Source organism: Paenibacillus sp. F024, from assembly GCF_057814255.1.
Genome location: NZ_JBVASZ010000013.1, coordinates 54,926 through 110,262 on the forward strand (window position 1 = coordinate 54,926; position 55,337 = coordinate 110,262).

General features: G+C 49.8%; 62 protein-coding genes, 1 pseudogene and 1 riboswitch (1 of these 64 cut by a window edge). Of the genes and pseudogenes, 36 read left to right on the forward strand and 27 right to left on the reverse strand.

Going from position 1 to position 55,337, the window contains the following annotated elements:
* Positions 1-135: 135 nt before the first annotated feature.
* The gene (locus tag ACZYR9_RS14955; protein ID WP_488979286.1) at positions 136-453 is read left to right on the forward strand and encodes a hypothetical protein; all 318 of its coding nucleotides are present in this window, start codon (positions 136-138) and stop codon (positions 451-453) included.
* 218 nt (positions 454-671) lie between these two features.
* Here the strand turns inward: ACZYR9_RS14955 and ACZYR9_RS14960 are convergent, their stop codons facing one another.
* Positions 672-1,298 carry an FMN-dependent NADH-azoreductase gene (locus ACZYR9_RS14960; RefSeq protein WP_488979287.1) on the reverse strand — a complete coding sequence of 209 codons (627 nt, stop codon included), beginning with the start codon at positions 1,296-1,298 and terminating at the stop codon, positions 672-674.
* Between the two features lie 210 nt (positions 1,299-1,508).
* Positions 1,509-1,775 carry a hypothetical protein gene (locus ACZYR9_RS14965; protein ID WP_488979288.1) on the reverse strand — a complete coding sequence of 89 codons (267 nt, stop codon included), beginning with the start codon at positions 1,773-1,775 and terminating at the stop codon, positions 1,509-1,511.
* Between the two features lie 278 nt (positions 1,776-2,053).
* Between ACZYR9_RS14965 and ACZYR9_RS14970 the strand changes: the two genes are divergently transcribed.
* Positions 2,054-2,722, forward strand: coding sequence for a tetratricopeptide repeat protein (locus ACZYR9_RS14970; protein WP_488979289.1), 669 nt, complete (start codon positions 2,054-2,056; stop codon positions 2,720-2,722).
* Here ACZYR9_RS14970 and thiO read toward each other — a convergent pair.
* Together thiO and ACZYR9_RS14980 are read right to left on the reverse strand one after the other, a co-directional pair.
* On the reverse strand, positions 2,717-3,871 hold the full coding sequence (thiO, locus tag ACZYR9_RS14975) for a glycine oxidase ThiO (RefSeq protein WP_488979290.1): 1,155 nt from the start codon (positions 3,869-3,871) through the stop codon (positions 2,717-2,719). The genes ACZYR9_RS14970 and thiO overlap by 6 nt on opposite strands.
* Positions 3,868-4,542, reverse strand: coding sequence for a thiamine phosphate synthase (locus ACZYR9_RS14980; RefSeq protein ID WP_488979291.1), 675 nt, complete (start codon positions 4,540-4,542; stop codon positions 3,868-3,870). The genes thiO and ACZYR9_RS14980 overlap by 4 nt, the downstream gene beginning before the upstream one ends.
* A gap of 189 nt (positions 4,543-4,731) precedes the next feature.
* Here ACZYR9_RS14980 and thiD point away from each other — a divergent pair, with 189 nt between their 5' ends.
* The 5 genes from thiD (at position 4,732) to ACZYR9_RS15005 (ending at position 7,421) form a co-directional block, all read left to right on the forward strand.
* On the forward strand, positions 4,732-5,550 hold the full coding sequence (thiD, locus tag ACZYR9_RS14985; RefSeq protein WP_488979292.1) for a bifunctional hydroxymethylpyrimidine kinase/phosphomethylpyrimidine kinase: 819 nt from the start codon (positions 4,732-4,734) through the stop codon (positions 5,548-5,550).
* 114 nt (positions 5,551-5,664) lie between these two features.
* Positions 5,665-6,114, forward strand: a complete 450-nt coding sequence (locus ACZYR9_RS14990; RefSeq protein WP_488979293.1) for a DUF86 domain-containing protein — start codon at positions 5,665-5,667, stop codon at positions 6,112-6,114.
* A 205-nt stretch (positions 6,115-6,319) separates the two neighbouring features.
* Positions 6,320-6,955, forward strand: coding sequence for a helix-turn-helix transcriptional regulator (locus ACZYR9_RS14995; protein ID WP_488979294.1), 636 nt, complete (start codon positions 6,320-6,322; stop codon positions 6,953-6,955).
* 101 nt (positions 6,956-7,056) lie between these two features.
* Positions 7,057-7,236 (forward strand): hypothetical protein, encoded by a 180-nt coding sequence (locus ACZYR9_RS15000; protein WP_488979295.1) that lies wholly within the window; start codon positions 7,057-7,059, stop codon positions 7,234-7,236.
* A complete protein-coding gene (locus tag ACZYR9_RS15005) occupies positions 7,236-7,421 on the forward strand; it encodes a hypothetical protein (protein ID WP_488979296.1) in 186 nt (61 codons plus the stop codon). Before ACZYR9_RS15000 ends, ACZYR9_RS15005 begins: the two co-directional genes overlap by 1 nt.
* Positions 7,422-7,528: 107 nt before the next feature.
* On the opposite strand, the gene ACZYR9_RS15010 is transcribed toward ACZYR9_RS15005, so the two are convergent.
* Positions 7,529-8,638, reverse strand: a complete 1,110-nt coding sequence (locus ACZYR9_RS15010) for an LCP family protein (RefSeq protein ID WP_488979297.1) — start codon at positions 8,636-8,638, stop codon at positions 7,529-7,531.
* 290 nt (positions 8,639-8,928) lie between these two features.
* Here ACZYR9_RS15010 and ACZYR9_RS15015 point away from each other — a divergent pair, with 290 nt between their 5' ends.
* Positions 8,929-9,495 carry an NAD(P)/FAD-dependent oxidoreductase gene (locus ACZYR9_RS15015; protein ID WP_488979298.1) on the forward strand — a complete coding sequence of 189 codons (567 nt, stop codon included), beginning with the start codon at positions 8,929-8,931 and terminating at the stop codon, positions 9,493-9,495.
* Between the two features lie 82 nt (positions 9,496-9,577).
* Here the strand turns inward: ACZYR9_RS15015 and ACZYR9_RS15020 are convergent, their stop codons facing one another.
* Positions 9,578-10,213 carry a bifunctional 4-hydroxy-2-oxoglutarate aldolase/2-dehydro-3-deoxy-phosphogluconate aldolase gene (locus tag ACZYR9_RS15020; RefSeq protein WP_488979299.1) on the reverse strand — a complete coding sequence of 212 codons (636 nt, stop codon included), beginning with the start codon at positions 10,211-10,213 and terminating at the stop codon, positions 9,578-9,580.
* Positions 10,214-10,459: 246 nt separating this feature from the next.
* On the opposite strand from ACZYR9_RS15020, the gene ACZYR9_RS15025 reads away from it, so the two are divergent.
* Together ACZYR9_RS15025 and ACZYR9_RS15030 are read left to right on the forward strand one after the other, a co-directional pair.
* Positions 10,460-10,900: a DUF948 domain-containing protein gene (locus tag ACZYR9_RS15025; protein ID WP_488979300.1), complete on the forward strand. Its 441-nt coding sequence runs from the start codon at positions 10,460-10,462 to the stop codon at positions 10,898-10,900.
* 7 nt (positions 10,901-10,907) lie between these two features.
* Positions 10,908-11,312, forward strand: a complete 405-nt coding sequence (locus ACZYR9_RS15030) for a YtxH domain-containing protein (protein ID WP_488979301.1) — start codon at positions 10,908-10,910, stop codon at positions 11,310-11,312.
* A gap of 52 nt (positions 11,313-11,364) precedes the next feature.
* Here ACZYR9_RS15030 and ACZYR9_RS15035 read toward each other — a convergent pair whose 3' ends face one another.
* The 5 genes from ACZYR9_RS15035 to ACZYR9_RS15055 form a co-directional block, all read right to left on the reverse strand.
* Positions 11,365-12,558, reverse strand: coding sequence for a phosphodiester glycosidase family protein (locus ACZYR9_RS15035; RefSeq protein WP_488979302.1), 1,194 nt, complete (start codon positions 12,556-12,558; stop codon positions 11,365-11,367).
* Positions 12,559-12,651: 93 nt separating this feature from the next.
* Positions 12,652-14,460 carry an EAL domain-containing protein gene (locus ACZYR9_RS15040; RefSeq protein ID WP_488979303.1) on the reverse strand — a complete coding sequence of 603 codons (1,809 nt, stop codon included), beginning with the start codon at positions 14,458-14,460 and terminating at the stop codon, positions 12,652-12,654.
* A 69-nt stretch (positions 14,461-14,529) separates the two neighbouring features.
* Positions 14,530-14,652 (reverse strand): cyclic lactone autoinducer peptide, encoded by a 123-nt coding sequence (locus ACZYR9_RS15045; protein WP_488979304.1) that lies wholly within the window; start codon positions 14,650-14,652, stop codon positions 14,530-14,532.
* Positions 14,624-15,205, reverse strand: coding sequence for an accessory gene regulator ArgB-like protein (locus ACZYR9_RS15050; RefSeq protein ID WP_488979305.1), 582 nt, complete (start codon positions 15,203-15,205; stop codon positions 14,624-14,626). Before ACZYR9_RS15050 ends, ACZYR9_RS15045 begins: the two co-directional genes overlap by 29 nt.
* Positions 15,153-15,887: a hypothetical protein gene (locus ACZYR9_RS15055; RefSeq protein ID WP_488979306.1), complete on the reverse strand. Its 735-nt coding sequence runs from the start codon at positions 15,885-15,887 to the stop codon at positions 15,153-15,155. Before ACZYR9_RS15055 ends, ACZYR9_RS15050 begins: the two co-directional genes overlap by 53 nt.
* 250 nt (positions 15,888-16,137) lie before the next feature.
* Here ACZYR9_RS15055 and ACZYR9_RS15060 point away from each other — a divergent pair, with 250 nt between their 5' ends.
* On the forward strand, positions 16,138-16,731 hold the full coding sequence (locus ACZYR9_RS15060; protein WP_488979307.1) for a CPBP family intramembrane glutamic endopeptidase: 594 nt from the start codon (positions 16,138-16,140) through the stop codon (positions 16,729-16,731).
* A 21-nt stretch (positions 16,732-16,752) separates the two neighbouring features.
* On the opposite strand, the gene ACZYR9_RS15065 is transcribed toward ACZYR9_RS15060, so the two are convergent.
* Positions 16,753-17,403, reverse strand: coding sequence for a hypothetical protein (locus ACZYR9_RS15065; RefSeq protein WP_488979308.1), 651 nt, complete (start codon positions 17,401-17,403; stop codon positions 16,753-16,755).
* A gap of 245 nt (positions 17,404-17,648) precedes the next feature.
* Positions 17,649-18,314 (reverse strand): helix-turn-helix domain-containing protein, encoded by a 666-nt coding sequence (locus tag ACZYR9_RS15070; protein WP_488979309.1) that lies wholly within the window; start codon positions 18,312-18,314, stop codon positions 17,649-17,651.
* Between the two features lie 162 nt (positions 18,315-18,476).
* Between ACZYR9_RS15070 and ACZYR9_RS15075 the strand changes: the two genes are divergently transcribed.
* The 8 genes from ACZYR9_RS15075 to ACZYR9_RS15110 all read left to right on the forward strand — a co-directional run bounded on the left by ACZYR9_RS15075 (position 18,477) and on the right by ACZYR9_RS15110 (position 26,550).
* Complete coding sequence (locus ACZYR9_RS15075) at positions 18,477-18,914, forward strand: hypothetical protein (protein WP_488979310.1); 438 nt, start codon at positions 18,477-18,479, stop codon at positions 18,912-18,914.
* A gap of 196 nt (positions 18,915-19,110) precedes the next feature.
* On the forward strand, positions 19,111-21,147 hold the full coding sequence (locus ACZYR9_RS15080; protein WP_488979311.1) for a glycoside hydrolase family 15 protein: 2,037 nt from the start codon (positions 19,111-19,113) through the stop codon (positions 21,145-21,147).
* Complete coding sequence (locus ACZYR9_RS15085) at positions 21,144-22,346, forward strand: glucose 1-dehydrogenase (RefSeq protein ID WP_488979312.1); 1,203 nt, start codon at positions 21,144-21,146, stop codon at positions 22,344-22,346. Before ACZYR9_RS15080 ends, ACZYR9_RS15085 begins: the two co-directional genes overlap by 4 nt.
* A gap of 158 nt (positions 22,347-22,504) precedes the next feature.
* Positions 22,505-22,933 carry a disulfide oxidoreductase gene (locus ACZYR9_RS15090; RefSeq protein ID WP_488979313.1) on the forward strand — a complete coding sequence of 143 codons (429 nt, stop codon included), beginning with the start codon at positions 22,505-22,507 and terminating at the stop codon, positions 22,931-22,933.
* Positions 22,934-22,988: 55 nt separating this feature from the next.
* Positions 22,989-24,023 (forward strand): delta-lactam-biosynthetic de-N-acetylase, encoded by a 1,035-nt coding sequence (locus tag ACZYR9_RS15095; protein WP_488979314.1) that lies wholly within the window; start codon positions 22,989-22,991, stop codon positions 24,021-24,023.
* A 175-nt stretch (positions 24,024-24,198) separates the two neighbouring features.
* Positions 24,199-25,008 carry a glutamate racemase gene (gene racE / locus ACZYR9_RS15100; RefSeq protein WP_488979315.1) on the forward strand — a complete coding sequence of 270 codons (810 nt, stop codon included), beginning with the start codon at positions 24,199-24,201 and terminating at the stop codon, positions 25,006-25,008.
* A gap of 125 nt (positions 25,009-25,133) precedes the next feature.
* Complete coding sequence (locus tag ACZYR9_RS15105) at positions 25,134-26,159, forward strand: M14 family metallopeptidase (RefSeq protein ID WP_488979316.1); 1,026 nt, start codon at positions 25,134-25,136, stop codon at positions 26,157-26,159.
* Positions 26,160-26,316: 157 nt separating this feature from the next.
* Positions 26,317-26,550: a hypothetical protein gene (locus tag ACZYR9_RS15110; RefSeq protein WP_488979317.1), complete on the forward strand. Its 234-nt coding sequence runs from the start codon at positions 26,317-26,319 to the stop codon at positions 26,548-26,550.
* Between the two features lie 44 nt (positions 26,551-26,594).
* Here ACZYR9_RS15110 and ytvI read toward each other — a convergent pair whose 3' ends face one another.
* Both ytvI and ACZYR9_RS15120 read right to left on the reverse strand, forming a co-directional pair.
* Positions 26,595-27,704 carry a sporulation integral membrane protein YtvI gene (ytvI, locus tag ACZYR9_RS15115; RefSeq protein WP_488979318.1) on the reverse strand — a complete coding sequence of 370 codons (1,110 nt, stop codon included), beginning with the start codon at positions 27,702-27,704 and terminating at the stop codon, positions 26,595-26,597.
* Between the two features lie 18 nt (positions 27,705-27,722).
* Positions 27,723-27,953, reverse strand: a pseudogene (locus ACZYR9_RS15120) (winged helix-turn-helix transcriptional regulator); the annotation flags it as partial.
* 272 nt (positions 27,954-28,225) lie between these two features.
* On the opposite strand from ACZYR9_RS15120, the gene ACZYR9_RS15125 reads away from it, so the two are divergent.
* From ACZYR9_RS15125 to ACZYR9_RS15135, 3 genes are all read left to right on the forward strand, one after another.
* The gene (locus ACZYR9_RS15125) at positions 28,226-28,528 is read left to right on the forward strand and encodes an iron-sulfur cluster assembly accessory protein (RefSeq protein ID WP_488979319.1); all 303 of its coding nucleotides are present in this window, start codon (positions 28,226-28,228) and stop codon (positions 28,526-28,528) included.
* Between the two features lie 52 nt (positions 28,529-28,580).
* A complete protein-coding gene (locus tag ACZYR9_RS15130) occupies positions 28,581-28,802 on the forward strand; it encodes a YuzB family protein (RefSeq protein WP_488979320.1) in 222 nt (73 codons plus the stop codon).
* A 285-nt stretch (positions 28,803-29,087) separates the two neighbouring features.
* Positions 29,088-29,179: riboswitch (cyclic di-GMP riboswitch) on the forward strand.
* Between the two features lie 82 nt (positions 29,180-29,261).
* Positions 29,262-29,561 carry a hypothetical protein gene (locus tag ACZYR9_RS15135; protein WP_488979321.1) on the forward strand — a complete coding sequence of 100 codons (300 nt, stop codon included), beginning with the start codon at positions 29,262-29,264 and terminating at the stop codon, positions 29,559-29,561.
* A gap of 161 nt (positions 29,562-29,722) precedes the next feature.
* Here the strand turns inward: ACZYR9_RS15135 and ACZYR9_RS15140 are convergent, their stop codons facing one another.
* A complete protein-coding gene (locus tag ACZYR9_RS15140; protein WP_488979322.1) occupies positions 29,723-30,901 on the reverse strand; it encodes a THUMP domain-containing class I SAM-dependent RNA methyltransferase in 1,179 nt (392 codons plus the stop codon).
* A gap of 190 nt (positions 30,902-31,091) precedes the next feature.
* On the opposite strand from ACZYR9_RS15140, the gene ACZYR9_RS15145 reads away from it, so the two are divergent.
* On the forward strand, positions 31,092-31,733 hold the full coding sequence (locus ACZYR9_RS15145) for an O-methyltransferase (RefSeq protein ID WP_488979323.1): 642 nt from the start codon (positions 31,092-31,094) through the stop codon (positions 31,731-31,733).
* Positions 31,734-31,826: 93 nt separating this feature from the next.
* Positions 31,827-33,242, forward strand: coding sequence for an aspartate ammonia-lyase (gene aspA, locus ACZYR9_RS15150; RefSeq protein ID WP_488979374.1), 1,416 nt, complete (start codon positions 31,827-31,829; stop codon positions 33,240-33,242).
* 89 nt (positions 33,243-33,331) lie between these two features.
* Here aspA and ACZYR9_RS15155 read toward each other — a convergent pair whose 3' ends face one another.
* Positions 33,332-34,093 carry an IclR family transcriptional regulator gene (locus ACZYR9_RS15155; RefSeq protein WP_488979324.1) on the reverse strand — a complete coding sequence of 254 codons (762 nt, stop codon included), beginning with the start codon at positions 34,091-34,093 and terminating at the stop codon, positions 33,332-33,334.
* Positions 34,094-34,338: 245 nt separating this feature from the next.
* On the opposite strand from ACZYR9_RS15155, the gene ACZYR9_RS15160 reads away from it, so the two are divergent.
* From ACZYR9_RS15160 to ACZYR9_RS15180, 5 genes are read left to right on the forward strand one after another with little or no spacing between them, the layout of a single operon-like run.
* Positions 34,339-35,448, forward strand: coding sequence for an extracellular solute-binding protein (locus tag ACZYR9_RS15160; RefSeq protein ID WP_488979325.1), 1,110 nt, complete (start codon positions 34,339-34,341; stop codon positions 35,446-35,448).
* Between the two features lie 9 nt (positions 35,449-35,457).
* Entirely contained in the window at positions 35,458-36,573 is a 1,116-nt protein-coding gene (locus ACZYR9_RS15165) for an ABC transporter ATP-binding protein (RefSeq protein ID WP_488979326.1), read from the forward strand.
* Positions 36,566-37,423: an ABC transporter permease gene (locus tag ACZYR9_RS15170; protein ID WP_488979327.1), complete on the forward strand. Its 858-nt coding sequence runs from the start codon at positions 36,566-36,568 to the stop codon at positions 37,421-37,423. Before ACZYR9_RS15165 ends, ACZYR9_RS15170 begins: the two co-directional genes overlap by 8 nt.
* Entirely contained in the window at positions 37,420-38,223 is an 804-nt protein-coding gene (locus ACZYR9_RS15175) for an ABC transporter permease (protein ID WP_488979328.1), read from the forward strand. Before ACZYR9_RS15170 ends, ACZYR9_RS15175 begins: the two co-directional genes overlap by 4 nt.
* A 15-nt stretch (positions 38,224-38,238) precedes the next feature.
* Positions 38,239-39,384 carry a M20 family metallopeptidase gene (locus ACZYR9_RS15180; RefSeq protein ID WP_488979329.1) on the forward strand — a complete coding sequence of 382 codons (1,146 nt, stop codon included), beginning with the start codon at positions 38,239-38,241 and terminating at the stop codon, positions 39,382-39,384.
* 190 nt (positions 39,385-39,574) lie between these two features.
* On the opposite strand, the gene ACZYR9_RS15185 is transcribed toward ACZYR9_RS15180, so the two are convergent.
* Together ACZYR9_RS15185 and ACZYR9_RS15190 are read right to left on the reverse strand one after the other, a co-directional pair.
* Positions 39,575-40,786: an MFS transporter gene (locus ACZYR9_RS15185; protein WP_488979330.1), complete on the reverse strand. Its 1,212-nt coding sequence runs from the start codon at positions 40,784-40,786 to the stop codon at positions 39,575-39,577.
* 45 nt (positions 40,787-40,831) lie between these two features.
* Positions 40,832-41,581, reverse strand: coding sequence for a metallophosphoesterase family protein (locus ACZYR9_RS15190; RefSeq protein WP_488979331.1), 750 nt, complete (start codon positions 41,579-41,581; stop codon positions 40,832-40,834).
* 342 nt (positions 41,582-41,923) lie between these two features.
* Between ACZYR9_RS15190 and ACZYR9_RS15195 the strand changes: the two genes are divergently transcribed.
* Entirely contained in the window at positions 41,924-43,429 is a 1,506-nt protein-coding gene (locus ACZYR9_RS15195) for a CapA family protein (protein ID WP_488979332.1), read from the forward strand.
* A gap of 85 nt (positions 43,430-43,514) precedes the next feature.
* On the opposite strand, the gene ACZYR9_RS15200 is transcribed toward ACZYR9_RS15195, so the two are convergent.
* Positions 43,515-44,702: an HD domain-containing phosphohydrolase gene (locus ACZYR9_RS15200; protein ID WP_488979333.1), complete on the reverse strand. Its 1,188-nt coding sequence runs from the start codon at positions 44,700-44,702 to the stop codon at positions 43,515-43,517.
* Positions 44,703-44,806: 104 nt separating this feature from the next.
* On the opposite strand from ACZYR9_RS15200, the gene ACZYR9_RS15205 reads away from it, so the two are divergent.
* Positions 44,807-45,628: a DUF92 domain-containing protein gene (locus ACZYR9_RS15205; RefSeq protein WP_488979334.1), complete on the forward strand. Its 822-nt coding sequence runs from the start codon at positions 44,807-44,809 to the stop codon at positions 45,626-45,628.
* Between the two features lie 172 nt (positions 45,629-45,800).
* On the opposite strand, the gene ACZYR9_RS15210 is transcribed toward ACZYR9_RS15205, so the two are convergent.
* The 4 genes from ACZYR9_RS15210 to pepF form a co-directional block, all read right to left on the reverse strand.
* A complete protein-coding gene (locus ACZYR9_RS15210; protein ID WP_488979335.1) occupies positions 45,801-48,314 on the reverse strand; it encodes a beta-propeller domain-containing protein in 2,514 nt (837 codons plus the stop codon).
* Between the two features lie 119 nt (positions 48,315-48,433).
* Entirely contained in the window at positions 48,434-49,774 is a 1,341-nt protein-coding gene (locus ACZYR9_RS15215; RefSeq protein WP_488979336.1) for a sensor domain-containing diguanylate cyclase, read from the reverse strand.
* Between the two features lie 137 nt (positions 49,775-49,911).
* A complete protein-coding gene (locus tag ACZYR9_RS15220; RefSeq protein ID WP_488979337.1) occupies positions 49,912-50,268 on the reverse strand; it encodes a LapA family protein in 357 nt (118 codons plus the stop codon).
* Positions 50,269-50,355: 87 nt separating this feature from the next.
* Positions 50,356-52,146: an oligoendopeptidase F gene (gene pepF, locus ACZYR9_RS15225; protein ID WP_488979338.1), complete on the reverse strand. Its 1,791-nt coding sequence runs from the start codon at positions 52,144-52,146 to the stop codon at positions 50,356-50,358.
* A gap of 28 nt (positions 52,147-52,174) precedes the next feature.
* Here pepF and ACZYR9_RS15230 point away from each other — a divergent pair, with 28 nt between their 5' ends.
* Complete coding sequence (locus tag ACZYR9_RS15230; protein WP_488979339.1) at positions 52,175-52,312, forward strand: hypothetical protein; 138 nt, start codon at positions 52,175-52,177, stop codon at positions 52,310-52,312.
* A 61-nt stretch (positions 52,313-52,373) separates the two neighbouring features.
* Here ACZYR9_RS15230 and ACZYR9_RS15235 read toward each other — a convergent pair whose 3' ends face one another.
* Positions 52,374-52,565 (reverse strand): hypothetical protein, encoded by a 192-nt coding sequence (locus ACZYR9_RS15235; RefSeq protein ID WP_488979340.1) that lies wholly within the window; start codon positions 52,563-52,565, stop codon positions 52,374-52,376.
* A 93-nt stretch (positions 52,566-52,658) separates the two neighbouring features.
* Here ACZYR9_RS15235 and ACZYR9_RS15240 point away from each other — a divergent pair, with 93 nt between their 5' ends.
* From ACZYR9_RS15240 to ACZYR9_RS15250, 3 genes are read left to right on the forward strand one after another with little or no spacing between them, the layout of a single operon-like run.
* On the forward strand, positions 52,659-52,832 hold the full coding sequence (locus tag ACZYR9_RS15240; protein ID WP_488979341.1) for a hypothetical protein: 174 nt from the start codon (positions 52,659-52,661) through the stop codon (positions 52,830-52,832).
* A gap of 54 nt (positions 52,833-52,886) precedes the next feature.
* Positions 52,887-53,072, forward strand: a complete 186-nt coding sequence (locus ACZYR9_RS15245) for a hypothetical protein (RefSeq protein WP_488979342.1) — start codon at positions 52,887-52,889, stop codon at positions 53,070-53,072.
* Positions 53,069-53,650, forward strand: coding sequence for a thiamine pyrophosphate-dependent enzyme (locus ACZYR9_RS15250; RefSeq protein ID WP_488979343.1), 582 nt, complete (start codon positions 53,069-53,071; stop codon positions 53,648-53,650). The genes ACZYR9_RS15245 and ACZYR9_RS15250 overlap by 4 nt, the downstream gene beginning before the upstream one ends.
* A gap of 82 nt (positions 53,651-53,732) precedes the next feature.
* Here the strand turns inward: ACZYR9_RS15250 and ACZYR9_RS15255 are convergent, their stop codons facing one another.
* Both ACZYR9_RS15255 and ACZYR9_RS15260 read right to left on the reverse strand, forming a co-directional pair.
* Positions 53,733-54,539, reverse strand: coding sequence for a TerC family protein (locus ACZYR9_RS15255; RefSeq protein ID WP_488979344.1), 807 nt, complete (start codon positions 54,537-54,539; stop codon positions 53,733-53,735).
* Between the two features lie 284 nt (positions 54,540-54,823).
* Entirely contained in the window at positions 54,824-55,057 is a 234-nt protein-coding gene (locus ACZYR9_RS15260; RefSeq protein ID WP_488979345.1) for a hypothetical protein, read from the reverse strand.
* A 107-nt stretch (positions 55,058-55,164) separates the two neighbouring features.
* Between ACZYR9_RS15260 and ACZYR9_RS15265 the strand changes: the two genes are divergently transcribed.
* A protein-coding gene (locus ACZYR9_RS15265; protein WP_488979346.1) for a methyltransferase domain-containing protein crosses the window boundary here: on the forward strand, positions 55,165-55,337 show its beginning. Its footprint extends 370 nt past the window's final position; 173 of the gene's 543 nt are visible here — the first part of the coding sequence; it begins with the start codon at positions 55,165-55,167; its stop codon lies beyond the right edge, outside the window.

A 55,337-nucleotide genomic window follows, 5' to 3' on the forward strand; every position in this document is an offset into this window, starting at 1 on the left:
GTTCGTTAACGATGTCTTCAAACAAATGACAATTTTAAGTCTATAGGAGAGGGACGGTTGTACGGCTAATGGTTTCGTGGTAATCTTGTGGATGAAGTAGTGAAAGCTAGGTAATCTTTCGGGGAGTGGAACACCTTGACATATGACTCCATTTATTGGTTCATTCTGGGAGCCGGGTGTATTTTGACAGGTCTTGTCGGCATCGGCTTCATGCTCAAAACCAAAAAGCTTCTTCTGTCGTTTTTGACAGGTACTGCGGTTAACGTGATTATCACAGTCGCTGCCTGCTGGTGGTGGGCATCGGTTTTTGCGGGACCGGATCACCATTTTTCGCGTATGTTCGGCTTGTTTGGTTTAATTATTTCATTCGTAAACAATGAGGTATTGCTCTTTTTCGCCCAATTCGTCATGAAAAAGAAAGCAGGCGGAGAGCCGGCGCCCACAAATGGATAACAGGTTCGGATAGAATGTAACAAAACTGTAATCTGTCTTTTATTTGGACTTAATGTTCATGGTTTATAATAATTATCGACCCCCTTTTTAATATATATATCCCTTGATAGCCTGCAATCCCGGAGATTGCGGGCTATTTTTTTGCGTTTTTTTTCTTAGGGAAAAGAAAAAGACTCCGCGGTGCGGCATGCCGGACCGGGAGTCTTGCGTTTACGTGCTTAGAAGGAGGCAGCCAGCTTGGAAGCCTGGTTCAATCCTTCTTCTACGATGGATTGCGCACGGTCAGGGAACTGATTGTGTCCTTCGATGACCGTTGTTTCAATATCGGTAACTCCGAAGAAGCCCATGATGTTCTTGACATAATTAAGCGACATTTCCAATTGAGCCATCGGACCTTCTGAGTAAACGCCGCCGCGGGCGTTAAGCAGTACGACCTTTTTGTCGCCGGCAAGACCAACAGGGCCTTCTGCAGTATATTTGAATGTTTTGCCTGCTTGGCTTAGGTAAGTGAGGTATGTGATCAGCTGTGCAGGGACGGTGAAGTTCCACAATGGAAAAGCAATCACCACTTTATCGGCAGCCAAAAATTGATTCAGATAGCGGTTAACGACTTCGGTCGCCTGCTTTTCTTCTGCAGTCAGCTCAAATCCGTTGGCAAGCTTGTACATACCGGTCATGGCGACAGTATCGTAATAAGGAAGATTTTCGGCAAACAGGTCCAGCTCTGTAATTTGGTCAGCAGGGTGAGACTGTTTATAGCTTTCCAAAAAAGTATTGTACAGCTTGACACTGATTGCTTGATCGGCAGGACGATCGTTTGCTTTGATAAATAATACGGTAGACATAGTGCAGCCTCCTCTAAGTTGAAAGAAGTTTTTATAATAACTTACTTTACGTAAGTATAATAATCGAAATAACTTACGAAAGTCAAGTGAATAATTTTTTTAAAGTCAAAAGAAACGGTCAACCAACCGGGCCGGGATGTTAAGGTACCGGTGGAGAATAGAGAAGATGAATGAAAAAAAGCAGGAGTCGGAAGCCTGCCATCCGACTCCTTACTTCTGCTTCTGTGACCATTGATGAAATTTTCTTTCGTTCGCATCCCAACGGAAATTGGCGATGAAAAATCCGACGATGCTAAATACCACAAGACGGATCGTAAACCACGAGCTGATGAAGGTCTGTTGCGAAAGCCATTCAATCCCGGTAAAAAAAAGGGTCAGCAGCAATCCCCAGCTTACGACTCCGCAGTACATTACATATTTTGCTTTTCCCATTTGCCTTGTTTTCCGCCATTTGTCAGCCTGTGCTTCGTTCATCATTCTTGGTTCCTCCTGATCGGCTTACCTTATCAAATCACCCATTCGCTGACGCTTCTGCGAATTCCTGCACGTTCAGAGAACGTTCACATGTAGCCGGGCGATTTCGAACATTTTTTCTTTTCATTTTGTCATTATGCCATATCTTGATTATACTGCAAAATAAAGGGTAAATGTCCGGATCGGGCTGTCCAAACCGGGATAGGCTTGCGCGTTGTTATTTAATTAGCCAAATGTGGTACAATCGGCTAAGAATAAATGAGGGCAGGAAGTGATGAAGAATGGGCAAAATTTTGATTTTTTCCATGTTGTGGTGGATTCTAGGCAATCCGTTCATCGCACTTATCGTACTGTTGATCATTTTTTATATGCTGGATCGCCGCTTTATTGGAATCACGCCGAGCGTGCTTAAGCCGCTTAAAAGATCGCGACGCTTGTCGAGGCTCAAGGAGGAGCTTCGTCTCAGCCCGCATCATACTTCGACCAAGCTGGATATTGCCAGAATCTATATGGAACAAAAAAAATATGCTTTGGCGCTTGAGCTGCTGGAGCAGGTAGGCGAAGTGATGGAGGATTCCGCGGATGTGCTGAGCGAGAAGGGGATTTGCAAGCTGAAGCTCGGAAAGGTGGAAGAAGGAGAACGCTTGATTCTGCAGGCGGTTGAATTCAATCCCAGAGTAAAATACGGCGATCCCTTTCTGAAATTGGGCGAAGCCTTCGCGGGTACGGATACCAGGAAAGCGATCGGGTATCTGGAGCGGTTCCGTGAGGTGAATTCCTCTTCCTGCGAAGCGTATTATTTGCTAGGGTTGTTGTATCGCAGGTTAGGCAGAGAGGAAGAAGCCCGCCGGGCGTTCCGTGAGGCTGTGGAACTTTACCGGGGGCTTCCGAAATACAAACGCCGTCATGAACGGCGCTGGGCGCTGCTCGCCCGTTTGAAATCATCATGATCCTATAGCTGCTGCAGAAGCTCTCAGAGGCGAAAATGGCTTGAGATCCATCTGCGGCTTTTCTCCTTTCGCGATCTGGGCAACGATTCTGCCGGTGACCGGAGCGAGTAGAATTCCGTTTCTGTAATGACCCGTTGCGAAAATCAATCCGGGATGCTCATGAATTGTGCCGAGGAACGGCAGCCCGTCCCGCGTCCCGGGGCGCAGCCCCGCCCATGTGCTTATAAATTCAGCCTCTTCCATCCGAGGCAGCAGCTCGGCAGCTTTGCCGTGAAGCCCGGCAATGGCCTTTACGGTAACCTGCTTATCGAAACCGGCTTCCTCTTGCGTAGCTCCGACAATATAGCTTCCGTCGAGCTTCGGTACAATATAGCAGCCATGAGTAAACACCGTAGAACGGATAAGGGGAGCTCCGGTTTTGACCGATATGCACTGCCCTTTTACGGGAAACATGTCTAAGCTGATGCCAAGCGGTTCGGTCAATGCCGGACTCCAGGCTCCGGTAGAAAGGACGAGGATATCGGCATGCAGGGGACCCTCCGAGGTTTGAACGCCGCAGATTCGTCCGGTACCGGGCTCTGCCAGCAGCTTGAATACGGGCGTCCATTCGCGAATGCGGCAGCCCTGACGTACTATGGCTGCGCGAAGCGATTTGGCGAGCCAGACCGGATGGACCTGATGATCGGCGTGAAAATGTAATCCTCCCCGTATGGCGGAGGACAACTCCGGCTCTATCTTCCGCATTTCCTCCGGGTTCAGCCAGTCGGCTTTCTGAATCCACGACAGACGGCTGCGGAGCTCATGCTCGTCGTCTTCGGTCAGGGCGGCGCGCAGAATGCCCTTGCCGATGTATTGTACAGACACACCGCTGATCTGCTCCAGCTCATCGATCCAAGCAGGATATATGTCCTGGCTTTGCCGGCAAAGCTCATAGAACGGCCCGGGGTGATGCGTTTCCACCTGAGCCCCAAGCATACCTGCGGCAGCTGTGGACGCTTCCTGATTCATACCCCCTTTATCTAGAAGGGTGCAGGTAAAACCGGCTTTAGACAGCTCATAGGCCGCGGCACAGCCGATGACCCCACCTCCGATAATGATTGCGGAGGGAGCTGTTGTGCTGCCGCCGGGTTCTTTTGCTGCCGTGCTCATGTTAATCCTCTCCTTGGTTTGTGCTTAGTCCGATCGAGCGCTTCACGGAAAGCGTATACTTGTCCAATGGGGTCAGTGTGCAGCAGGACAGAAGAAAGCACAGCTATCCCTGCTGCCCCGGTGGATAGAACCTCGTCTACGCTATGCGGCTCAATGCCTCCAATGGCGATGACCGGTATGGCTGCAGCCTCGACGGCCTCCTTAAGAGCGGCAATGCCTCTAGGGGCAAGCCCGGGCTTCGAGGCCGTAGCGTATACATGACCGAAAATGAGATAATCCGCTCCTTGGCGTGAAGCCGCGGCTGCTTCATCTGCAGAATGTACCGAGCAGCCGATCATCATGCCTTTGGGGGCAACAGCCCGAGCCTCGGCGGGAGACAGACTGTTTCCTGTGAGCTGCACGCCTTCCGCCGAAGCGGCCAGCGCTGCGTCCAAACGATCGTTCAGCACGATCGCTGTCCCGGGAAGCAGTGGCTTGAGCGCCGATTGCCACCGTACAAGCTCGTGTGCGCTCCTGTGCTTCTCGCGTACATGCAGGACATCGATGAGCGTCGCCGGGCACCGTTTTAAAATGGCGGCCACCTCGCCAAGCTCCTGTCTTCCCGTGGTGATAACGTGCAGCGCATGCCTCCTGTACATTGTCAAAAAGATCGGACCCTTTCTGTAGCTCATTCGTTAACTTCATCATAACGCTTTCGCTTTGGCGGCGTCAAAACGTTTATTCCAGTTGTCATAAAATGATCACCAAACCGATCGACCCTTTCCATTCGGCTTCTTGACGGTAAACCGACGGAAGACTAAACTTAAAATGAAGGAAATTCCCGACATTAGTGTATCTTATTGAATAAGGAGATTGTAGGAATGGTCATATCTAAAGCTCTGACCATCGCCGGTTCGGATAGCGGCGGCGGTGCGGGGATTCAAGCCGATCTCAAAACGTTTCAAATGCTGGACGTGTTCGGAATGTCCGCCATCACGGCCGTCACGGCACAAAATACATTGGGTGTGCATGGAATATACGATATCCCGCTCGAAGGAATCGAAAAGCAGATCGAGGCGGTCCTTTCGGATCTTGGAGCCGATGCGGCCAAAACAGGCATGCTTTCACAGCCGGAGGTCATTGAGCTTGTAGCGGGCTGTATTCGTAAAGCAGGCCTTAAACGATTGGTGGTAGATCCTGTGATGGTCGCAAAAGGCGGAGCCAGCCTTCTTGCCGCGAATGCTCAGGACGCATTGCGCGAAAAGCTGCTGCCGCTGGCTGCTGTGGTTACTCCGAATATTCCGGAAGCGGAGGTCATCACGGGGATGACCTTGTCTTCACTTGAGGATATGAAGATGGCGGCTGCGCGGATCGTGAAGGAGCTTGGCGCTTCAGCAGCGATCGTGAAGGGCGGTCACCGCAGCGGCGAGCCTACCGACGTGCTGTACGACGGTGATAGCTTTCACCTGCTGACAGCAAAGCGTTATGAGACGCGCCATACGCACGGGACAGGCTGCACCTTCTCCGCGGCGATTTGCGCCGAGCTTGCCAAAGGAAAGCCGCTTCTGGAAGCCGCGCATACGGCCAAGCGCTTCATTACACTGGCGATCCGTAACGAACTGGGAATTGGCGGAGGTCACGGCCCGACGAACCATTGGGCATATGTGCGCGAAGGTATACACTGTAAGGAGAATGAATAACGATGAGCTACGAATACTTGATGCAGGCCGTCCTGCTGATTGTTCTGTTGTTAATATCATTCCCTGTGATTCTGTTATGGTCTAAACGGAAAAATAAGAAACGGAGATAACCGCATGTACTATGTCAATCAGGAGCAAATCGATCTGCGTTTGTCCTTTGTGCCTACGCTGCTAAAGGCTTGCGCCAAGTTAAGAGAAGCATGGCCGGCAGACGGGCAGGCGCTAGCTTCGGGGGACCCGCTTCTCCTGCAATTCGCTCAAGAGCGGGCGCTTCATCTTGCTATCGAAACGGTCACCGATGTAGGCAGTCTGCTGATCGATGCGTTTATGATGCGCGATGCAAGCAGCTATGAGGATATCATCGACATTTTGGGCGATGAGGGCGTTTTCGGGCAGGAGACGGCTGCCGTGTTAAAAGAACTGGTTTTGCTGCGCCGCCCGTTAACTCAGGATTACACAAAGCTTATGGATAATGGATTGCATCCCATGATTATCCGGCTTCCGGAAGCACTCTCGGTATTCGCCGAAGCCGTACCCGCGTTCATACGTAAGGAAATGCTTTAGGCGGTTTGGCAGCGGGTACATGATAAACCATCCGGGATATCATACAGTAAAAATCCGCTCTCAAGCCTCTTTCGCGGTTCTTTGTGCACTGAAGTATGGTCATTTACTTATGGATTATTTTCGTTTACAATGTGTTGTATTCAGACGGTACAAGACGCGCCAGGTTGAAGCGGCGTTCGGCTAACAAGAAGGACGGTGAGACCGGATGAACCACGAGACGGATATATCCACAAGAAAAATGATTTTGACCATGCTTAAAACCAAGGGGCCGCTGAGCGTTGGCGAGATGTCCAGACAGCTGGTTATCACAGAAATGGCCGTAAGGCGTCATTTGAACACGCTGGAGCGAGACAACCTGATTGAATCGGAGCTGGTTCGGCAGGCCATAGGCAGACCCATGAATCAGTATTCGCTGACAGAGAACGCGGAGGACTTGTTTCCTAAAAAATACCAGCATTTAACGTTGGATTTGTTGGAAGAGCTGGAAGCCGCTTTGGGAGAAGATAAGGTGAATCTGCTGTTCGATCGCAGAAAGCAGCGCTTGATCAAACGCTATGAGAACCGGATGGAAGGAAAAGCCTTGGCAGACCGGATAATGGAGCTTTCCGACATTCAGAATGCGAACGGCTACATGGTGGAGCTGGAACGTAAAGAAGACGGGTCCTTTTTGCTGAAGGAGCATAACTGTCCCATCTCGCAGGTGGCGAACCAATATAATCATGCTTGCAGCTGCGAGCTGGAGATGTTCGAAAGCCTGCTTGGCAAAGAAGCGCGGGTGGAGCGAACGGAATGTCTGGCTAAGGGAGGCAGCCACTGCGCCTATGTTATACAACCTAAATAAACCATCTTCTGAACGGTCGTGCCGCTGGAGATGGTTTTTTATTTTATAAAAATCGGAAGTTCGGAAAAAAATAATATCCATACCAAGCTGGAGGGAAAAACATGGAGAACGAATACAAGCGGCGCCTGGAGCTGGAGTTCGGCAGACACTTGACGGAAGGTGAAGCGGCGGAAATATTAAACGAACAAATCGTCCATCCGGACGACGAGGAATTTTATGACGATATGGACGATGCGGCAGCGTCCTTGGCCGCTACCCAAATTTTCAGGAGACATCTGTAATGAGCAGGATGAATGAAATTATCGAAAACCATGAGCATTTGGAGAAGCTGGCGGCTTTGCTGAAGCATTATAGTGTCAATGCCGAATTTGTTACGGCTTCATTGATCGAAAAATTCGAAAGTGAGCAGGAAGAGGCGAACGGTGAACTCGTGTCGGATTTAAAACAGCTGTTTGCGACCTATTAAACTAATGCTTCCTACTAAAGCTTTGATCCACGGGTCCGGCTTGCTCGTTTCGACTATTTTATTTCACCGCTCGGTAAATTTAGACAGCACAAATAACAGGAGGCCCTTTATCGGGCTGTCCTGTTGTTTGATGATTGGCTTGTGCTTTGCTCCCTGCGCTCGGGGATATAAGGGTCAATGCCGAAGCGCTTGGAAAGCGAGCTCGAGCCATAGGTCGCACGGGTAACCGTGCTGCTTTCCGCAGGCAGGCCCAGCTGGGTCCGAAGTGAAGCAATGGCGGCGCTGAGATCCTCTTCTTTGGGGACAATGTAAGGGCTGTCCCAACGTCCCTCCAGTGGAATCGATTCGATATGATCGGGCTTAAGCTTTTGGAAGGTCAAGATAAACTTGCGCAGCTGATCTGCCGGAATATCCGTTTGTACGTTTCTGCCGGCAATTTCGAGCAATCCGCCCCATTGGGTGATACCGTTAAACGAAGTCATTTTATCAAGCAGTGTAGAGACAACCTTCTGCTGCCTTTCGTTACGGGCTATGTCCGAGGATTCCTGCGTGCCCCTGTTGGATTTGCGGTAGCGCAGAAAATCAAGCGTTTCCTTGCCGTCGAGCGTTTGCAGCCCTTGGGACAGGTTAATGTTCGTCCCGTCGTAGTTATCAACATACCGCATATCCATGTCTACATCAATTTCAATTCCATCAAGCTCATCGACCACCTGACGGAAGCCGTCAAAATCGATTACCGCCATATAATCGATAGGCACATTAAACATATTGCTGAAAAATTGTTTGGTATTGGATAAGGCCGTTTCGCGGTCCTTATTGTAATAGTAAGCAAAATAATAGTTGGCTTTCTGAGAGGATAACCCGAATTCTCTTGGCTTTAGCTGCAGATCTCGCGGGATGGAAACCATGGTGGCCGAACGCATCTCAGGATTGAGCGAGACCAGCATCATCACGTCGCTGTTCATGCTTCCGCCGCTGCCGCTGCGATTATCCAACCCGACAAGCAGGAAGCTCATCGGTTTAAGCTCCGTGCCAATCTCTGCATCTGCCTTATTCACGCCTGCGGCGGAAACGGACATTTGTTTCAGCGCAGTATCCGCTTTATGTATTAAATACCCTGCATAGCCTGCTGCTCCGATACCCAAAATCCCGAGGGTGAGCAGGACGCTGCGCAGCGTTTTGCGCTTCTTTTTATTCTTCTTGCGTGATGACAACATCCGTAGTTCCTCCTGATAAGGTAAAATATGCACTATCTATCATAATAACGTATATTGATGGGTAAATTGTTACAAAAATATTAAATTTTCGACGAAAAATTTATTTGAACTTTTTTTAGAGAAAACGGAGGTTGCCGGTTGACGTACGAAGTTGACATAGCAACTGGTTTGGAGGATAATGGTAATAGACTCGCTCTTACTTTATAGTAGTATATTCGATTTTGTTAGAAATTTGGAGCAGCGAACCCTCTCTCTGTTCGCGTGTTCGAGACTGGAAAGGAGAATGTATCATGTCTTACGATGTTGCTATTATTGGAGCAGGACCAGCCGGATCGAGTGCAGCGCTTTTCGCCGCTAAGGCCGGGAAGAAGACAGTAGTAATCGATAGTGATCAAAGCATGACGAAACGGGCATGGGTAGAGAATCACTATGGAGTCATGGAAATTTCGGGTCCGGATCTCGTGGAAATCGGAAAGAAGCAAGCAGCCAAGTTTGGCGCTGAATTGGTACAATCCAAGGTGGTCAGCGTAACCAAATCCGGTGATGTTTTCCAGGTAGAAACGGAGAACGGAAGCTATGAGGCGAAGCATGTCATTCTTGCCACGGGCATTTCCGTCGAACTCGCGGAAAAGATTGGCGTAGCCACAAAGCCGGGTACGGAGCCTCGGATTAAAACGGTCATTGATGCCGACATTAACGGCAAGACGGCAGTACCAGGCATCTGGGCGGCCGGAACGGCCGCAGGAGTTAGCGTGCATACGATCATTACAGCAGGAGACGGAGCCAAGGTGGCGATCAACGTGATCAGCGAGCTGAACGGTGAGCGCTACGTGGACCACGATGTGCTGAAGGCATAAAGCAAAGATGAAGGCGGCCGTTTGGCCGCCTTTTTGCTGCATCAAGCCTCGATCTCATTTGCTTTCTCCGATAAAAGCAAACTTAAGCTTTTAAACGAGCTGCTAACCGCGATGCCTTTTCCTGTATCCAGCCATAATTGCCGGCGGCAATTTCTTTTAAATTGACAAGCGAGCCGCCGATGCCGACTCCGTAGCAGCCGATATTCATAAATTCTTTGATATTATCTTCATTAACCCCCCCGACAGCCATCATAGGGATGTGGTTCAGCGGTCCCATCAGCTCTTTAATGTAACCCATGCCAAGACTGGCCCCGGGGAAGATTTTCACAGCTGTCGCACCGGCTTTCCATGCTTTTACGATTTCCGTCGGCGTCATGGCCCCGGGGAAGATCGGAGCGTCGCGACGGACGGCATAAGCGATCACTTCTTCATCCATATTGGGGGTGACCAAATAGGATGCGCCTGCGTCCAGTGCTTCACGGGCATCGTCCAAATCCAATACGGTCCCGGCCCCGATGTACATATGCTCGCCGAACTGCTCCTGCAGCTTTCCGATCATTCGGAGCGCTCCGGGGGTATTCATCGTAATCTCCATGACGGGAATGCCCCCGGCCAACAGCGCCTGCGCGACACCTGCAATGTGCTTTTCTTCCACACCCCGTACAATAGCTATGATTTTTCCCTGTTCAATTTGTTGTAAGCCGTGCTCCTTGTTCATATCGTTGTATCCACCGCTTTCTTTATGTAATCATGCGAATTAGAAAACGCAATCACTTCTCTCCATTATACCTTCTTTTTGTATGTTGCCAACCTGGCTGAGGCAATGAAATGCTCATGTTTTTCCATTCGCACAGGCTTTTGCAACCTTTTTTTCAAATGTTGTGTCAAAATGCCTTTCTGCGTCTTATAATGTAATATCTCATAGGCATTCGTCCAGAAGCTTGATGGATCGGAGGTGACGGCGGTGTGGTGGCAATGGGGACTCTTGCTCTGCATGCTCGCATTCCTTCTATTCGTATTTTTCGCCACCCGGTTGATACGAACGGCAACAGAGACGCTGAAACGCAGCGAAAGGCAGCTCGAAAATATGCAGGAGCATCTGCGCAGAACATCGGAGGAATCCGAGCGGCTGCTTAAGGTCTCGACTGAAGTAATGGAAGAAATTCAGGAAAAGCTGCGTACGGTTGACGTCTGGTTTGCTGCAGTGAATGAAACGGGCGAGGCGGTGGGCCGGATGTCCCGTAGTGTCAAAGCGGTGTCGTTAGCCGTGGAGGATACGGTATTGGAGGCTCGCAGAGCTGTACTTAACAATCGGGATACCGCCAAGGACCTGATGGAGCTGATGACGACAGGACTTCATCTCTGGCATCGACTGAAGGCATCCAAAAATCAATCCAAGGAGTGAAGAAAAAATGACGGCAAACAAAAAAAATAAGGATTTGATGATCGGAGCGGTGATAGGCAGTGTGCTGGGTGCCGTAACCGCACTGCTTTTGGCGCCCAAGTCGGGGCGTGAGCTGAGAAACGACATTGCGGATGGAGTTCAGCAGGTCAGCGAGAAGACACAACGGCTGGCAGGAGATGTTGCTGTGAAGTCGAAGCAGATTTTTACTGCCGTGTCCGAAACGTCCCAATCGACGGTAGAGACGATCGGACGGCATGCTTCCGATTGGGCGGGCAAAGCTAAAGGAGTGGCGGTTCAGGTAGGGGAGGAAGTGAAATCCTGGAAAAAGGAAAAAGCTGATCCACAGCAGGATGATATTGCTGCAGCCGCAGCGTCGGTAGCCGCCACAACTGCAGAACGTGAGGAATCATAACATACAAAACGGGACCCGGATTGAAATTCCAGGCCCCGTTTTCCTCATGGATTTACCATTTGGAGGGGTCGATTTTACTCGGGTCCAGTCCTTCCCAAATATTGCGGATGTTCGCTTTCTTTGGATCTTCGAATACGAGCCAGGCTGTCGGCAGATATCGCTCGCCATATTCACTGGACGGCTTATTCACAATAACGGCCGTATTTGTTTTAGGGGCGGAGCCAGCCGGATTTCCTTGATTGCCGAGCACCAGCACCGAGGATGAGCCTCCGTCTAAATTAGCTGCCGTCACGGCGCCGCGCTCCAGAAAGATTTTCTGGATGTCGTAAAGTGTAGCGCCGATGCTGTGTCCGGGCTGACGCCCGTCAATTACGGCGAACATCACCGTCCCGTCAGCCTTTTGGGCCATCGCGGTCCGCGGTGCGATTCCCCAGCCTTCGGCTTGGTTTTTGATCAGCCCGACACCGTTGACGATAAACTTGGGAGCGAACGTGACTGCTTCCTGCACACCCATTTTTAGAAGCTCGGAAGGTGAATATTTTCCTGCGATCATACGTCCCTCTTTATCGATACCGACGATATGATTTGGAGTATTCATGCCGCCGTCATTATAAAATATTTTCCCCCTGGACATGACCAGACCTGTGGGTTGAAAGCCGTTTCCTTTCCATTCCGGATCAACAAACCCTCCCGCATTCACGCCGGCCAGGGCATCCAGACGCTTTACCATATCGGAAACCTTCTCTCCTTTTCCGGCTTTCCCGGGGACAGCGATGCGCAGCATCGTCGGATCATGGACAATCAAGAGCTTTCCTTTAAAATTGGTCCCCTGAATATCTTCAATCTCAATGGGCTTCTTTATCTCTTTATGAACGGGGGAGGTCGGTTGGCCGCCTACATGGACAAGCCCCTTATCCTTGATTTCCGAATAGGTGTCAAACTGCGCCCAATACCGGTTAACCCGCTTCTCCAGCTCATCACTGCCGATGATGTATTTGGCCCAATGCCGGTGCTGTGTTGTAATCAGCGTATCGGCCATCATAAATCGTAGGTTAGTGCCTGATTCGGTTAGAAAAAACCATAATGAGAATAGAACGCCGAAGAACAACAAGACGAAAAGAGTGTAGAAAAATAAGGTTAGCGAAGCGGAGGCACCGCGTTTTTTAACGTTTTTTTTTCTCTTATTAGCTGCTGCAGCTAAAGAATGCGATGGCGAACGGGAGCTGCGGGACAAAGGTGCTGACATGGTTCAGATCCTCTCCAAATGGACTAAATTACCAAACATTTGACGAAAAAAAAAGAAAAAAAGTTGCAGCCGGAGGCCGCCTTTTTTCCTGGCTCAGATGTTTAAGTACAATTGCTTGTTATTTTTAATCAAATGTTCAAAGTCATTGGCGGGGATCGGTTTACTGAACACATTGCCTTGAATCTCGTCGCAGCCCTGAGCAATCAGGAAATGGAGCTGGTCCGTCGTTTCTACGCCTTCGGCCAAGGACTTGATCTTTAATTGACGGGACATGGCGATCAACGCGGTTACAATGGCAGTACTGTCTTCATCGGTGGAAATGTCCCGAATAAACGATTGGTCGATTTTCAGCGTATGTACATGGAACCGTTTCAAGTAGCTTAAGGAGGAGTAACCGGTGCCAAAGTCATCAATGGAGAGTCGTACGCCGAGCACCTTCAGCTTTTGCAATGTCTCGATGACGTACGGAACGTTTTTCATGGCCACATTTTCTGTGATTTCCAGACAGAGCTGACCGGGGGCCAAGCCGGATTCCTGCAGGGCATCCATAACCACCTGTACAAAATTCGACTGATGAAATTGTATGGCCGAAATGTTGACGGACACAACCAGAGGATAGAAGCCCTTGCTTTGCCACTCCTTGTTCTTCTTGCAGGACTGCTTCAATACCCAGTTGCCGATCGGTACGATCAGACCGGTTTCTTCAGCCAGAGGAATAAATTCCGCAGGGGATATCATGCCCCATTCGGGATGCTGCCAACGGACAAGGGACTCCATACCAAACACGGATCCGCTGCGAAGATCAACGATCGGCTGAAAATATACTTCAAATTCTCCGCGCTCAAGGGCTTTGCGCAAATGCACCTCAAGGTTCAAACGGTGCAGCGACCGCTTGTTCATATCCGGGTGGTAATAATGATATGAATTGCCACCCTTCTCTTTAGAACGGTACATGGCGATGTCCGCATTTTTTAAAAGGCTTTCCACTTCGGTGCCGTCTTTGGGGTAAATACTAATGCCGATGCTTGGCGTAACGAACAGCTCATGCTCCTCAATAACGAACGGTTCTTTAAGCAATTCGGGTATTCCTCTGGCAAATTGAGCCGCTTCCTCCTCCTGCGTTATACCCGTAAGCAGGATGATGAATTCGTCACCGCCGAAGCGGGCAACGATATCTTTGCCGCGTACATATTCTTGGAGCTTGCGGGCCAGCATTTGAAGCAGCTGATCTCCCACCTGATGTCCAAGTGTATCGTTAATCACTTTAAAACGATCCAAATCAAGAAAAATAACGGCCATCATCGAACCGATACGCTGCGCTTCTTCAAAATAATTTTTCAGCTTTTCGTCAAACATCGTGCGGTTAGGCAGGTTGGTTAACGAGTCGTGGTAGGCCATGTGCAAAATTTTTTGCTCCGCAAGCCTGCGTTCATTTACCGCACGTATGGTGGCATAGGAGCGCAGCAGCTGGTAATCGTCGGTTTCGCTGAGGATTTTGGCGAACAGCTCCTCCTGAAGAATGGGATTGTCCTCCGATAAAGCGGCCTCGGATGTCTTGATGAGTTGCATGGCATTCTCAATGTGCTCTTTATGAATTCTAGCGGCGGTTGCCGTGATTTGACTCTTCCGGTTTGATGTCAGAAACAGTAGGCCTTTCTTGGAATCGTAATGATCGACATGATTCATATTGACGATATTGGCGCTGTCCAGCTGGCGAAAACCGTCCTCGAATAACCATTCTTCTAAGTTGTCAAAGGAAAAATCCAGGTAGTACTGTTCGTCTTTGGTATAAATGATGACTTCGCGGTCACGAATGCGGTCGATCTTGATTACATCGGATGCATCGACTACAAATACCTCGGAACCTCTCTTGCCATCGCGAGTAACGGGAATTTTCTGCATTAATGTTCAGCTCCATGGGAAAAGGATGAGGCTGACGCGCCATGGCCCGTCAGCCCTTAAGTACGAATCTTATTTTTTCAAAAGCTCTTGTGGGGTCTCGGGACGGTTTGCGATGATGGTGTTGGTGAAAACAAAGAATGAAGCAAGAACTAAAGCGATGCCATTAGCTACTTTTGCCATTTTCTGTTTCAATGTGCCACCTCCTCTCCAATAATCTAAACAGGAAGTATCCCAATTGGGTTAAAGTAACGGCTTGTACAAAAAAGACGGCAGATAACAGGGAGGATTGGAGGAAGAAATTACTGCCTATGAACGCTAAACATATGATTTTTAAATACAGGTAGTTTTTGGGGGCAATTCGGCTTATATTTTCTAACCCCTCCGGTGCTTTGAGCATAAATATAATGAAGCTAAGTATATTCAGAATCAAACCGGCAGTAAAGTACGAATATTCAGCATGGGCCAAGGAGGTCAAAACCGTTAAGGAAAAAAGGCAACACCCCAGTGAGGATTTTAGATGAGCGCCGCCACTGAGGTATCTAAGGAATAAAAAAGAAAATATCGTTATAACGGCCTCCTGTAAGCGGCCCGTAAATGTGCAGATGATTAAAGTTGAAACAATAGCCAGTGATGTGTTGATCAATAAGCTGAGAGAATAGAACAGCACCTTCTCTGAAGCGGCTTCAGCATAATTATTTCGGATTGCTTTTGCTATGCTCGATGCGGAGCGATCGATCAAGTTCATCTTTCACAGGCCTCTCATAAGTTTCTCTAATGATTTTTTTATTGTGGATATAAGCCACATATATACCAATCAAAAAGATCAAGGCAATAAAAGTAGAGCTTACTATACTCAGAGAGTTATTATAGAAAGACATCAATTCATTTTGAGCCAATACCAAACTCACAATTAAGAAAGCGGACAAGACAAAATTATATCCCTTAAGTGCAGTTCGGGATGTCAGGTACTTGGTTTTAAACAGGAATCCTATTTTTCTTCTTTGCAGCAGATAGATGATCAGACCGATAATGAATGCGGTACTCAATTGGATTGAACCAAGCACCGCAACGGAACGTTGAATTTGTACTTGGTCAAACCACCCCAAAGCAATACCGGAAAGCATCACGGCGGATTCTATAATGACTCCGGCAATAAATCCGGTCACACAGACAAGAAGAGAGTAGAAAAAAGGAATTCTGTATATGATCATGATTAATATGATTTCCACAGAAAGAGCGGATAAGACGGCAAGACTGCCTAATTCTGCGATATCTCTGAAATAAAATGTAATCAAGGACATCATTAACGCGGTAACGTAGATCTTATGTAAATAGTAAAAAAACTGAAAACGAAACATCGTTAAAGAAAGTACAATCATGGTACTTAGTTCGATCGATGAAAGAAACACTTTTACTGCAAAGCTCATTCGTATAGCTCCCTTGCTCTCTATTTTATAGGGTAAATAGCACTTGGTATATAGTTAATTAGTCTCATGTCGAATAATATTACATTTTGTTTTATAAAATTTACTGAAGTTTAGTTTAATATACTTTAGGTAGGGTGACAAGCGAATCGTGTCGAATCCTGCGGTGAATTTGAATTTTTCCTTTTTTTGAATAATACTGGTATAAAATAATAAATCAACGATTACACATAGGATCGGGGTACAAAAGACTATGAAAAAAAATGAGATTTTCGTTGTGCTGATTTATTTGCTGCTTATCGGTCCGCGGCCTACAGGAGCAGCCATTTTCGATAACAAATATTATGTTGCTATTGTGCCGTTCATAGCCATTGTACTCATTTATTATTGTATGAGAAAAGAATTGCAGCTGGTCGATTGGAATGAATCGCTGAAGGGCAGCCGATCCAAAGAAGCTTTTTTCAAAAGCTTGCAATATGCGATATACGCTCAAGCCGCTTCAACGATTGTATTCGGTTCATCCGAAGGACTATCCGATCAATTGATCCAGACGTATATTTTGATGCCATTTTATGCGATTATTGTCGCGCCTATTGCCGAAGAGCTGGTGTACAGGAAGATTATTTTCGGGTATTTAAATAAGTTTCTTCCTTTCTGGGCGGCGGCGGGTATTTCATCTTTTATTTATGCCTTTGGACATTTTAGTTTGAACCGATTTATCGGGTACTTTTTAACCGGACTGATCTTTTGTTATTTCTATAAAAAAACCCAGTCGGTCATTCCAACGATCGGAGCTCATCTTGTCATCAACTTCATTTCACTGCTGATCCTGAGCTTGAAATCATAACGGGAAGCCCCCCCGCCAATTCTATTCATCCGATAATTCCTTTACATAAAAAAAACGCAGGATCCCGATTAGCAAGAGCACCGAAAACAGCTGTATGATTGCAGCCTCGGCTTGCCAGTAGAATATGGAATATACGGTCAGGACGATGACCATCAGGCCAATACTCATAATAAAAAGCATCATTTTTCGAAAGCGCGGCTGAATGTGTTCCTTGCCTTTGATATGAAAGGGCAGAAATGAGAAGCCGAGTCTGAATTTTTTAAGGAACAAGCTCACGGACAGGTTAAGCAAAATTAAAAATACGGCCGGAAGCGTTACGCTTTCCTGCGCCAATACATAAAAATTTTCCGAAGTAATCCGGCTGATCATCCAAAAAAATCCCATTTCCGTTGTGGTTTCTACCAAATAGACAACAACACTAACGATCAAAGCGTATAAAAACCGAAGTCTGAAAATGCTATAAAAACACAAGAGAACAAAAAGAGGCTGTAAAATTAAGCCTACAATCGAATGGGTCGTTTGGACAACAACAGAAATAAGCGTCAGCACCATGGTACTGACAGCAATCTTTTTCCAGTATACTTTAAGCCGCTGCCTAAACACCGCCAAGGCTAACACAAACATGGAAAACCAGCATAGAAAAAATAAGGGAATTAAATATACTACGCTCATAATATACCAACTTTCCCTAGACATACACTAGGATATTTTATCGGAATGAAAGTTCTCCAAACAGCTAAGATTTTGGCTGTTAGACCCTATATAAAAAGGAAAAACAGGCCCGCAGCACATAATTGCGCAGACGGGCCAATAGGCGGCGGTTGTATGAAGATTAAAAATACAAGGAAGGGGAGACGAAATATTTCTCATAATGTCTCTCATCATATGTCAGCCCCTTGCTGCTAGCGCCGTTTTGGTTAGATCTGTTTGTTGGCTGCGGAAAAAGACGAGGCGTTTCCGCTTTTGCCGAAAGTGAATTCCAGGCTTTTTTGGGTGTTGACCGCCACTTTGCGGGCAATCATGTCGTGATATTTTTTCTGACGGATCGCTGAGATGGTAACGCTGTTGCCAAGGCCGTCTTCATCAAAAAACAGCAGACCCTTGCGTTCGTCATATTTGCGGATATGATTTAGATTAACGTACAGATCGGTATCCATCTTCTTGAAGCTGTGCTCTTCCAGCTCGTCTAAAAACGTGCTGAAATCCAGCAGCGAATCGATATTATGGACAATATTCGCGCCTTCTGTATGATAAGTGATGTCCTTCATTCCGATTTCGATAAAATAAACATGCTCCAGCTCCATGTCTAACCGGTTGCCGTTGGATTGCGAAACGACATCACTGCTTAACAGATGCCCCGCTTTAATCATCAATTCCGTATAAGGATAACCGTATGCAGCCGAAAGCTTCTTCAGCGTATCGGGTGAAGGGGTGATTTTGTCGTTGGTTGAACGGTTTCGTTCCAGTTCCAGGTCTCTGATATAAGCATGAGAAAGGCCGCTCTTTTTAGCCGCTTCTCTTAAAGACATGGAGCCTCGAAGACCTTCCAGAAACTTTCCAAATTCAGGAATAGGTTGTCCCATCCTGTTCACTCCTTTCTAGTACTATTGTAATGGACAATCCCGGGAAAAGGAATAGTTTTATTAAAATTGTATTAAACAGATGATGTACCCCTTGACGAGCTGTAATATGAATACTACATTAAAGGTAATAACCTTTTTGCAGCATAAGGGGGGAGAATGATATTGAGAGACAAAGTAATGAGTCGTTGGAGCACCTATGAACCCTTCTATGTTTCGTTTAACGGGTATAAAATCGCCGACATCGTGATTACCAGTCACGCGCTAAGCCGGTGGTCTGAGCGTGTGGAAGGCGAAGAAGGCGGAATTGAGCATATTTGCAGCTTTTTGTGGGACAAATTGAAGAACGGCGGAGTACAACCCTATTATTCCAATGAGAAGGATGTATATCTCATTGATGAAGATCTGGTTATGGTTTCAGAGTTTGTTGAGATGAAAGACGAGATCGACATTGCCGGCAACCCTTTACACAAAATGATTGTAGTGACGTTTCTTGGACGCGTTTCCCAAGACATCCAGCTTCGCGACCTGAAAGCGTATTATTCATGGTTAAGGCATACGCGCAGAATGACTCTTGTGAAACACGGAAGAAAAAGAAAATAATAGATGAACAGATATTTAACGACTGGCCTGAGGGCCGGTCTTTTTTGGTTTGTAGCGGATCATTGTAAAAAGCTTGCAGGCAGTCAAATTATACCACATATTCCCATATAATGAAATCGGTTTTTGGTTCTATCATGCATAAAACACTTCCACGCTAGGGGAAATTAGGAAAATACGCGGAAGAGGAGGATAGATCATGGCCCGTGATTTGCCGATTGGTAATGGGAATGTATTGATGAATTTCGATATCAACTACAATTTGCGTGATATTTATTACCCTTATGTAGGTCAAGAGAATCAGGCGCTGGATCATTTATCGCACTTTGGTGTATGGACGGAGGAAGGATTCTTTTGGATCGATCATCCGGAGCTTAAAAAGCAGGCCGGTTACTTCAATGATTCGATGGTAACGAACGTTTCGTGCGTACACGATCGTCTGGGGCTAAAATTGATGCTTCGCGATGGCGTGGATATGCAGGATAATATCTTTTTGCGTAAGGTTCAGATAGATAATCACCGCGACCGAGAACGTACGGTAAGGCTGTATTTCCATCTTGACTTACATTTATATGGAAATAATATAGGCGATACGGTGTATTTTGATCCGGAGCTCCGCTCTCTTGTATTTTATAAGGGACACCGGTACATGTCGCTTTCTTGCCAAGAAACAGGACAAATAGAATCTTCTCCCACATCGTATGCGATCGGGCAGAAGGAGATGCATCGGCTGGAAGGCACTTGGCGGGATGCCGAGGACGGGCAGCTCGGACGTCATCCGATTGCACAGGGCTCGGTGGATGGCACGATTGAGCTTGAGGTCCATCTCCCGGCCAAAGGAACCAAGGATGTGTGGTTTTGGATATGCTTCGGCCGCGATTATCGTGAAATGGCGAAGCTGGAAAAATCGGTTCGCTCCGCAACGCCTCATGCGTTACTGGAGCGCACATATCATTATTGGCTGGAATGGCTGTCGCAAGACAACCATGATTTGAAGCTGTTGGAAGACGAAATAGCGTCTTTCTACAAAAGAAGCCTGCTGATCATTAGATCTAATACGGATAACCGAGGAGCCATTATTGCGGCGAACGATTCGGATATTATGAAATTTGCAAGAGACACGTATTCATACATGTGGCCTAGAGATGGGGCGCTCATTACGCATGCGCTGGACCGTTCAGGATATCATGCGCTGACGAAGAGGTTTTTTCAATTTTGTAAACAGGGTCTCTCAGAAGAAGGATATTTGATGCATAAATATAATCCTGACGGATCTGTCGGCTCCAGCTGGCATCCTTGGGTAAATGCGCGCGGGGAAAAGCAGCTTCCAATCCAAGAGGATGAAACCGCCCTTGTGCTGTATACGCTGTGGCATCATCATCGCCTGGCCCGAACGATAGACGAAGCCCGCGACGATTACGAGAAGCTGATTATGCCGGCGGCCGAGTTTATGGTGAAATATACGGATGCCTCGGGCCTGCCGCTGCCTTCCCACGATTTATGGGAAGAGCGTTACGGCGTGCATTTGTTCACTGTGGCGAGCGTTTATGCCGGTTTATTGGCGGCCGCAGGGTTTGCGGATTATTTTGATGACAAGCTGAGGGCCTTGCATTACCGGGACAAAGCGGAACGAATGAAAAAAGCGGTGGAGCAGCAGTTTTTCTACGAGCCGGAACAGCGATTCATCCGCTCGCTCTATTGGAATGACGAGAAACAAAGGTACGAGCAGGACCTGACCTTGGATGCAAGTATGTACGCCATGTTTGATTTTGGTCTGTTCGCTCCGGAAGATGCCCGGGTCGCATCGACGATGAAGGCCATTCGGGAGAGGCTGTGGGTGCAAACGGAGATAGGCGGCCTTGCCCGTTATTCGAACGACTATTATCATCAGGTCACCCAGGATATCGCAAAAGTACCCGGTAACCCATGGTTTATTTGCACGCTGTGGTATGCGGAATATGTTATTGCGACGGCCAAAACAGAACCTGAGCTGAAGGAAGCGGCCGATTTGCTGAAGTGGACGATCCGTCATGCGCTGCCGTCGGGCGTGCTGGCGGAGCAGGTTCATCCTTTTACGGGCGAACCGCTGTCGGTATCGCCGCTCACCTGGTCGCATGCCACATTCGTTAAAGTGGTACAGGAGTATTTATCGAAGCTGAAGAGGTTCCGGCACAAAGCCAAAAGCCGTGCGGATCAAAGCGATTTGCAGCTGTTGAAGGCAGGTGAGCGGGGATGAAGGCCGTACGCGTAACCGGGTTGGCTCCAGACGGCGGACGGCAGGAGGGACAACTAAAGCTGGAGCTTGGAGAGGTAGAACTGGCTCGCAGAAATACACCGTCGGACGTACTTGTGCGCGTGCTTTGCGTTGGGCTTGACGGTACCGACCGGGAAATCATAAGCGAAAAATACGGCGTGCCTCCGGCAGGACAGAACGCTCTAACGATCGGACACGAATCGCTGGGCGTTGTTATGGAAGCCGATCCGGCTACAGGCTTCCGTGCGGGCGATGCCGTCTGTGCCCTGGTCCGAAGGCCCTGCACCGAACCGGATTGCGTAAGCTGCCGCAACGGACGGCAGGATTTTTGCGAAAGCGGGCAGTATGTGGAGCGGGGGATCAAGGGCGCTGACGGTTTTTTATCGGAGTATTATGTGGAAGACGCCCGCTATCTGGTGAAAGTGCCCCTGGAGGCGTTGCCTTTCGGGATGCTGGCGGAGCCGCAGAGCATCGTCGAGAAGGTGTGGGATGAGGTTCAGCGCGTTCAGCAGCGCCTCGTATGGCAGCCGAAGACCGCAGTCGTGCTGGGCTCCGGACCTCTCGGCTTGCTGGCCGCGCTCACCTGCCGCTGTTTGGGGCTGGACACGGTGGTATGGTCCAAGTCTCCGGAAGCTTCTCCCGGCGCGGAGCTCGTGCGGGCTTGCGGAGCGTTGTACAAGCAGGCGGAGGACGCGACCAAAACCGAAGCGGGCAGCGGATCTTTGCCGCCTCTGAACGCATTCCTGAAGTCCAGCGGCAAGCGGGCGGATCTTATCTTTGAATGCACGGGGTACAGTCCGCTTGCTTTCGATGCGATGACCGCGCTCGGTCCCAACGGCTTGCTGGCCTTGCTGGGCGTAACGCCCGGAAACCGGAGCATCCGTATTTCCTCGGATATGATCAATCAGGAGCTTGTGCTGGAAAATAAATGTGTGTTAGGCTCCGTCAATGCGTCGCGCAAAGATTTTGAGACGGGATTGTTTCGCCTGCAGCTGATGGAGAGCCGTTTTCCCGGTGTGCTGAATCGGATGATTACAGAGCGGCTGAAGCTTGAGGAAGTGCCGCGGCTCGATTTTGACAGGATCGGTATTAAGGCGGTAGTCGATCTCATTCCGCCGGAGCAGTGGGAGACAATGGTGGAGTCAAACGGCAAGGCAGTGGAATATAGCTTTTCAGTATGAAAAGAAGCATTAAAATCAGCGGGCTGTGCCTTAATGGGCGAAAGCCCGTTTGCTTTTGGATAAGGGATTATTGTCACTGAATTACAGGCTATCGGCAGAATGGAACACCTTCTCCGGTTCTGATATGATGGGATTAGCAGAGAGGAGAGAATGGGTTTATGAATTGGAAGAACACGATCCGCGAGAACGGGCTGCATTTTTCCTGGTTTGTGGCATTGACCGCGACCCTGGGCAGCTTGTATTTTTCGGAAATCCTGCAATACATACCATGTAAGCTTTGCTGGTATCAGCGAATTTTGATGTATCCGCTCGTCATTATTCTGGGTATAGCTGCTGTTCGTAAGGAACGGCATATGTACATCTATGTCCTTCCAATGTCGATTTGGGGGGCGGGCATCTCGCTTTACCATTATTTGATGCAAAAAACAGCCTGGTTTAAAAACGCTGCACAAGCCTGCGGTCCGATTCCATGCGACGTTGACTATGTGAATTATTTCGGATTTATCACGATTCCTTTCCTGGCATTAACCGCATTCGTGATCATTACGGTCCTGCACATTTTGATGTGGGCCGCAGAGCGCAAATAAAAAGCCGCCGCAGCATGGGCAAGGTGATTATACCAACGGGCGAAGGAGAACTGAGATGATTAGAAAAGGAATGAGCTGGTTTATTATCGCCGTCTTTTGCGGGCTGGCGGCAGCCTGCAACGGGGAACCGACGGCCGAGATGCCAAAGCCTCCCGTTTCCGAAGGGGTACCGGACAAGCCTCCGGCAGCGACTGCCGATCCGACGAGCTTGGGGACGACCGCGCCGTCCCCAACCGAGCCCGCAGCACCGCCCATGGATGCAGGTTCCCCGGTGACAAACACGGTTTACGGCGGCGGCAAGGCGTCTGCAGCATCAACGGGACCGAGAAACCCGGCAGGACCTGTTGTAAAGGATCAGGTAAAACCGAAGGAGTCCGCGGCTATGCCTGCCTTACCCGGAGATCGAAAGGCGCTTTCGTGGTATTACATGAAGAAGCCGAAAGGTCAGGTGCCGGATTTTCCTGGAGATACAAAAAAATATACGAAGAATATGAAGGCATTATGGGTAGGAACGGGTAAGAAGGTATACTTGACCATCGATACCGGAGGCCCGCTCGGGGATATAGACCTGCTGGTCAAATCATTGAGGGATAACGATGTGAAGGCGAATTTTTTTATTGCCGGATACAACGTGAAGAAAAATCCGGATTTCATCCGAACGCTGGTGAACGATGGGCATTTGGTCGCCAATCACACCATGACGCATACGGATATGAACAACCAAACGGATGAACAGGTACGCAAAGAGGTTGACGATTACGAAAAGCTTTATAAAGAAGTAACGGGCAAGGAAATTCAACCGTATTTCCGGTTCCCTTACGGAAGATATAACATGCACCTATTACAAATGGTATCCGATATGGGCTATACCTCCGTGTTTTGGTCTACGGCGATGAGAGATTGGGAGCCGCGCAAGAACGGAGCGGAAGATCCGTATAACGACATTATGAACAATCTGCATGACGGAAACATCATCTTGATGCATCAAGGCTCGCCAGAAAATATCCTTGCTCTTGACCGAATCATTAAAGCGGTGCGAAAAGCAGGATACGAATTTGCCCTTTTGAACGATATTGAGCCGCCGCGATAAAGACAAGCACTGGATCTGCGAACCGGCTGCGGGTTTTCATTAGTCAAGGGGTCTGTTAAGATAAAATAATGCTTGCGCGTATACGGTAGCGCTTGGTACCAATTGTTCCCGCAATTCATAAACTGAAAAGTACATTATTCGGTTTAACACACCAACATAAAGGAAGCGAAATCACGTGCAGCAAGCGATAGCCATACTGGATTCAGGGGTAGGGGGATTGACCGTAGTCAAGGAGGTCATGCGTCAACTGCCGCAAGAAAAGATCATCTATTTCGGCGATACGGCCCGTACACCATACGGCCCGCGGCCGGCCGAAGAGGTGTTGGGATTTACCCACCAGATTGTTGACTATTTACTTCAATTTCATCCCAAAATGATTGTCATAGCCTGTAATACCGCAACGGCCGTGGCTCTTGAAGAGATTCGCAGCAGACTATCGATCCCCGTCGTCGGTGTAGTTCATCCGGGGGCTCGTGCAGCGATCAAAACGAGCAGAAGTCAGAGGATCGGCGTCATCGGAACCGAAGGCACCATCAAAAGCCGTGCTTACGAGAACGCTCTACGCCAAATCTCGCCGCAAATTCAGGTGGTCAGTCAAGCTTGTCCATCATTCGTGCCGCTGGTGGAGCAGGGCTTGTTCCATGCCGAGCAGACGCGGCGGGTTGTAGAGGAGACGTTGCACGAGCTGCGTCAGAAGCCGATGGACTGCTTGATCCTGGGCTGTACGCATTATCCTTTTCTTTCCGACATGATCTCTTCGGTTATGGGACCTGAGGTTGCCCTGATCAGCTCTGCGGACGAAACGGCACGGGAAATCAGTACAATCTTGTATCATAAAGGGATGCTGGTCACTTCGGGCGCCGTACCCGTCCATCAGTTTTTCTGCAGCGGAGATCCGGTATTGTTCAAGAAGATCGCGCAAGCATGGCTGAACGAGCAAATCAAAGTAACGCCTGTGGTTTGGCAGGTTCCGAATATTGTCTAATTTTCCGTCATAAGCATTAGCTAGACAATCGAGCCTTTATTCGTGGTTCGATGATTAATGCTTGGAAGGGGAGCTGCACCATGATATTCCCTGCTATATTACGGTATGGAGAACCATTGTTGCACATGGCCGTAAGGAACAAAGTAAACTGGACAGATCTGATTATGGCAAGCACGGGCAAGAATGCGCATCGTTTTTGTACCGGACAAACCATTGCTGTTCCACCTGTCAGGACATCGGAAGCTTTGAATTCGGCCAAACCTTACGATTATCGGGACATGATAAGGGATTTAATGCTCTTGGAGCAAAAGTATCCGTTCCTGATGGTTTATTCGATCGGCAGGAGCGTACTCGGGAAGAGCATTCCCGCCGTCCGTATCGGAACGGGGCCGGTAGAAGTGCATTATAACGGCTCGTTTCACGCCAATGAATGGATTACGAGCCTGCTTTTAATGAAATTCACCGAGGATTACGCTTCGGCTTATGTGAACGATTCACCGCTTAGAGCACGTGACGTAAAGCCGCTGTTCGAACAAACGTCGCTTTGGATCGTGCCTATGGTCAATCCGGACGGGGTGGAGCTTGTATTGAACGGCCTTTCCATGGAAAACCCCTATTATGAGCGGCTGGTCGAATGGAACGGCAGGTCGCTGGATTTCTCGGGCTGGAAGGCGAACATTCGCGGAGTGGATCTTAATGATCAGTTCCCGGCGAACTGGGAGATCGAACGCGACCGCCGCAGTGTCCCCGGGCCGGGTCCAAGGGATTATACCGGAATTGCTCCGCTCACCGAACCGGAAGCGGCGGCAATGGCGGAATTCACGAAAAGCCGTGATTTTCAGCTTGTGGCAGCGTTTCACACACAGGGAAAAGAAATCTATTGGAATTACCGGGAGCTGGAGCCCCGGGAATCGGAAGCGATAGCTTGCCGTTGGGCCGAAGTGAGCGGATATGAAGCGGTTAAGCTGCAGGACAGCGATGCGGGGTATAAAGATTGGTTTATACAAGAGTATCGGCGACCCGGATTCACCGTGGAAGCCGGTTTCGGTGTTAACCCGCTGCCTCTTTCGCAGTTCGAGGAAATTTATTACGATCTCACTCCTCTCATGCTGGAGGGGCTGGCGTCGGTTCAAGGCAAAAAGCATAAATAGCAAAAGCGTATTTTTGATAAGGGGCAAGCTGACGCTGCCATAACGGCCGTTCGCTTGCTTCTTTGTTATACTGTGCGCCATGCAGCAAGCTGCTATGCAAATGGTGTATAATGGGAATAAGGAGTTTGAAGAGCAGCACAAGGGAGGAGATAGCATCATGTGGAGACGTTTATTATCGATAAGGCGATGGGCGCATGTGTTTCGCCGGATTGTGCCGCTGCTGCGCTCTTCGAGAATTCCTGTCCGTGAGAAGCTGCTGTTCGCCGTCCCGGCACTGGTGTATTGGATTATGCCTGATGCGCTGCCGGCGCTGCCTATTGACGATGTTGCCGTCATGATGCTGCTGATGAACTGGTTTACCGATCGGGCTGAGCGTAAATACGGTGCATGAATGGCAAGAGCTGCCCGGGCGGGCAGCTCTGTTGTAGCTTGGGCCTAACGGATGGCCCCGGTTTCTTGTTCATATTCTTCGGCAGGCATGCGAATCCATCTTTTCAAGTATCCCTGTTCATACAGCGCCTTAATCAGAATGATCAGTATCGGCGATAAAATCAACCCTGCGACACCAAAGAGCGAAAGTGAGATGATGATGAACGCGAGCATGGTAAAGGCGGATACGCCTAGCGAATCGCCGGTGATTTTGGGCTCAAGGATTTGTCTGGTTGTAATGACCACGGCAAGCAGCACAGACAACCAGATCGCCAGCGTCGTTTGTCCAACGATGAACAGGTAGATGATCCACGGGATGAAGAGTGTGGATACGCCCAAAAGCGGAAGCACGTCGAATAACGCGGATAGCAGCGCGATGGAGAAAGCGTTCTTCACTCCCAATAAGAGCAGCGAAATGAAAACGACGATAAAGGTAAGGGTAATCAGCTTAGCCTGTGCTTTGATGTAGGTGACGATGCCTTTCAATACATTTTCGCGCAGAAAGTGGAACGCTTTTTTAAACGTTTTTGGCGTTTTCTCTTCCGCCGTCCGCTTCCATGACTCGATCTCGATGCTCAAGAAATAAGCCAGAATGATCCCGATGGCAAAATTAATCAAGAAGGTGGAGACGGAGGTCAATGCCGTAAACGTTCCCGTAATAAAGCCGGTCACAAATTGGGTGATTTTACTGGTGATGACTGCGGAATACTCTTTGGCCTGCTCAATCAGATCCTGCGTTGGCAACGGACCCAAATAGTCCTGTAGAGCTTCGGACCGCTGTATGATTTCCCTTTCCATGACGGCCGTGTACTCGGGGAACTTGTCTTTAAGCTGTAAGATCTGCGTTGTAAAAATAGCGCCGAGTCCGGTAATCGCCCCAAGAATGACCAAAATAAATAAAATGGTCGAGATGCCGGAAGCGATCGATTTCTTGAGCCCTCTGCGGTGCAGGAATTTAGCGAGCGGCTCGATAATCATGTAAATGAGAAACGCAAAGAAGATCGGCGTTGCAATCCGGTATAAGAGACTGAAGATGTACATGAACAAATACACCGTGACAATCAGGAGAGCAATGTCGAAGATGGTTTTGTAATATTTGCGGTAAAAATGAATCATTCGGTCACCTCGGGTTTATCATTCCTCTGCGGCTGGCGTACACCATCCGGCCGCCCAGAGCTTCATTTCTTTTAACATCCGGTGCAAATCCTGGCCTTTAGGCGTAAGCTTGTATTCCACGGTAAAGGGGACCGTCGGGTAGGCTGTCCGTTTCAGCACGCCGTTGTCCTCCAGGTGACGCAGCGTGTCCGTTAACGATTTGGGGCTGACGGATTTGATTTTGCGCTGCAGCTCACCGAAGCGCTGGGTGTATGATACCTGAAGCGCGTTACCTTAGGGTAAGTTAATATTTCCATTGTCATAATATCTAAAATTATTCACTACTTTCCGTTTTATATAACAAGTCACACAATAGCAACACAACGGAGGGTACCGGGGATGGGGAACGAGGACGGATATGAATGGGGTGTAAGTCTACAGTCGGATGCAGCCGTACGATCATCGTATTGCAATAAAAGTTGCTTTCGCTCCCGAGTTTCTATACAATAAGGTGAAAACGATAGCGCTGGGAGATGGAAGTCATGAATTGCAAAATTTCGCGTAATGCCGCCAAAGTGCTTTTGGCCGAAATAGAAAAAGAAGAAGACAAGGAATTGAAGCTTCGCGTATTCGTGACGCATGCGCACGGTGATCATGCCCATTACGGTATGAAATTAGACAAGCCTACGGAGAACGATGTCGTCGTCTCGACCGACAAAGGCATCGACGTTATTCTTCAGAAGGATGATCCGTTTTTGGACGGGATTCGCATCGATTATTTCTATGTGCCTGAGGAAGGCTTCTCGGTGACCAATCCGGGCAAAGGCAACCACGGCGACCACTAATGCTTTAGTCGGGTTCCGTATAGGTAAGCTGCAATAGAAAGGAAACACCCGTATGGCCAACGATATACGAATTTGTGACAAATGCAAGCATATGAGAATCAAAACGGCGCTGCCCAAATTGCAGAAGCTGGCCCCCGACGCGGAAATCAAGGTAGGATGCAAATCTTACTGCGGTCCATGCTCCCGCTTTGCCTTCATCTTCATCAACGGCAGATATGTTACCGGCAAGACGGAGGACGAAGCGATCGAGAAGGCTAGTAAATATGTGAAGTGACATTAAAGCGGATGAAGAGACGCTTATAGGACCGCAGATTGCAGCGGATTCCATAAGGGCTTCAAAATCCGCTTTTTTCTATTTTATTCATTTTTTTAGGTGTCAAGCATCTAAAATCGTATTCTGAAGGGGCGATTTTAGTGTAAATAGAAGGTTAATCATTGAAAATAGTTCCAAAGGCTCAATAGATTTGTTGAAATTGGGAAATTGGAATTATGTATTCCTTAGGTCTTATCTTTTATTCTTAAGAAAATAAACTTTCATAAAAAGACATTTTTCGAGCGTACTCGATAAAGGCAAACCAGGCGAAAGCCTGGGCACGCAAAGCTATAGGGGCTAAAGTGCAGGTTCCGGCGCAAAGCCAGCCAGTTATCGAAGGTGCGGAGCGACGCATAGACTTGCAGACTCTTGTGCCCGTAGATGGAGAATTTCTTTGTTTTTGAAAAAGGAGTGAAACTGATGCAGGGTCAGAATCGAAGCATCGTATCAAGAAAAGGCTTTTACACGAAAGTGGGGGATGATTTCGTAGGCGTGTTTTTGTCAAACGAGGGCCCCAAATTGTTCATCAACCGTGAGGTCTATGAACTGTCTGCGCCATGGTGGGACGTCGAAATGGTGAAGGGGCGCAGCCATCAAATCATTAATTTTTACTGGCGCGGTGAGGTCAAGCTGTCTGTTAGATGTGAAGCGGAAAATGACGTTTTCATGCCGCTGTTCGATTATTTGAGCTGCAGGGGGACTACGGTTCGTCAGGCCTGACGGCCAAACTGAAATACCCATACATAGCGCAAAAAGAACCGCTTTAATGGCGTAATGCCATTAAAGCGGTTCTTTGGTTTGTCCGGTTTTGAGACTGCCATTACCTCAACATGGAAATAGTAAAATCAGGAGAGGATGATCGAAAGAGCGGACCGCCCATCTTAAGCATCGGGAGGAGACTCTGTCTTGTTGCTGCGCCAGCCGTATAGACCGCCGGGGGCGAAATATTGGTATAGATTGCATTCGATTCGGCCGTTGAACAGCTTGCGCTTCTTGTCGGCTTTGCGCCCCATGTGATGCTCAAGCTGCTTGTTTGGACTTAGGATAAAGGCAGACCATGTAGGCAGCTGCTCGTATACATGGCTAAATTGTCGGATGGCCCGTTCAGCTTCACTGTGGTCGCCCAGGCGCTCGCCGTAAGGCGGATTCGTGATGATACAGCCGTAGTCTCCCCGCGGCATGGCCTTGGCAACCGGGCTCACCTGCAGGGTCAGTTCCTTTGCCAGACCGGCCGATTTCGCCGCAGCCAATGCGACATCAATGGCTTTCGGATCGATATCGGAGCCTGTAATCTGGAGAGGGATGTCATCCTTTACCAAATCATAAGCTTCTTCCCGGGCTTGATTCCATAATTCATGAGGAACGAGCGGCCACTCTTCAGCGTTGAAGCTGCGTCGTAAGCCGGGAGCCAAATTCCATCCGATCATCGCGGCTTCGATCGGAATCGTACCCGAGCCGCAGAACGGATCATAAAGCGGGCGTTCGACTTGCCAGCGGCTCAGCAGTACCATGGCCGCCGCCATGGTTTCTTTCAGCGGGGCCTCCGTTACCAGCTTGCGGTAGCCGCGCTTGTGAAGACCGGGTCCGGTGGTGTCCAGGGTTAACGTAGCAGTGTCGTTAAGAAGCGACATCTCAATGACGAAGCGTCCGCCGGTTTCGGGGAACCACTCCGTGCCGTATCGCAGCTTCATGCTTTCCACAACAGCTTTCTTGACAATGCCTTGGCATGCGGGCACGCTGGACAGCTGTGACTTGTGCGATCTTCCTTCGACGGGGAACTCCGCGTCTTCGGGAATCCAATCCGGCCAAGGCAGAGCCTTTACTCCCTCGAACAGCTCGTCAAAGGTACGGGCTTTAAACTGTCCCATCTTGACGAGCACGCGGTCGGCCGTACGAAGCCACAGGTTGGCGCGGCATATGGCTAAAAAGTCACCGACGAACGTCACCCGACCGTTTTCAACCGTGACTTGATCGTAGCCTAGATCGCGAACCTCTCTGGCCACTACGGCCTCAAGCCCCATAGGGGAGGTGGCGATAATTTCAATCGAATGTAATGTCATACTGATTCACTCCGTATCTGTTATGAAGGGAAAAGCCCGAATATAAACAGGTTGAACTAAGCTTGGAAAAGCCATACAATTAATTAGTATAGGCGATTGACAGTGATTATACAACGAGGCAAACGTATTAGCAGCAATGATTAAGTGCTGCAGCCGTATGTCTCGGAATCGGGAAGGAATGGAAAACAACATGACATCGCCATTAACGGCGGAGCAGTATCTTGATGAGCTTTTTGATACGGATGAGCTGCTGGAGCGGGTGAAAGAAAGCATCCGCGCCAACCTCATGCCGGAAATTTCGATCGCTGCCGGTTACGGGCGGTTATTGACCATGCTTGTGCGCATCGCAGGGGCAAAAGAGGTGCTGGAAATCGGAGCGCTCGGGGGTTACAGCGGCATCTGTCTGGCTCGCGGTTTGCCGCAGGACGGTAAGCTTGTCTCGCTGGAATTGAAGCAAGAATATGCGGATCTGGCTTACAAGCATCTTAGCGAAGCGGGGTTTGGACAGAATGTGGAATACCGGGTCGGTGAAGCGCTGGACAGTCTGAAGGCACTTGAGGAGGAAGGAAGAAGATTTAACCTCTTTTTTATTGACGCGGATAAAGGCAATTACCCGAATTACCTGGAGTGGGCGATCAGGCTGGCTCATCCGGGGGCTGTTATCCTCGGGGACAATGTACTTATGCGCGGGAAAGCCATAAATCCGGAGTCAAAGGGAAATGCGGTTGCGAAGATGAGGCTGTTTACGGAGATGGTGGCCCAGGATCCCCGACTCGAGGGTGTGCTGCTGCCGGCCTACGACGGGTTAGCGATAGCAAGGGTGAGGGCATAATTATAAGTAAAGGCTGTTATCATATCTTGCCGGGGAAACAAGCAAGCTGCTTTCATGCTTTTCCGACGATAGGAGGATACGATCTTGACACAGATGCGAGTAGAAAAAGATTTTCTGGGCTCCAAAGAGGTTCCGGCTCAAGCTTACTACGGCATTCAGACGCTGAGGGCAGTGGAAAATTTTCCGATCACCGGCTACAAAATTCATTCCGATTTGATCCGCGCGATAGGGTTGGTGAAGAAAGCGGCTGCCACCGCTAATATGGAAATCAAGCAGCTGAATCCGCGCATCGGGCAGGCTATCGTTCAAGCGGCAAAGGAAATTATTGAAGGACAGTGGCACGATCAGTTTATTGTTGACCCGATACAAGGAGGAGCAGGCACCTCGCTGAACATGAACGCCAACGAAGTGATTGCCAATCGGGCGATCGAGCTTTTGGGCGGAACGAAAGGGGAATATTTTTCGGTCAGTCCGAATACGCACGTCAATATGGCGCAATCGACCAACGACGCTTTTCCGACAGCCATTCATATCGCCCTCCTTTCATCCATACAGAAGCTGCTTGCAACCATGCGCGAGCTGCATGCCGTTTTTCTCGAAAAGGCGAAAGCTTTCGACGGAGTGATCAAAATGGGGCGGACGCATTTGCAGGATGGCGTTCCGATCCGTCTCGGACAAGAATTCGAAGCCTACGCAAGGGTGCTCTCGCGGGATATTGAGCGTATCGCACATTCGCAGCGGCATCTGTACGAGGTGAATATGGGGGCGACGGCGGTTGGAACCGGACTTAACGCCGATCCGAGATACATTGTTCGCGTAGTGGAGCTCTTGGCGGTAGAGAGCGGGTTCCCGCTGGTCAGCGCCGAGCATCTGGTCGATGCTACGCAAAACACGGATGCCTACACGGAGGTTTCCTCGGCGCTGAAGGTATGCATGATCAATATGTCCAAAGTCGCCAATGATTTAAGATTGATGGCGTCGGGACCGCGTGCAGGTCTCGGTGAAATTATGCTGCCTCCCCGCCAGCCGGGCTCCTCCATTATGCCCGGAAAGGTAAATCCGGTCATGTGTGAGGTTGTCAATCAGGTGGCGTTTCAGGTAATCGGCAACGACCATACCATTTCCTTGGCTTCCGAAGCGGGACAGCTTGAACTTAATGTGATGGAGCCGGTCCTGGTGTTCAATTTGCTGCAATCGCTCAGCATGATGAATCAGGTGTTTCAGGTGTTTAACAAGCACTGTCTGCAGGGCATCGAAGCCAATGTGGAACGCTGCGGTGAGTACGTGGAAAAAAGTGTGGGAATCATCACTGCGCTCAATCCCCATCTGGGCTACGAGACGGTAGCGCGCATCGCCCGCGAAGCTATTGTGACCGGACGTTCCGTGAGGGAGCTGTGCTTGCTGTACGATGTGCTCAGGGAAGAAGAGCTGAATCTGATTCTCGACCCCTATGAAATGACCAATCCCGGCATCGCAGGCGCCTCTTTATTGGACGAAAAAAACAAATGAAATCGATCATTTCCAAGAAGACTTGGCCTGTAAAGCGGCCAAGTCTTTTTATATGAAAACATATCCATCCTGCGAAGTCGCTTACGTGTTTATCTGCCCTCCCGATACCCCAGCTCATGGGATATTTCCCGCGTAATCTGCAGCAGCTCCCGGGTCCATTGCTCCTGATAAGGCGTCATACGGTCGGATGGTCCGATCACGCTGACAGAGGCGGGCACATGACCGTAAGCGTCGAAAATGGGAGCTGCAATTCCGGTTGCCCCTACGTTACGCAGATTGGAGCTGATTTCATAGCCGTTCTTCCGGATTTCGTCAAGCCGGTCCTTCATCCTTTGCGTATCGGTAATGGTATACGGCGTGAACGTGATTAAATCGTCGGACAGCACCTCTTGAATAAATTCCTCATCACGAAAAGCCAATATCGCTCTGGCTGCGGAAGTGGCATATAAGGGAAACCGGCGGTATTCCTCCGCATTGAAGCGGATCGGATACTGCGAATCGATTTTATCGACATAAATGGCATCGCTGCCGTCGATGATACACAGGCAGACAAGCTCTTTGGTCTTCTCGGAAAGTCTATGCAGGTATGGCTTGGAAAAATCAACCAGATTATGGTTTTTCAACACCTTGTTCCCGAGCTCCAATAATGTATATCCCAGTGAGTACTGTTTGTTTAGAGGATTTTGTTTGATGAACCCCTCGCTTTCGAGCGTCATTAGCAGCTTATGTACGGCTCCTTTGGAAAGCTCGAGCTTCCGGCTTAATTCGCTGACACCGAGCTCTTTGGGCGAATTCAAAAATATTTTCAGCAGTTTCGCGCCGTTTTTGACCGATGATAAATGATTGTCCATAGTATATGTGCTCCTTACGTAGTTAATATGCCTGGATTCACTATGAAATTAGAGTAAGTGTATCACAAAAGATGTTTTCTTCCCATATCCTTCTAGATCATGTTATGTAATATTACATGGAAAAGGTTTTTTTAAAAAATAGTATTGCAGAACTTTCTGCTCCATGCTAAAATCACAATATGTTTTACATATAGAAAACGTCGTTCTCATATAGAGAACGATAACACATCAAAGGAGGAAAATCAATGAACAAAAAAGTGGGGATTTTGGCAGTTCTGACTTTATGCGGAACCGTACTGGCAGCATGCGGCTCTTCGTCGAAGGAAGCTCCGGCACCTGCAGCGGGAACGACAGGACAGGATAATCCTGCCGCAGCTGTGGAAAATCAGCTTGTTGTAGCAGGTAACGGGGCAACTGTTGAACAAATGATGAAAGATGAAGTGTTCAAGAAGTTCAATGAAAAGTATCCTGATGTAAAATTAACTTACGTAGCAGGCGTGGCAACGGAAATCGTGGCTAAGGTTAAGGCGCAAAAGGCTTCTCCTCAGATTGATGTAACCGTTATCGAAGCCGGCGAGCAGGAAGCAGGCCGCGTCGAAGGCTTGTGGGAGCCTATTACCGAAAAAGAGGTCCCTTCGATAACCAAAGTATCTCCTGAACTTAAAGTCAATGAGAACAGCGGCGTAGCCGTCAACTTTACGCCAATGGGCATTTCCTATAATGCCGCCCTCGTACAATCCAAAGGCTTGCCGGTTCCGGAATCCTGGAACGACCTGGCCAGACCGGAAATGAAGGGCAACCTTACGTTGAGCGAAATTTCCAGCAACTTCGGCCGTTCCGCGCTCATTATGCTGTCTTACGCCAACGGCGGTTCCGAGAAGGATATGGAGCCTGGTTTTAAGAAGCTGGAAACGATTGCGGGATATATGCCGACATTTGCCAAAAACGCAGCACAATTGCAGCAGAACCTGCAAAACCAAACCGCTGCTTATACGGCATGGACAATGGCCCGCAGCTTAGTGCAGAAAGACGCCGGACTTGACCTGCAATTCGTCATTCCGAAGGAAGGCTCCAACCTGGTGCCGACGGTAGCTTCCGTAGTCAAAGGCGCGAAAAGCCCGAACGCAGCCAAGCTGTTCGTTGAATTCCTGCTGTCCGATGAAGTGCAAACCTCGTATGCCACAAAGCTTTATTATAACCCGGCTACGAATGTGAAGCTTCCTGGAGACATTTCCGAAAAGCTGAAAGTAGATATGAGCAAAGCCGTGAAGTTCGATTATGCCGTTCTTAGCAGCGAATCGCCAAAATGGCTTGACCGTTTCAACAAAGAAATCGCACCCAAGGTAGGGAAATAGGTGATCCCCGTGTCCAAAACGATTGATGTAGAATTGAAAGGCATCCAGAAAAAATTCGGTTCCAATGTCGTTGTAGAAAACTTTAACCTGCAGGTCGAGCAAGGAGAATGCGTCTCCTTCCTCGGTCCTTCAGGATGCGGCAAGACGACTACGCTTAACATGATTGCAGGCTTTCTTGAGCCTGACCAAGGCGAGCTGATCATCAAAGGAAAGAAAATGAACGGCGTTCCTTCCAACAAAAGAGAGCTCGGCATGGTGTTTCAAACGTACTCCTTATTTCCCCATATGACGGTATTTGAGAATGTAGCCTACGGTCTTAAGCTGCGCAAAACGCCGAAGCCGGAAATGCAGGAGCGCGTGAAGAAGGTGCTGGAGCTTGTGAAGCTGCCGCATGTATCGGACCGTTACCCGAAGCAGTTGTCGGGCGGTCAGCGCCAGCGGATTGCTATCGCCAGAGCGTTGGTGACCGAGCCTTCCCTGCTGCTGTTGGATGAACCTCTCAGCAACCTCGATGCGAAGCTCCGCGAGGAGCTTCGCGATGAGCTGAAGCGGCTGCAGCAGGAAATCGGCGTAACGACGATTTTCGTGACGCACGATCAGGAAGAAGCCATGTACCTGTCGAACCGGATTGTTGTACTAGATCATGGCAAAGTAGAGCAAATCGGCTCTCCGTGGGATATCTACAATATGCCGGCTTCAGAATTCGTTCATACCTTTATTGGTAAATCGAACCGGATGAGCGGTACCGTAGTATCCGCTTCAGAAACGGATGGCATCCTGCTGCGTACCCATGAAGGCCTTCAGCTTCGTGCGGCGTTCAAAGGCCGGACTTTTCAATCGGGGGAAGCGGTATCGATCTACGTGCGTCCGGAGAAGATAACCTTCTCTACCGGAGCAGGCCTGCAAGGGGAAAGCCGCAATGAAGCGCAGGGACGTATCGGTCAAATATCGTTTTTGGGTTCCTATGCGGAAAGCGAAGTCCTGCTCGGAAGCTCGGTCATCAATGTGCGTATGCCTTCGGACAGCCAGGACCGCATTTGGACGGCTGGCGATGAAGTGAAATTACAGTGGAAGCCGGAGGATGTGTTCGTATTTCCGGGAAAGGGGAATGGGGCTAATGGGTAAAGGCGCTTTATCCTCCGTACGTTCTGCCGCATTCCTCCTTGCCCCGAGCCTTGCCGTTGTGGCGGGTGTATTCCTGCTGCCGATGCTGTATATTCTCATTCTCAGCCTTCAAGACGGCGACGGACATTTTTCTTTCGAGAATTATGTGCTCTTTGTTCAGGATCCCTATTATCTGCAAATTTTGTGGAGAACGGTCAAAATGGGTTTGTTAACCGTGCTGGCCTGTCTCATTCTGGGCTATCCGGTAGCCATGTATATGGCGAAGTGCTCGGGTAAAATGCGCGGTTTGATCACGTTCCTAATTATCTCGCCTCACTTGATCAGCGTTGTTATCAGGAACTTCGGTTGGGTGATTATCCTGGGGGAAAAGGGCTGGATTAACAATACGTTAATGCAGCTGGGATGGATCGATCAGCCGCTTAAGCTGATGTATAACGAGCTTGGCGTCGTTATTGGCTTGACCGATTCATTGATCGTTTATATGATTCTGGCGATCGCCACGAGCATGTACCAGATAGACGAGTCGCTGTATAAAGCGGCAGGTATTCTGGGCGCAAGCAAATTGCGCACCTTCTTTACGGTGACGCTCCCGCTTACGCTGCCCGGCATCATGGCGGGTACGACGCTCGTGTTCAGCCTGTCGATGAGCGCATTCGTTACGCCGGCACTGATGGGCGGAACGTCCGTCAAGGTGCTGCCGGTCATTGCCTACGAGAAAATTATGGCTCAGTTGAACTGGCCGCTTGGTGCCGCACTTGCATTCCTTCTGCTCGGATCGACGATTGGCCTGGTCACTTTGTTTACCCGGCTTATGGAGACAAAGCGGTATAAAGAGGTGTTTTCCTCATGATCAAACGTATCACTCCGCTGGGAGTCATTACCTTTTTTGTTGTATTATTTGTCATCTCGCCGCTGTTGATCATTATTCCGACCTCAGTAACGTCGGCAAAGTATCTTTCTTTTCCTCCGGTCGGTTTTTCCTTCGACTGGTACGTAAGAATATTCGATCGTCCCGAGTTTGTTGAATCCTTCTGGTTCAGTCTGCAGCTCGCTTCGCTTTCAGCGGTGCTTTCAACATTGATCGGAACGATTGCCGGTCTTGCCCTTCATAAGTACAAATTTCCAGGAAAAGGGATCATTAACGGACTTTTGCTGTCCCCGCTTACTGTGCCGGCGCTGATCATCGGGATTGCGGCTCTGCTCTTTTTCACACGGATCGGACTGGCGGGAACCTTCACCGGTCTCCTGTTGGCGCATATCTTAATTTCGATTCCCTATGTCGTGCGATTGGTGCTGACGGGGCTCAGCTCCTTTGATTATACGCTGGAGCGTGCCGCATACATTTTGGGCGCGAAGCCGATCAACGTCTTTTGGGATATTACGATGCCGATCATTAAGCCGGCGATCTTGTCGGGAGCGATTTTTGCTTTCTTAACATCCTTTGACAATGTAACGGTATCGCTCTTCCTGATCTCACCGACGACGACGACGCTTCCGATGGCGATATTCAGCTACATGCAGGAAACGCTTGATCCGCTTGTAGCGTCCATTTCATCGGTAGTGATTTTATTAAGTCTTGTATTTATTATTTTATTGGAACGTGTGTACGGTTTGGATCGGCTGTTCGGTTCGAAATCACAGTCGCACTAACGGAGATGCTGCTTGGTGAAGTTACAGACATTAAAAGAACAAATTGAAACGTATTTGCCTGATTTCCTTCAATTGCTTGAAGAGAGCGTGAATATCGATTCACCGTCCTCGGATAAGCGGCAGAACGACTTGATGGCTGACTGGTTTGCGCGTGAATTTGAGCGGCTTACCGGCGGTAAAGTCGTTCGGGTCCCGAGTGAAACGTATGGAGACCGCCTCTTGTGCGAAGTGGGAGAAGGGGATAAACAAATTCTTCTGGTGGGTCATTACGATACTGTTTGGCCGCTGGGAGAGGCGGCTCGAAGGCCGTTTAGAGTAGAGGACGGGCGAGCTTACGGGCCTGGCGTATACGATATGAAAGCCGGATTGCTGCAGGCTATATTTGCGCTCAAGGCGCTGCTGGACTCCGGCGGGTTCCCGGAGGATAAGAAAGTCGTATTATTGATGAACAGCGATGAAGAACTGGGAAGTCCGACATCCCGGGCTTTGATCGAGGAGCAGGCTAAGCGGTCGGCTGCCGCTTTTGTACTGGAGCCTCCGATGGAGCCGAGCGGAGCGCTCAAGACGTCCCGCAAAGGCAGCGGACGCTATAAGCTGTCCGTACAGGGCGTTTCTGCACATGCCGGGGTGAGCCCGGAGAAAGGCGTATCCGCGATTCATGAGCTCGCTTGTCAGATTCAGAGTCTTCATGCGCTGACGGACTTTTCACGGGGGACCACGGTGAACGTCGGCGTGATCCGCGGCGGTATCGGAAGCAATGTCATCGCGGAGCATGCCGAAGGAGAGATTGATGTCCGTGTGGCCACCTCCGCCGAAGCGGAACGCATCGAAGAGGAGCTCACCCGGCTCGGTCCGGTGCATCCGAAAGCCCGGCTTACGCTTTCCGGCCGGATGATGCGCCCTCCAATGGAACGAACCGACCGCACGGCGGAGCTGTTTGCTTTGGCGCAGGACATCGCCCGGACAGATCACGGCGTTGAACTGACGGAAACGCATACCGGCGGTGTAAGTGACGGGAATTTTACAGCCGCGGCCGGCACACCGACACTGGACGGTTTGGGCCCCAGAGGCGATTATGCCCACTCTCCGGATGAATACGTCCGGATTGATGAGATACCGTTTCGCACCGCATTGCTGGCAGAGCTTATCCGGCGCTGTTAACCTCAGGTTTCATCTGCATGAAACAGCCTGGTACCGATATTAGGTACCAGGCTGTTTGTTGTTCTCCTGCTCTTTAGCGATATACCTGTACAAAGTCTCAAAAATGCAATATCTTCCAATACCGGGAGCTGTGGATATAAAATTCATACCCATTTATACCGGAATAGGAATGTCGTTTCTTATCGATGGATTACGGGCCGGTTTGCTGTTCTTTTTTTACGTTAAATAAAGAGAGCCGGACCCACAAAGCGTTTAAAAGCAGCAGCACGGCAGCCGTCAGGAAGATTCCCCGGATGCCGATCACCCCTGAGACGGCTCCCCCGATTACCGGTCCGAGCATGTTGCCCAAAGCCAAGGAGCTCGTATTAAAGCTGTAGGCCCGGCTTTCCATACCGCTTGGCGTATACTCCCGGATTAAGGTCTGAACGGAAGGCAGTAGTCCTCCCATAAAGACGCCGAGCAGGAAACGCGAGGCCAGCAGCTGCCAAATGTTGGTGACGAAGGCCTGAGGGATAAAGGCCAGTCCCGTGCCGATTAAAGCGATCGCCAGAATGCGATGCGATCCCAGCCTGTCTCCCAGTTTGCCCAGCAGCGGCGAGGCGATCATATTGGAAAACCCGGTCACCGAGCCGACCAGTCCGGCATAAAAGGCCAGCAGCTGCCCGCTGCCGTGAAGCTCTTGCACAAACAAGGGTATGAGCGGCATCGAGCTCAAAATGGAAAATTGAATCAAGAAAGTAACCGAGTACAGCGCCGGCAGCTCACGAATACGGATCAGCTCGCGAAAGCCGCTGAATACCGACATTTTGGGCGTATTTTTGGCTTGTTCGATGTCGAATTTTTCTTTTACCAGGAATGCGGCGAGCAAGGAAGCGGCGAACAGAAGCCCCCCGGTGATATAAAAAATGGGGCGAAAGCCGACCCATTCCGCCAGCAATCCCCCGAACAGAGGGCCTAGAATCGTGCCGGCCACACTGCCGGACTGCAATGTGCCCATGGCGAAGCCCATCCGTTCACGGGGCGTATTCGCAGATACCAAGGCGACGGCGGCCGGCATAAAGCCTGAAATGACGCCGTTGGCCATTCGAAGCAGCAGCAAATGCAGCGGTGTGGCGGCCAAACCCATGAACGTCATGACCAAAGCCATGCCGAAGCCTGACCGAAGGAGCATGACTTTGCGTCCAAAGCGGTCGGCAAGCCCTCCCCAGATCGGTTGAAAGATAAACGCGGTAACGAAGTTGGCGGCGAAGATAAAGCCGGCCCACATGGCCACTTCATGCGGATCGTGAATTCCCATTTCCTGAATATATAAGGGAAGAAACGGAATGATCATGGTCATTCCGCCCATGACCAGAAATTGTCCAAGCCAGAGGACGATTAAGTTGATTTTCCATCGTTCCAACAAAGGTTCCTTCTTTCCTTGCCCGGATTTAAAACCTGCACCGCATTAACGCTCCAATCCGGTGCTTTGCTCATAACGATACCGCTCCAGCTCGGGCAGCCCAACCTGTTCAGCGGCGGCAATGGCTTTCTCGATGTCGTATGGAACGCGTACCGCTTGTACGGAGAACGGCGCTTCCTCCATATGGTCTAACCATCCCTCCAGAATGACATAGCTTGCTTGAGGCAGTCCGTCATAGGGAGCTCCGACACTGCCCGTATTGAATAACAGCAGTCCCCTGGTTTTCTTGGATTTCAGCGTCTGCAGGAACGGAACATGGATATCTCCATATCCGATCACATCAGGTGCGAGATCCGTTCCCTGAAATGCTCCTGTGCGCTCGGTGTTATCGAACATCGCAAGCTTTTCTTTTTTGTCCGCTTTCCGAAGGACACGGTGATAGACGCTCCGAGCGGATGCGTGAAACAGGCGTATCCGCCTTCCGCTCATCCGAAGATCCACGGAAAAGGGCAGCTCGCGCAAATAGCGGAGCCGTTCTTCACCAAGCCGCTCCTGCTGCCACAACCCCTGTTCCTTTTCCTGGGGAAGATTGATGCCATGGTCCCAATTTCCTTGCACCGTAGCTTCGCAAAGCTCGCGAATCCGATCCACCGTCTCGCAAGGCTGAGGGCCTTTGCCGATCAGGTCGCCAAGACAAATCATTCGCGTAATCCCGCGGCGGCGGATATCCTGTACAACGGCTTCCAAAGCCTCCAGGTTCCCGTGGATGTCGGAAATGACCGCAATCTTGTCCATTATCAGCCTTGGCCTCCTGTTGTCTTCATTTTTTGCTTATCTTTTCCATTATACCACATCCCGGGCAACTATATTTTATGGATTGCATCCGCCAATTCACATTTCTCCATTTAGAAGGATGTGTTTAGCTCCTGAGGCCGAGCTTCCGGACAATCAGCAGCAATGAATGATGTCGGGGCCGGCAGCATTTTTTGGCACATTTGCCCATGACCGAAGAGGGGGGCTTTGGTATAATAAGGACACGGAATGAGGAAGTGGGCAGCAGGATGGAAAGTGGGGTAGGTTACGATCAGATCGCGTACAGAAATACATCAGCGTAAAAAAGAGAAAAAAAATAATCGGATGTTATGGCTAAAGATCGGTTTGCTGACCGTTCTGACGATAAGCGCCTTCGCTTATTTAATGGAATGGCTCGATCGGCCGCACAGCATACCTGGCGGCAAAGCGGCGGTAGAACCCGACACGCGGGCTCCGGGCACAGGATTGCATCCGACGCAGTCTGAAGCGTCAAAGCCTCCGGGAGTTCAGGAGAGTGAACAGGCGAATCCTTTGCAGGGAAACGGGAAAGAAGCTCGTGTGAACATTTCTTTTGTAGGAGATGTGATGTTCGCGGGCAAGGTGGACGATCTTCTGAAGCAGCACGGATATGATTATCCGTTCAAATATGTCCGTTCCTATCTGGAGAAGGCGGATATTTCCGTCGCCAATCTGGAGACGCCGGTAACGATGCGGGGCACGCCGGAGGATAAGACGTACGCCTACCGTTCGTCGCCATCCGCCCTTCCCGAGCTCAAGAAAGCAGGGGTGGATCTCGTCAATTTGGCGAACAATCACAGCATGGACTATGGGGTCGAGGGTCTCCTGGATACCTTGGATCATCTGGATGCACAGGGGATCATGCGGGTCGGTGCGGGAAGAGACAGTGAAGAAGCGTACCGTCACGTCATGATAGAGCACAGCGGGATCAAAATCGCATTCCTCGGGTTCAGCCGGGTAGTTCATTCACCAAGCTGGTATGCAGGCAAAAGCAAGCCGGGACTTGCTGAAACGTATTCAACAAAGCTGCCGCTTCAAGCGATCGCCAAAGCCAGGGAAGAAGCGGATCTCGTTGTCGTTATCGCCCATTGGGGAGAAGAGCGCAATAACCGTCCCATCAAGGTGCAAACCGATCTGGCCAGACAGTATATCGATCAAGGAGCGGATCTGGTGGTTGCAAGTCATCCGCATGTGCTGCAGGGATTCGAGCAGTATAAAGGGAAATGGATCGCGTACAGTCTCGGCAACTTTATTTTTACGACCAATGAAAATTCGGCTACATGGGAGAGCATGGTACTGGAAGCGTCCTGCTCGAAGGAAAGAAGCTGCGATTTGCAGATGGTGCCGATTTTGACCAAGTGGGCTCAACCGATTCGTATGGTGCAGGAGAATGGCCGCAAGCTGTTCGATAAGCTGACCGGCATTTCGGTCAATGCGCAGGTCGATGCGGAGGGGCGGGTTACGGCTGCAGCCGTTCCGCCAAAAGTGCAGCCGGCCGTTCATTTCCCTGCAGCAGAGATGAAGAAGCCCGCAGAAGCGAATAAGGCTGCCGGTTCGGGCAGCACGGCAGATCCGGGCAAGAAAACAGACGGCAGTACCGTGAAGCAGACCGATACGTCCAAGTCCAGCGGTGCAACAAAGCATAACGAACCGCCGAAAGCTAGCGGTACGCCTAAATCGGACCAAACAACAAAGACAAGTAACGAAGCCAAACCAGGCGGGACATCTAAGCCGAGCGAATCCGCGGGGTCTCAAAGCCAGACCAAACCGGACACTGCGACCAAGCCTCCCGATCCTGATGCGGATGAGTAAAGGAATGCCAGCCGAAGCGCTGAATAAATAAACCCTTGGCCACTCTGTTGGTCAAGGGTTTATTTATTTTTACAATCGCTCAAACCTACTCAATGGAAGCTTCTTCAAGCGCCATATCGGAATATTCATCCCGCACCTTCAAGATCTGGGGCAGCTGCTCGATGAATACATCAACCACCCTCGGATCGAAGTGCCCGCCGCGCTCCTCTTGCAACAGCTTCAATATGCGGTCGAGCTTCCAGGCCTTCTTGTACACTCGCTCGCTGCCGAGGGCGTCGAACACATCCGCAATGGCGGTGATGCGGCCGTAAATATGTATGTCTTCACCGCGCAGGCCGCAAGGATAGCCTGTACCGTTCCACTTCTCGTGATGCTGGTAAGCGACGATCGCAGCCGTTTTTAAAATTTGGCGTTTGGAATTTTTCAGCAATTCATAGCCGATGAAAGTGTGCTTTTTCATCATGTCGAATTCGTCATCCGTCAGCCTGCCGGGCTTGTTCAGCACGGAGTCAGGAATCGCCACCTTGCCGATATCGTGCATCGGGGAGGCGATTTTGAGCAGCTCCGCCTCTGTTTCGCTCATCCCCAGACCTCGTGCGAGAATATAAGAGTACTCCGCAACACGTTTAACATGGTTGCCCGTTTCTTTGGAACGGCTTTCCCCGATTTCTCCCATCGTGAAAATGATTTCCTTTTGCGTTTCCTCAATTTCATGGGTCAACCGTGCCGCTTCAATGGACTTTCCGGCATAGGATGCGGCCAAGGTTAAATAGTCCATATCCTCTTGCGAGAACCGCTCGTTTTCCGTCAGCTTATTGACGGCCTGGTAAGCGCCGATAATTTCGCCCTCGTTATTTCGAAAGGGAATGACCATGAGCGTCTTTGTACGGTAGCCCGTTTGCTTGTCCATGGCAATGGCGCCGCTTTGGAGCACTTCTTTATACTCTTCATTCGAGTAGGCGTCGTCGATATAGATCGGTTGTCCGGTGCTTACGGCATGGCCTACAAGACCGGCACTCATAGGCATACGAAGCGGCGTTACGCCGTGGGCTACGGTAGAATACAGCTCTTTCTTGTGACGGTCGAGCAGCCATACGGTACACCGGTCGGATACGACCATTTCGCGGCCCATATCGGCCATCAGCATCAGCAGGCGATCCAGCTTGCGTTCGTTGGCAATTTTGGCGGCATAATCAAAAATAACCCGAAGCATCTCCTGGGGATTCAAATCCTTTTTAAACCCAACTGGATCTGCATTGTCCGCTTCGTTCAACGTTGATTCCTCCCCGAAAACATTTTCTCAATGAGTTAAATCATATTATAATGGCTATAGTTCTGTAAACGATCGCGTTGTTATCATAAAGGGGGAGAGCAGGAATGACGGATCTGCTGGCTGGACTTGCCGGGAGTCTGCTCATCGCAGGAGCAGCCTATTGGAAAAAATCGCTGTCGTCTACAGGCTTGGCAGCGGCTGTACTGCTCGGCACCTTGATGTATGCGGCAGGAAGCCTTCCGTGGTTCGGGACGCTGATTGCCTTTTTTGTTACCTCATCGGCATTGTCCAAGTGGAAAAGCCGCAGAAAAGAGGCTGCGGAAAGCGGCTATGCCAAATCGGGGAGGCGCGACGCAGGACAAGTATGGGCTAACGGCGGGCTGGGGCTTGCACTTTGCATCGGTCATTGGCTGTTTCCGCACCCCGCCTGGTGGGCCGCTTTCGTCGGTGTGATGGCAACGGTCACCGCAGATACCTGGGCAACGGAAATCGGCGGCATCAGCCGTACAGCTCCGAGGTCCATCGTTACCCTTCGTATCGTAGAGTCCGGAACATCCGGAGGCGTTACTCCGCTTGGACTTGCCGCCTCCGCTGCCGGAGGGCTGTTCATTGGGGCCGTGGCTTGGCTGCTCCTGCTCATGTCGCCCCAAACTCCGGCTGGAGCTTTCCCGTCCGCTTCGGCCCTATGCGTCATCGGACTGCTCGGAGGGTTGGCGGGATCGCTGGCGGACTCCTGGCTTGGCGCGGTATGCCAAGTAATGTACCGCTGCCGGGGGTGCGGCAAAGAGATCGAAAAAAACCGCCACTGCGAGGCAGCGGCGGTTCGAATCCGGGGACATCAGCTGATGACCAACGATACGGTTAACGCGTTAAGCTCAACGTTCGGCGGTTTGATCGCCTTGGCCTTGTGGCTTTGGCTCGTTTAGTCGTGTTTGCGTGAATAAGCTTTGTATGTGACGTAGATGGTAAGTCCCGAAACAATTAATGCAATGATGACGGAGACGGCAATGATGGCGTTGACCATAAAATTCGGCAGACCTCCATGTTGGATTTGACTCTAGTCATTGTACCCGAAGGCCAAGCCGTTGCCAAGTCATGTTACGGGCGCGGCGTCCATGGAGGAAGCCTGAGCGAGCCGATTTCGGTTAATGTGCTCAGATCGTTTGCCTTCAGCATGTCGGGTGAAGCGGTATACAGTGTATCTTCGATATAGAGCAGGCGTTCGATGTTCCGGTCGCTTCCGTACCATTCGCGCCCGGCCTTTTGCAGGTCTTCATCGCTCAAATGAGTAATCCTGCCCCGGAGCTGGAAGCCTTTTTGCAGATCAAGCCCGTAGACGTAAGCGCCCTGGAACGTGAACTCGCCGTAGGTTGTCGCATCGGCGGGATAGCCTGCGGAGGACTTGTCTTTGACCTCCATCACCGTTACCGGAAAAGCAAGCAGGCTTTTCTCTTTGGAGAACAGGAGTGCTTTATGATTGTTCAGAAGCTCCGAATGCGTGCCCCGGTCGCCGATCGATTCCTTGAACAGTTCTTTCGGATTGGCGACATCCGAAACGTCAAACAGGGCCAGCTTCATGCCTTGATAGTACGCTGTGGGACCGCCTGCGAAACCGGCTCCGTTCTTGTTGTTCACTTCTACGGCATCCTTGCCGAAGCCGATGATATGGTTTTCATCATAAGGGTGCAAATAATCGCTGTAGCCCGGTATCTTGAGCTGCCCCAGCACCTTGGGGGCTTGAGGATCCTTCAAATCGATCACGAACAGGGGATCGACATTTTTGAAGGTCACCATATAAGCTCGGTCACCAACATAACGTACGGAGTAAATACGCTCTCCCGGCGCCAAGTCTTCGACTTTGCCTACGACATTCATGGTATCGTTTAGAACATAGATATTGTTTTTGGAGGTAAATTCATCATCGCGCCACATATCGCCTTTGGTGGTTGCGATGCGGAAGTAACCTTCGTGTTCATCCATGGAAAATTGGTTTAGCGGATGCCCGGGAACTTTACCCCGTCCGGTATACTGTACCGTTCCGTCTTTCATGCCGAATTTATAAATGACACTGCTCATTTCGGTCGGTTCCGGCCGAACCGGCATGATATCCAATCCGATTTCAGGAACAGCTGTTGAAGGTGCGGCAGGTACTGCTGGTACTGCGCTAACAGGTTCGTACTCATTCACAGTAACATAAAGGTTGTTTTGCGATGCATATACATTTTGGCCTGACCCGAGATAACTGGTTACCTGCATCTTTTGCTCCGGTTTATTCAGGCTTAGTCCGCCGACAAGCAAATAGTTCGGTTCTACCGCATTTGGAAAATAACGAATATCCTCGTAGCCGATAGTGATAAACGCATTCCCGGCGGCAGAGTCACGGTAGGCTGGTGTAGAAAGAGTCTCCAGCTTCTCCGCAGGGCTGATTTGGTCGCTCATAAGCCAAAGCCTATTCATCCACTTATTTGTAACGATGTAAAGCGCATCGCCGATTTTGCGCGATGAAAGATAATTTCCTTCGAGCTCCGTTTCTCTGACAGGCTTCATGTCGGTACGGTCGCCCAGCTCATATACGATCGTCTTGGTGGTAGAACGCTCCGGTCCGGGCCAAATCATCATTTTCCGTCCCACAGGTTCAGGTGCAGGTATCATCCTGATACTGCCGGCCATTGGAGCTTCCACCGCCGGACTGCTGACTTGGGCAGAGGGATCACTCATCGCCGGAGCGGCCGAATCGTACGGCTGTATTTTATCGTACAGCGGATAATGGGTATTGCCGATGACCACGAGATGCTTGTCATCTACATAAATTTCCTGCGGGTAAAAGTGAGGATCAGCCCAGTAGACCGTACTGACGACGCTCATATTCTCGGCGGGATATGCCTGCGATACGATCACCCGGTCGCGGTTTACCTGATAAATGTATTTGCCGTCCGTTTTGATGATATCCGCCTCATCCACACCCTCCACTTGAACATTCGTGCCGGAATAGGAGGAGCCGGCAGAAGCGGCTGGAGCGGCAGCGGCTGATTCCCTAGCCGCACCTGCGGCGGAGGAGGTTGAGGCTGCTTGATCCTTAGCCATAAAGCGCATTCCGCCGTTCACCGCAGCGGAATCCTTCAACAGCTCCTCCAAGCGTTCGATTGACCCCACCGTGGGCAGGCTTTTGTCCGCATCCACGATGTCTACCAATCGGTTGGCTCCGTCCCAATATACATAAAAATCGAATGATTCGCTGAAAAAACGGAGAGGTACGAGCATATGGCCGTTATCCGACGACGTTGCTGCAGTCAGCGTTACGGGTGTGCTGCCTCGATAAGCTTGTTCGCTATCCAGGGTCAGCGTGATGTTTCGTTCTCCTTTACTCGCCATAGCCGTCCGTTCGCTCTGGTTCCACTGAACGGTCACCCCCAGCGCTTCCGAAATCTCGCGCAGCGGCACCATCAAGGTGTTTTGAGTCAAACGGGGCAGGGTCGACAACCGGATTGGCTCTCCGTTCAAGCTTAGCTGAACCTCTGAACCGGTCTCGGCCTGCATGGTCTGAACCGGAACGCTCGACGCAAGCAGCGTGAGCGCCAGCATGCAGGAAAGCATCATTGTTCTTCTCACCATTGTTCCCCCCATGAGTTATGTAACCCCTTATTGGATTTCAAACCTACTGACGCAGTGAGAGCACAATTTGTTTCATAAAAAAAAGCCCTTTTCTTCAGGAAGAAAAGGGTGCGCTGCGCTTAGGCTGTTGCATAGGCTTTGACACGGTTTCGGCCGTCTTTTTTCGCCTGGTACAATGCCTTATCCGCATGCAGTAGAAGCTCGTGACGGGTCATTTCCAGATTAGGCACGATGGTGGCTGTTCCCAAGCTGGCTGTAACCACGGGGGATACAATCGATTGCTTATGAGGTATGGACAGCCTTTCGACTTCTCTGCGCAATTGCTCGGCTATCCTCTGTGCCACGCTTACATCCGTAGCGGGAAGAACGATGACGAATTCTTCACCGCCGTATCGGGCAATGATATCCTCGGGCCGCCTGACTGCTCCGCGCAGCGCGTTGGCTACCTGCTGCAGACAAAGATCCCCCTCTTGATGCCCATAGGTATCGTTAAACTTTTTGAAATCGTCGATATCGACTAATATAACGGTTAACGGAGTGGAGTAACGAAGGGCCTGACGCCATTCCATAGCGTAGCATTCATCGAAACTCCTGCGGTTGGCTACTCCGGTTAATGCATCGATGGTGGAGATTCTTTGCAGCATTTCGTTGGTTTGCAGCAGCTGATGCTCCAATTTTTTTCTGGCTGAGATGTCGCGGGAGGTGCAAAGCGCTTCCTTGAAGTCCCCGTTGTCGCTTCGCAGGATGCTTCCCGTGGTTTCGAACCAAACATAGCTGCCGTCCTTGCGGCGTAAACGGTACGAAGTAAGGATGAGATCGGAGCTGCCAATAAAATCTTTTTGCGTTTTGAGAATGTCTTCCATATCCTCCGGGTGTAACAGCTGGTAAGCCATGGTCCCAATGAGCTCCTCGGGTTCATAACCGAGAAGCTTGCGGCAAGCGGGAGAGACGTACAGGAATCTGCCCGAACTGTCGTGCTTTGAAATCATGTCGGTGGAATGATCGGCGATGCTCCGGTACATATGTTCGCTTTTGCGTAAGGCGTCCCAAGCCTGTCTATCTGCGTCCTCCTTGCGCTTGCGTTCGGTCACATCCTGAACCTGCTTGAAATAAAAGGGCTGGATGCGGTTGGCTTGTCTTATTTGAGATAAACTGACGCAAGCCCATAAGGTTTCACCGCTTCGATGGATATATCGGATTTCACGCTGAGTCAGCGAAGGATTGATGGTCGGCTCGTCCGACATGAACGAATAAAGGAGGTTGAAGTCATCGGGGTGTACCACCGATTTCCAGTGCTTACCTGATAACTCTTGATCCGTATATCCAAGAAGGGAACAAAATGAAGGATTCACATATATAAAAAAGCCATCGGCGGATATGAGAGCCAAGCTTAGAGCCGTTTGGTGAAATGAGCTGGCTAATACATCTTTTTCCTGAGTCTCCGTCCATTGAAAATCCATGATGACGGCATCCTTCCTTCATGGTGTAGGACTTTCGTCCTGCTAATATTACTATATTAATGAATGCCGTCTTCCAGTTCAATGAGGAATACTGAAAAAAACTCATTTTCCTATTTAATTGACTAAAACTTTACTTTTTACGGTCTAGGATCTTCAGAATGAGGCGGAAGGGGTTCCTTCCCAAGAGCAGCCTCGCCATTCCCCGGGGATAAGGATAGGTCCTCTACCTCCCCCTGGGCTTGTCCGTTCGCTGCTTCTGCAAGCCGCTTCTCCAGCAGCTTGACTGTCCGCTGCAGCTTGAATTGTCTCATGATTCCGATAAAAAAAACAATGAGTCCCCCGAGAAGGGTGGAACCGATAATGACCAGGATGAGGGGAATATCCGTTTGTGTGAATAAAAAATTAACTTGAACCGGTTCTACGTTAATCACCGCAAATATGGCGGTAATCAAGGCGAAAATGAGTGTGAATATGAGAAACCACTGAGCTTTCATAGTCCATCTCCTTTACATGAATGTCATCATGCTCCTGTTAAAAAGGCTGAGCCGGGAGGGCACCGGTCTCAGCCTTTGGATGCATGGTTATTTCGCCAGCGCCTCCATTTGCTCGAGCAGCTCTTTGAACACGCTCATGGCTTGCTTAATTGGCTCCGGAGACGACATATCCACGCCGGCGCGTTTTAGAATGTTGATCGAATAGTCGCTGCCTCCGCTTTTCAAAAAGCCGAGGTAACGCTGCACCGCAGGCTCGCCTTCCTCAAGAATTTGCTTGGCAAAGCTGGTTGCTGCGGAAAATCCGGTAGCGTATTTATACACATAGAAGCTGTTGTAGAAATGCGGGATCCGAGCCCACTCCATTTCGATATCCCGGTCTACAACCATGTCTTTTCCATAGTACAGTACATTCAGATCGTAGTAAATTTGGCTGAGAAGCTGAGGCGTCAAAGACTCGCCCTGCTCCGCTTTTTCGTGAATGATTTTCTCGAACTCGGCAAACATCGTCTGACGGAAGACGGTCGTTCGGAATTGGTCCATATAGTAAGTAAGAAGGTACATCTTTTCCTTTTTATCCGTCGACTTATTCAGCATATGATCCATCAGCAGCGCTTCGTTAAGCGTAGAGGCGACCTCGGCCAGGAAAATCGTATACTGCGCGTAACGGTAAGGCTGATTGGCGTCGGATAAATAGGAATGCAGCGCGTGTCCCATTTCATGCGTCAGCGTAAACATGCTGTTCAGGTTGTCTTTATGATTCAGCAGCACGTAGGGATGGGTTCCGTAAGCTCCCCAGCTGTAGGCGCCGTTGCGCTTGCCTTCATTCTCGTAAATATCGATCCAGCGGTTTTCGAAGCCTTCCTGCAGAACATTCAGGTAATCGTCGCCGAGAGGCTTCAGGCTTTCTTTGACCATTTGAGCGGCTTCTTGATATGTAATTTCCATTTTGTACTCATCGACAAGCGGAGCGAACAGATCGTACATGTGCAATTCGTCCACCTTCAGCAGCTTTCTGCGCAGCTCCATGTAGCGGTGCATCAGCGGCAGCGAGTCGTGGATGGCATCGATCAGGTTCGTATAGACTTCCTTATCGATGTTGTCGCCGAACAAAGACATTTCCAGCGCGGAAGGGTATTTGCGCGCCCTCGCATAAAAAATATTTTTGGTCACGTTCGCAGCCAACGTAGCGGCAATGGTATTTTTCTGCTTGGCGTAGGTGGAATACATCGCTTCAAATGCCTGCTTGCGGACCTTGCGGTCTTTGCTTTCCAGAAACTGGATGTATCTTCCGTGCGTCAGCTCGATTTCTTCGCCCTGCTCATCCTCAACCTTGGGGAATTTCAAGTCGGCGTTATTCAGCATGCCGAAGATGGTTCCCGGAGCCTGGGAGAGATTTCCTACTTGGGCCAGCAGCGCTTCCTCGGATTTACTTAGCACGTGCTGCTTTTGCCGGATCATTTCCTCCAGCGTGCGCTTATAAAAGGAAAGCTCCGGATTGTTGACAAGCTTATGCAGCTGATCGTCCGACAGGCTCAAAATTTCCGGGGAAATAAACGACATCGCTTCATTGGCTTCAACACTTAATTTTTTGGATTTATCGGATAAGGCCTGATATGCAGGATCCGCCATATCTTCATGGTGCTTCATGTTGGCGTAAACATACAGCCGTTCGGTATGTATCGATATTTGGTCCTCGAGCTCGAAGCATTTTTTGATCGCAGCCGGGTCGTTAAGCTTACCTTCAAAGCGGCCGATTTCTTTCAGGTCACTCTTCACCATTTGGTATTCCTTATCCCAGGCCTGTTGGTTTGGAAAAAGATCTTCCAGGTTCCAGCGATGTTCCGGAGCTACGTCTTTACGCTTTAGCAATTGATTCATGGGGGCCCTCCTTGTCAAATGATATGGTTTGGCTGCCGCATCGGTTGGCATCACAGGTGCGCTCAGCAAGCTGGTCAACAGCATACCGCACAGCAGCAAAGGTATGGTTCGCAAATCCGCTCACGCTCCATGGAAAATAGGGGTCGGTCTGGAAAGCATTCCTTAGTATGACCGGAGCGAGGCTTAAATATTAGTATATGAAAATCATGGAAGGAAGTCCATTTCCTCTATGCGGTGCTGGCAAAAAAACTGAATATCATCAGCACGAAGGAAAAGGTCACCAGCACCAGCGCGATGATCGCCAGAGGGCGTTTGACTCCGGCAGGCAGCGTATCTCTTTTCATGATTAATACGAGCGCCAGGGAGAAGGACAAGATCATAAATGTAACAACGGATGCCGCATTGCTCAACAAAATCACCTCTTGCTATGTAGTTTCGCCGCAAAGGCGGAAATTCCTGCGAGCTTTTTGGGCAACATATACCCGAAATCAAGCAAGAAGGAGATCTAGCTGATGTCTACAGTGATAATGAAAACCGCAGAACCTCCCGTGAATTCGGGATCGTCTTTAGTAAAAACCGAATATACCGTATCCCGATATATACTGGAGCAGCTTAAAGCCTGGGAGGTAAAGCGTATTTACGGGGTGATCGGCGATACTAATTTAGGTTTATTGGATGAACTGTGAAAACAGAACGTCATCCGATATATTCCTTGCCGTCATGAGGGCAGCGCCGGGCTGATGGCATCCGTTCAGATCGACATCCGGCGCGAGGCAATTGGCATAGGGCACCCTCTCCATAAGGGGATTGTCGGAGATATCAGTCAGATTGTTCCGAAATTGGACCGGCTGGTTTCTGCGGGCTCGAGTCATCGTATGGCCTGGAATAGCCGTATCGTGAAGTATGCGGGAATTGGAAGCGGGTGATTGAAGCGGAAGCGAGGGAGGACGGAAGTCCGGTTCCGCCTCAGCGGATTATCAAGATCATTGCGGAGCAAGCGGCAAAGGACGCGATTTTGGCCGTAGATACCGGAGATCATACGCTTTGGTTCAACCGCGTTTTTCAGGCCAAACCGATGCAGGATGTTCTGATTTCCGGCCGTTGGCGAACGTTGGGATTTGCTCTCCCGGCCGCCATCGCGGCGAAGCTGACCCAACCTAACCGCCAGGTGATCGCTATTGCCGGGGACGGCGGGGCCGTTCAGACGATGATGGAATTTCAGACTGCTGTAGAACAGCAGCTGCCGATCGTTCTGGTTGTCATGAACAATGGCGCGTACGGCATGGAGAAACACCGGATGGAACAGTCCGGCATGAACTCTACGGGCAGCACCATTGGGAATCCGGATTTTGCCATGATGGCAGAAGGGTGCGGAGGGACGGGGTACCGTGCGGCGAACGGTACGGAGTTCGAGTCATGCTTACGTCAGGCCTTATCCGGCCAAAAGCCCGCTCTCATTGAGGTGAATACGGCTTGCCTTCCTGTCCCTCATACCCAAATTTGACATGCAGTAGACCGACCGGTTCATTTTACAAAAAAATAACCCGGCGTGGATCTCATTTGATCCAGTCGGGTTATTTTGTCGGTCAGCCCTCCGATTTGGCGACTTTCACCAAAACGATTCGCCCTTTATCGTCGACTTTTGCCTCAAAGCTGTCATTTGCTTGGATTTGCGCTTTTTTTTCAATGCTTTCCGGAATGGTCAGTTGACCTTGTTCATTAATGGACATGAAGTTCTTCGACATCTTCTTCAAGTAACCTGCGAGAACTACTCCGATCACGACAACGGAGATCAGCACCCATTTCATAACAGGGTTTTCTTCGAACCAGCCTTTGACGAACGGGTCTCCTGTCAGCATGGAGCCTGCTGTGTACGCAAGAACCGCGGCACCGATGGTAATAATGATCGGGAATCTTTCAACCAATCGGATAAACAGCGTACTTCCCCAAACCATGATCGGTATACTGATGATCAGACCGATGACAACCAGATCAAAGCTTCCGTGAGCCGCGCCGGCTACTGCAATAACGTTGTCGAAGCCCATAACCGCATCGGCGATAATGATGGTTCTGATCGCCGGCCAAAGCTGTGGCTTCGCTTCGATATTATGATCCTTTTCATCTACAAGCAGCTTATACGCAATCCATATCAGCAGTATGCCTCCGATGAGTAAGAGGAAAGGCAGCTGCAGCAGCCAAACGACGGCTAATGTAGCGGCGATCCGTATGACAACCGCACCTACGGTTCCCCAAATGATCGCTTTCTTCTGATGCTCTCTCGGCAGATTCCGGGCGGCCAACGCGATAACGATAGCATTGTCCCCTGCGAGCACCAAATCGATCAAAATGATGTTAAACAATTTGATCAGATAATCCGCTGTTAAAAAGTCCATTCCAAGCACCACTCCTTCGTCCTATAGTGTTACACAAAAATGACCTCTACCGATACGGTAAAGGTCTTTTCAACCAAAAAAGACCCTTACCGCGATAGGCAAAGGTCTTGCTAACAACGTTTCGTTGCCAATAAAGCCGGGGTTTATTCAAAACCCGAACTGACGACTTTATTGTGACAGCTACTCCCCTTTGGAGGACATCCTTATGTAATTGCCCTCATTATAACGAGTGGACGAGTTGCAAGTCAAGCCTAATTTTGTCGGTTTCATGTCGTAATATGGAATTATATTTGACGGAAGGCTTCAATCATAGCGTCATATTCTTCTTCCGTTCCTTCAAAACGGTCTTTGGGGAAGCGCTCGTGCACCCAATGCATCATCTCAGGCCGGCTAAGGAACGTATGGCATTCTTCCCCCCACTCCTCGGAGATCTCACGCAGGATCAGCTGTTTCCCATTCACCTCGACTGTCAGCATATTCCACTTGTCTTTTTTGTAAATCGTGTGTTTTTTAATCATAACCAAAAGCTCCGTTCTATTATTATAAATTTGATTACCTTCTATGCGCGAAATCATACCTTAGCTGCAAGAGAAAATCAAGGGAAAGAAAACGGTGACGCTCAGTTATGAAGCCCGAGCAGCTGCATGAACACGGGATGAAGGAAATTCAGACGTCTACGGAAAAGCTTTCCAAGCTGGAGCATCGGTGGGACTGGACATATTACGGCAATATCCAAAATCATAAAGCCATGCGTGAAGCCTCTCTGGAAAAGTTTATTCGCCACTATAAGTCGGCTTA

Bases quoted from the DNA above. Each gene is read 5' to 3' on its own strand.
- ACZYR9_RS15255 (WP_488979344.1), bottom strand. From the start codon at position 54,539: ATGGACTTTTTAACAGCGGATTATCTGATCAAATTGTTTAACATCATT.
- ACZYR9_RS14970 (WP_488979289.1), top strand. From the start codon at position 2,054: ATGGGCAAAATTTTGATTTTTTCCATGTTGTGGTGGATTCTAGGCAAT.
- ACZYR9_RS15125 (WP_488979319.1), top strand. From the start codon at position 28,226: ATGAATTGCAAAATTTCGCGTAATGCCGCCAAAGTGCTTTTGGCCGAA.
- thiO (WP_488979290.1), bottom strand. From the start codon at position 3,871: ATGAGCACGGCAGCAAAAGAACCCGGCGGCAGCACAACAGCTCCCTCC.
- ACZYR9_RS15060 (WP_488979307.1), top strand. From the start codon at position 16,138: ATGAAAAAAAATGAGATTTTCGTTGTGCTGATTTATTTGCTGCTTATC.
- ACZYR9_RS15195 (WP_488979332.1), top strand. From the start codon at position 41,924: ATGTTATGGCTAAAGATCGGTTTGCTGACCGTTCTGACGATAAGCGCC.
- ACZYR9_RS15245 (WP_488979342.1), top strand. From the start codon at position 52,887: ATGGCATCCGTTCAGATCGACATCCGGCGCGAGGCAATTGGCATAGGG.
- thiD (WP_488979292.1), top strand. From the start codon at position 4,732: ATGGTCATATCTAAAGCTCTGACCATCGCCGGTTCGGATAGCGGCGGC.
- ACZYR9_RS15110 (WP_488979317.1), top strand. From the start codon at position 26,317: ATGTGGAGACGTTTATTATCGATAAGGCGATGGGCGCATGTGTTTCGC.
- ACZYR9_RS15105 (WP_488979316.1), top strand. From the start codon at position 25,134: ATGGCCGTAAGGAACAAAGTAAACTGGACAGATCTGATTATGGCAAGC.
- ACZYR9_RS14995 (WP_488979294.1), top strand. From the start codon at position 6,320: ATGAACCACGAGACGGATATATCCACAAGAAAAATGATTTTGACCATG.
- ACZYR9_RS15065 (WP_488979308.1), bottom strand. From the start codon at position 17,403: ATGAGCGTAGTATATTTAATTCCCTTATTTTTTCTATGCTGGTTTTCC.
- ACZYR9_RS15085 (WP_488979312.1), top strand. From the start codon at position 21,144: ATGAAGGCCGTACGCGTAACCGGGTTGGCTCCAGACGGCGGACGGCAG.
- ACZYR9_RS15140 (WP_488979322.1), bottom strand. From the start codon at position 30,901: ATGACATTACATTCGATTGAAATTATCGCCACCTCCCCTATGGGGCTT.
- ACZYR9_RS15135 (WP_488979321.1), top strand. From the start codon at position 29,262: ATGCAGGGTCAGAATCGAAGCATCGTATCAAGAAAAGGCTTTTACACG.
- ACZYR9_RS15010 (WP_488979297.1), bottom strand. From the start codon at position 8,638: ATGTTGTCATCACGCAAGAAGAATAAAAAGAAGCGCAAAACGCTGCGC.
- ACZYR9_RS14980 (WP_488979291.1), bottom strand. From the start codon at position 4,542: ATGAGCTACAGAAAGGGTCCGATCTTTTTGACAATGTACAGGAGGCAT.
- ACZYR9_RS15205 (WP_488979334.1), top strand. From the start codon at position 44,807: ATGACGGATCTGCTGGCTGGACTTGCCGGGAGTCTGCTCATCGCAGGA.
- ACZYR9_RS15130 (WP_488979320.1), top strand. From the start codon at position 28,581: ATGGCCAACGATATACGAATTTGTGACAAATGCAAGCATATGAGAATC.
- ACZYR9_RS15240 (WP_488979341.1), top strand. From the start codon at position 52,659: ATGTCTACAGTGATAATGAAAACCGCAGAACCTCCCGTGAATTCGGGA.
- ACZYR9_RS14965 (WP_488979288.1), bottom strand. From the start codon at position 1,775: ATGATGAACGAAGCACAGGCTGACAAATGGCGGAAAACAAGGCAAATG.
- ACZYR9_RS15215 (WP_488979336.1), bottom strand. From the start codon at position 49,774: ATGGATTTTCAATGGACGGAGACTCAGGAAAAAGATGTATTAGCCAGC.
- ACZYR9_RS15220 (WP_488979337.1), bottom strand. From the start codon at position 50,268: ATGAAAGCTCAGTGGTTTCTCATATTCACACTCATTTTCGCCTTGATT.
- ACZYR9_RS15035 (WP_488979302.1), bottom strand. From the start codon at position 12,558: ATGTCAGCACCTTTGTCCCGCAGCTCCCGTTCGCCATCGCATTCTTTA.
- ACZYR9_RS14960 (WP_488979287.1), bottom strand. From the start codon at position 1,298: ATGTCTACCGTATTATTTATCAAAGCAAACGATCGTCCTGCCGATCAA.
- ACZYR9_RS15030 (WP_488979301.1), top strand. From the start codon at position 10,908: ATGACGGCAAACAAAAAAAATAAGGATTTGATGATCGGAGCGGTGATA.
- ACZYR9_RS15190 (WP_488979331.1), bottom strand. From the start codon at position 41,581: ATGGACAAGATTGCGGTCATTTCCGACATCCACGGGAACCTGGAGGCT.
- ACZYR9_RS15260 (WP_488979345.1), bottom strand. From the start codon at position 55,057: ATGATTAAAAAACACACGATTTACAAAAAAGACAAGTGGAATATGCTG.
- ACZYR9_RS15175 (WP_488979328.1), top strand. From the start codon at position 37,420: ATGATCAAACGTATCACTCCGCTGGGAGTCATTACCTTTTTTGTTGTA.
- ACZYR9_RS15005 (WP_488979296.1), top strand. From the start codon at position 7,236: ATGAGCAGGATGAATGAAATTATCGAAAACCATGAGCATTTGGAGAAG.
- ACZYR9_RS15090 (WP_488979313.1), top strand. From the start codon at position 22,505: ATGAATTGGAAGAACACGATCCGCGAGAACGGGCTGCATTTTTCCTGG.
- ACZYR9_RS15080 (WP_488979311.1), top strand. From the start codon at position 19,111: ATGGCCCGTGATTTGCCGATTGGTAATGGGAATGTATTGATGAATTTC.
- ACZYR9_RS15020 (WP_488979299.1), bottom strand. From the start codon at position 10,213: ATGAACAAGGAGCACGGCTTACAACAAATTGAACAGGGAAAAATCATA.
- ACZYR9_RS15155 (WP_488979324.1), bottom strand. From the start codon at position 34,093: ATGGACAATCATTTATCATCGGTCAAAAACGGCGCGAAACTGCTGAAA.
- ACZYR9_RS15050 (WP_488979305.1), bottom strand. From the start codon at position 15,205: ATGAACTTGATCGATCGCTCCGCATCGAGCATAGCAAAAGCAATCCGA.
- ytvI (WP_488979318.1), bottom strand. From the start codon at position 27,704: ATGATTCATTTTTACCGCAAATATTACAAAACCATCTTCGACATTGCT.
- ACZYR9_RS15015 (WP_488979298.1), top strand. From the start codon at position 8,929: ATGTCTTACGATGTTGCTATTATTGGAGCAGGACCAGCCGGATCGAGT.
- ACZYR9_RS15145 (WP_488979323.1), top strand. From the start codon at position 31,092: ATGACATCGCCATTAACGGCGGAGCAGTATCTTGATGAGCTTTTTGAT.
- aspA (WP_488979374.1), top strand. From the start codon at position 31,827: ATGCGAGTAGAAAAAGATTTTCTGGGCTCCAAAGAGGTTCCGGCTCAA.
- ACZYR9_RS15210 (WP_488979335.1), bottom strand. From the start codon at position 48,314: ATGGTGAGAAGAACAATGATGCTTTCCTGCATGCTGGCGCTCACGCTG.
- pepF (WP_488979338.1), bottom strand. From the start codon at position 52,146: ATGAATCAATTGCTAAAGCGTAAAGACGTAGCTCCGGAACATCGCTGG.
- ACZYR9_RS15040 (WP_488979303.1), bottom strand. From the start codon at position 14,460: ATGCAGAAAATTCCCGTTACTCGCGATGGCAAGAGAGGTTCCGAGGTA.
- ACZYR9_RS15160 (WP_488979325.1), top strand. From the start codon at position 34,339: ATGAACAAAAAAGTGGGGATTTTGGCAGTTCTGACTTTATGCGGAACC.
- ACZYR9_RS14990 (WP_488979293.1), top strand. From the start codon at position 5,665: ATGTACTATGTCAATCAGGAGCAAATCGATCTGCGTTTGTCCTTTGTG.
- ACZYR9_RS15170 (WP_488979327.1), top strand. From the start codon at position 36,566: ATGGGTAAAGGCGCTTTATCCTCCGTACGTTCTGCCGCATTCCTCCTT.
- ACZYR9_RS15070 (WP_488979309.1), bottom strand. From the start codon at position 18,314: ATGGGACAACCTATTCCTGAATTTGGAAAGTTTCTGGAAGGTCTTCGA.
- ACZYR9_RS15000 (WP_488979295.1), top strand. From the start codon at position 7,057: ATGGAGAACGAATACAAGCGGCGCCTGGAGCTGGAGTTCGGCAGACAC.
- ACZYR9_RS15095 (WP_488979314.1), top strand. From the start codon at position 22,989: ATGATTAGAAAAGGAATGAGCTGGTTTATTATCGCCGTCTTTTGCGGG.
- ACZYR9_RS15055 (WP_488979306.1), bottom strand. From the start codon at position 15,887: ATGAGCTTTGCAGTAAAAGTGTTTCTTTCATCGATCGAACTAAGTACC.